Below are 57,671 nucleotides of genomic sequence, written 5' to 3'. Positions count from 1 at the left end.
TCCTCAGCAGTTGTACCGTACTTCTCCATAATATGCTCACGATAGTTTCGTCCTTCGTGCGGCGTATTAGGATTTAACTCAAATGGGTGCCAATGAATCTCGTGCGGCGTGTTGGTTTGTTTTAGTGCCTCGGCCAGTTGACTATAACCGATAGCGCACCAAGGGCACACAACGTCTGACACGATGTCTATTTGTAAGGTTTTTTTTGCCTGTTCCATAGGATCTCTCATTAGCGATAAATTAAAATGAAAAACTGCTGCCCGAAGATGTTTCGAACAACAGTATGAAAACATCAAATGGACTGTGTCAGCATTAGCTAAAAAATATATTAGTCAGCTTTGTGCCACTCAAATTTCTGGAATGGTTTGTCGACTGGGGTATTAGCTAGGTGATTCGTGTAGTTGCTCATTACTTTTTGAGCAGCACCAAGAATAACTTCAAGAATTTGGCGCTTAGTGTAGCCTGCATCTAAAAATGCTTGAACCGCGCTGTCATCAACGTTACCACGATTACGGACTACAGATAGTGTGAAGGTACGCAATGCTTCCAATTTTTCAGTTGGTAGTGGCGTTTCATCACGTAATGCATTAGTGATAGCGTCATCTACTTTCATGCTTTTAGCGATACCAGTATGCGCAGGCACACAGTAATGGCAAGCATGCTCAACGTTGATAGTCTGCCATACCACAGTCGTTTCTTCATCATCAAAGCTACTGTCTAAAAACAGTTGATGTAGCTGTTGGTAGCCTTCTAGCAAGCCAGGTGCTTCAGCCATCACGGCGTGTAGGTTAGGTACCATGCCAAATGCTTTGATTGAAGAATCAAGTAAGTCTTTGCTTTCTGCTGGGGCTGTGTCTTTATCGTGTAGAGTAAATTCGGTCATAACATAATTCCTAATAATAGGTTTGAGATTTGGTGTGTTTTAGAGTTTTCATGCCCGCTTCAAAGTAGTCGCTGATTTACATTTAATTATTGGCTTGAGTAGTTACTCAAAATTAGTAACTTTGCTTAGTAAGCGAGTCAATAGAGACTACTATAAATGATATTGAGCAATCGCTCAATAATTATTTGAGTAATCGTTCAAGTAAATTGTAATGGCTCAATTACATTCCTCTGCATAATTAACATTATTCTATTAATATCAGCACCTTAATAAGGTAACACTGTGTAAGTCGTAAGAAAAAATAATGGTAAAAAAAACGATTGTTAGCTTTGATAAAATTATTTTCTTTAGTATTGCGGGCAAAGCTTATTGAAATGATTGAGTGAATCAGAATTAATTAACTTCTGTCATCTCATGTAGCACAAATGATTCAACCGCGCCTTCTGTTGCGGCAGAGAAGTCTTTTAGATGTTGGCTTTCCATATGTATTTGCCATAGCTCGCGAGTGGCCCAGCTTTCATGAAACATAAAGTGAGAGGGTTTTTCATTATCTTGGAACAAATCATAACGACTACAGCCTTCTTCGCTGCGGGTAGCTGGTATGAGTTTTTCGAGCTCAGCTTTTACGAGAGCGATGCTATCGTCTTTCGTTGTGATGTGGGCGATAACAGTTAATGTAGCCATTTCTAATCCTTTGAATTGGTGGAATGGTTAGATGAGTTTTGAGAATGTCTGTTGGTAAAAGAGACGATATGCGAACAGGGTAGTATCGGCACTGTGTTTATTATATCAATATATAACATTACTTGAACGACCGTTCATTTGTGGTTATAGTGTATATCAGACAATAAAAATGTGCTTCAAATTTCGACGTCTATTTTTGTTATCTCATTACAGCTTTTATAGTCATTAGTATAGTCATTAGTATAGTCACTAGATTTAATAGTCATCAGACGACTGTCTTCATATAATAGGATAAAGTTATGCTTAAATTTTATTTTCACCAAACGCCAAACCCAATGAAAGTAGCATTGTTTCTTGAAGAAACTGGACTACCTTATGAACTTGTAGCAGTAGATACGCTAAAAGGTGAGCAGCATACACCTGAATACCGTGCTATCAACCCAAACGGCAAAACGCCTGCGCTAGAAGATGATGGCAAACGCGTGTTTGATTCTACAGCTATCTTGATGTACCTTTCTGAAAAAACAGGCAAGCTGGCAGGACAGCCAGAAGATCGTAGCGAGATGCTGTCGTGGCTAATGTTTGTGGCATCTGGATTAGGCCCTTTTTCTGGTCAATCTGTTCACTTTAGACATAAAGCGCCAGAGAAAATCCCATATGCGATTAATCGCTACCTTCGTGAGGCCGAGCGTCATTATGAAGTGCTAGATACACACCTAGAAGGCCGTGAATATATGGTTGGTGATAGCTACTCAATCGCTGATATTTCTACTTGGGGCTGGATTGATAAAGCGACAGTTGTACTAGGCGAAGGCGGCTTGGATAATTATCCAAATCTAAAGCGCTGGTTTGATAGCATTAATGCTCGTCCAGCGGTACAAAAAGCCCGTGACATTCCTAAAGGTATTGATTTCAAAACTGAGTTTGATGACGTTGCTGCACGCGCGCTTTATCCGCAAAACTTTGATAAAAATAGTTAATCGAAGCAAAGAGACTTAATAAGTTTTATAATATAAAAAGTGATTAAAACCAGTAACTAAGGTTGATTCTACAAACTTTGCCTTAAAATAGATTTTAAGGCAAAGATATTAAGGTGAAAATTATGAGTGCTCCGATAAAGTTCAATCGTGAAGATGTGATCGAAAAAGCAAAAAATCTCTATTGGGAAAAAGGCTATCACGCGACATCAATGCGCAATTTGCAAGATGTGGTGAATATGCACCCAGGTAGTATTTACGCAGCTTTTGGTAGTAAAGATAAGCTATTTACAGAGTCACTGAATCGCTATGCTGCAGATGGTGCAAAGAGATTGGCCGACTGTATTGAGCAAAAAGACACAGTGCTGGATGGCTTAAAACATTTTATCCATACGGTGATTGTCTGTAATAGTGCTACTGCGCCTAGTGGTATGTGCATGATCGTCAAGACAGTCGCTGAGCTTACTCAAAACGATAGTCCAGATCTACTCGCACATGCAACGAATATCTTAGAAGGTATAGAGGCATCATTTGCCGTGCTCTTTGGACAAGCCATTGATAGCGGTGAGATTAGCGCAGAGAAAGATCCAGTTGAGCTGGCGCGTTATTTCCAAATTCAAATCATAGGTCTCAGGACGTATGCACAGGTTACTAATGACAATGATGCGGTAGAGAAATATATCGATGATATTTTTAAAAATATCGTATAGCAGGGCTGGATAAAAAGCAGATTTTTTAGTTATGACAGCTTTCGCATTTTGTCGTTGACCAATCATCATAGTATTACTAAAAACCCTGATTGCTAGTACATTAGTAATCAGGGTTTTCTGTTATCTATTACTGTGCTTTCGGATTGTCATTGATGAACTTCAATAGAAGCTCAGCCAACGTTTCGCCTTGGTCTTCTTGTAGAAAATGACCACCGTTAGTGATAGTCGTATGATTTTGGCCTTTGGTACCAGGAATTAGCTTTTGCATGATGCGATCACCGCCACCAGTTACGGGGTCAGAATCACTAAACAATGTGATAAATGGCTTGTTCCATTTGCTTAGCACGCCCCAAGCTGCACGGTTGTTTTCTGAAGCAGGATCATCGGATGTCGTGGGCACTAGGATAGGAAACTGTCTGGCGCCTTCTTTATAAGACTCATCAGGGAAGGGTGCATCGTAAGCATCCAGTACGGCTTGTGATAACGTCGTTGTGGTACCGCTTTTGATGGTGCCTGCTACATTGAACTGAGGCGTTTCCTGAGAGAACTTCTGCCACTTGCGAAAGCCTTCGCCCGGATCATGATCCCCAGTCGGTAGCATCGTATTTCCTGCTGCGACGCGATCGAATTTATCAGGATGCGCTGCTACTAAACGTAGACCGATTAAGCCGCCCCAATCTTGACAAAACAGTGTGATATTTTTTAAGTCCAACTGATCAAGCACCGATTGCATCCAATCGACATGGCGCTGATAAGTGTAGTCAGTACGCGATGCAGGTTTGTCTGAACGCCCAAACCCAGGAAGGTCTGGCGCGATAACGCGGTGTCCTGCTGCTGTCAGTATGGGAATGACTTTGCGGTACAGATAAGACCAAGAAGGCTCACCATGTAATAACAAGATAGGGTCGGCGTCGCTTGGACCTTCATCAAGGTAATGTACGCGTAGCTCACCACCTTCTGTATCATCGACTATCAAATAGTTCGGTTCAAAATCGTAGTCTTGCAAGTTAGCAAAACACGAATCAGGCGTCCTAAGTTTTTTCATATATCATCCTTGGGTTAGAAAAATAACAGTGCATTCTGGCACAGGGGTTAGACAGTCTATTAAAGGTGAGTCTCTGGATGCTACTCGACTATCACTGGTAATTTTAGTGATAAGGCTATCTGCCGATAGTCTATATTGATTAAACGTTCAAAATGAAAACTATACCCTACATGCATTCGTTGCTGCAAACATTAATGCTAGTAAAATTAGAAACTAAATACCATGATGACTGATTTTGGAACATATTAAGTATTCAGAAAAATATGACAGATATACACTTAATCTATTTGTAAGTTTGATCACTTTCCATCTATTGACTCTCTTACAAAAAGAATAACTTTTATTATATATATCCAATAATAACAATTGTTTTTTAAAGAATTGGATATAGTTGATAGATTACAAAACACAAATTATTTCTGTGAAAAACGGTTGACTAATTTTTTGCAGCGTCAGATGGATGATGTAGTATTATTCCTATAGTAATCAACGATTAATATAAATTGAAATCTAGATTTCTCATGTGGAGTAACAGTTTAAAACGCTGCATTAGAGGGTTTTAAACTGAATTCTATGAAGTTGACTTTACAAAATACTTAAATTACTATCAATTAATAAAAACAGGTCATTTTTTATCCGAATGAACTCTACCGCGTTATAAAAAGACAAAAGTTCTCTAGTAAGTAAAAATCAAGTCCAAATTATCGACTATTTTGTTAAAAGATAAACTATATTTAGGCGGTATCCGAGCAAGAACAAACACGTTGTCTCAAAGAAATTATCAATTAGGAATCTATAATGGAAAGAGTATTTAAGAACACTATTGCAGCTATTATTTTACCCACTATTTTGCTCGGTATATCTGGATGCGCTGCTATAGGCAATAGTGGAATTGATAACGAGGGCGACAGTCGTAGAGTGGGCAATGTCACGTGGAACAATCAAGTCGACACAGACGTTCGCAAGCTACTATCAACAGAAGTTAATACCGATCAAACAAGATTGATATTTATTCGTAAAAATGACGATGATTTAGAGCAAACTAGTGCAAATATTTCTGTTAATAATAGATATCAAGTAAGCCTACACCCTGGTAATTATACAGCTGTTAACTCTTGCGTTGGTACAAACCAGTTAAGTGCTCACGCTACTGGTTTTAAAGATAATAACTTATTAGCAGATAAAAAAGACTATCAGCTTGATGGTGGTCAAACATACTTCTTCTACGTTGATATGGATGATACAGGAAAAAGTACACTCGAAGAAATAACTGCTGACAGTGCATTACAATTATTAGAAACCAAACGCTATCAAAATCATCAAATTAGCCGAGTAGTGCCTAATTGTGCAGCTCCTGTAGTATCTGAGCCACTAGAAACAGCACCAGTAGTACCTGTCTTGGCAGAGAAAGTGACAATCGAGCTTGAAGTATTGTTTGAAACTGACAAAGCTATTGTTCAGCCTGAATACTACTCTAAAATTTCTGAAGTCGCAGAGTTCATGACTCAATATCCAAACACCATTGTTACTATTGAAGGTCATACCGATAGTCGGGCAAGTGAGCAATATAACCAAGCTCTATCACAACGTCGAGTGAACGCTGTAAAAGAAGTGTTAATCACTCAATTCGGTGTAGATTCTGAACGTCTCAGTGCTGTTGGTTATGGTGAGTCACAGCCAAGAGCTAGTAACGATACAGTAGAAGGTCGTCAGCTTAACCGCCGTGTTATTGCTGTTGTGGAAGAGCGCTCAAATAACTGATAGAAAAACGAATTTGTCATAAGTAAATTAGGCCATAAAAAATTCAAACAGTATTGTTGCAACTAAAAAAATAAAAGGTAAAAAATGAATGCTATTGTCGTAAAAACGAATGATGCCACTCAGACTATAAGCCAAATAGAGATCATAACTAAAGATGGTACACCTACCGTCATTAAAGCCGTAGACAAAGTAAACTATGAGTTTCATGACAAATCTATTAACCGGGCTCCTAATCATATTGTTACTAAACGGATAAAAAACGACCTTCACGTATCGTTTGAAAAGGAAGGTAAAGATAGTGACCTTATTATAGAAGGTTTTTACGATAGCGCAGATAGTGCATTGGTTGGTATTGCCGAAGATGGTGAGTATTACTACTATATCCCAGATACTGGTGAAACCTATGATTACGTGACTCAGTTAAATATAGGCGATGTAGAAGGTCAAGCTTTAGGTGGTCAAGAATATGTAGCAGCTGCGATACCGTGGTGGATACCTGCTGCTGCTGGTATTGGACTGGTTGGATTACTGGCGAGTGGAAGTAGTAACAGCAGAGACGATGACAGCAATACGGAAGAGGGTACTGCGCCCCTCGTAACAGATGATCGCCAAACCGGCACACTTGGTCAACTAGTGGTCATCGACGTGCTCAGCAACGACACCGATCTTGAAGGCGACATTGACCCAACTAGCGTAAAACTGATCAACCCAGACACAGGTCTTGAAGTCACCACATTAACGGTTGCTGGCGAAGGCGAATGGAGTGTTGATCCAACAACAGGTACTGTCACCTTCACCCCAGAAGCAGGTTTTACCGCTGATCCAACGCCGGTGAACTATGTCGTCTCTGATGTCACTGGCAGCAAGTCAAACCAAGCGACCATCACCGTAGACTACCCACCAACCGCACCGAATGCCGAAGACGAAATCCAAACCGGCACACTTGGTCAACCAGTGGTCATCGACGTGCTCAGCAATGACACCGACCTTGAAGGCGACATTGACCCAACTAGCGTAAAACTGATCAACCCAGACACAGGTCTTGAAGTCACCACATTAACGGTTGCTGGCGAAGGCGAATGGAGTGTTGATCCAACAACAGGTACTGTCACCTTCACCCCAGAAGCAGGTTTTACCGCTGATCCAACGCCGGTGAACTATGTCGTCTCTGATGTCACTGGCAGCAAGTCAAACCAAGCGACCATCACCGTAGACTACCCACCAACCGCACCGAATGCCGAAGACGAAATCCAAACCGGCACACTTGGTCAACCAGTGGTCATCGACGTGCTCAGCAATGACACCGACCTTGAAGGCGACATTGACCCAACTAGCGTAAAACTGATCAACCCAGACACAGGTCTTGAAGTCACCACATTAACGGTTGCTGGCGAAGGCGAATGGAGTGTTGATCCAACAACAGGTACTGTCACCTTCACCCCAGAAGCAGGTTTTACCGCTGATCCAACGCCGGTGAACTATGTCGTCTCTGATGTCACTGGCAGCAAGTCAAACCAAGCGACCATCACCGTAGACTACCCACCAACCGCACCGAATGCCGAAGACGAAATCCAAACCGGCACACTTGGTCAACCAGTGGTCATCGACGTGCTCAGCAATGACACCGACCTTGAAGGCGACATTGACCCAACTAGCGTAAAACTGATCAACCCAGACACAGGTCTTGAAGTCACCACATTAACGGTTGCTGGCGAAGGCGAATGGAGTGTTGATCCAACAACAGGTACTGTCACCTTCACCCCAGAAGCAGGTTTTACCGCTGATCCAACGCCGGTGAACTATGTCGTCTCTGATGTCACTGGCAGCAAGTCAAACCAAGCGACCATCACCGTAGACTACCCACCAACCGCACCGAATGCCGAAGACGAAATCCAAACCGGCACACTTGGTCAACCAGTGGTCATCGACGTGCTCAGCAATGACACCGACCTTGAAGGCGACATTGACCCAACTAGCGTAAAACTGATCAACCCAGACACAGGTCTTGAAGTCACCACATTAACGGTTGCTGGCGAAGGCGAATGGAGTGTTGATCCAACAACCGGCACTGTCACCTTCACCCCAGAAGCAGGTTTCACCGCTGATCCGACGCCTGTCAACTATGTCGTCTCTGATGTCACTGGCAACAAGTCAAACCAAGCGACCATCACCGTAGACTACCCACCAACCGCACCAGTGGCAGTGGATGACAGCGAATCGGGTGCTTCAGGTGCCACCGTTGAAGTTGACGTCGTTGGTAACGATAGCGACGCTGAAAATGATCTTGACCCAACGACCGTCATCATCACCCAAGCGCCAGTTGGCAGCACTATTGCCGCTGACGGCAAATCGGTGGACGTACCAGGCGAAGGCACATGGACGGTCAATCCGACTACAGGTGCCATCAGCTTTGCCCCAGCAGCTGGTTTTACCGCTGATCCGACACCAATCAGCTACACTGTAGACGACGCAACAGGCTTAACCTCAAACGAAGCGACCGTCACCATTGACTATCCGCAAGCAGTGAATGACCTACAAACGGGTACCTCAGGCAGTCCAGTTGTGGTCGATGTGTTTGCTAACGACAGCCAAGCTGACGCCAATTTAGACCCAGCAACCGTCATCATCACCCAAGCGCCAGCTGGCAGCACTATTGCCGCTGACGGCAAATCGGTGGACGTACCAGGCGAAGGCACATGGGTTGTTGACCCTGTAACAGGGGCCATCACCTTTACCCCAGCAGCAGGCTTCACCGCGGACCCAACGCCAATCAGCTACACCGTAGACAACCTGACGGGTGACACCTCAAACGAAGCGACCGTCACCATTGACTATCCGCAAACCGCACCAGTGGCAGTGGATGACAGCGAATCGGGTGCTTCAGGTGCCACCGTTGAAGTTGACGTCGTTGGTAACGATAGCGACGCTGAAAATGATCTTGACCCAACGACCGTCATCATCACCCAAGCGCCAGTTGGCAGCACTATTGCCGCTGACGGCAAATCGGTGGACGTACCAGGCGAAGGCACATGGACGGTCAATCCGACTACAGGTGCCATCAGCTTTGCCCCAGCAGCTGGTTTTACCGCTGATCCGACACCAATCAGCTACACTGTAGACGACGCAACAGGCTTAACCTCAAACGAAGCGACCGTCACCATTGACTATCCGCAAGCAGTGAATGACCTACAAACGGGTACCTCAGGCAGTCCAGTTGTGGTCGATGTGTTTGCTAACGACAGCCAAGCTGACGCCAATTTAGACCCAGCAACCGTCATCATCACCCAAGCGCCAGCTGGCAGCACTATTGCCGCTGACGGCAAATCGGTGGACGTACCAGGCGAAGGCACATGGGTTGTTGACCCTGTAACAGGGGCCATCACCTTTACCCCAGTCGCAGGTTTTACCGCGGACCCAACGCCAATCAGCTACACCGTAGACAACCTGACGGGTGACACCTCAAACGAAGCGACCGTCACCATTGACTATCCGCAAGCAGTGAATGACCTACAAACGGGTACCTCAGGCAGTCCAGTTGTGGTCGATGTGTTTGCTAACGACAGCCAAGCTGACGCCAATTTAGACCCAGCAACCGTCATCATCACCCAAGCGCCAGTTGGCAGCACTATTGCCGCTGATGGCAAATCGGTGGACGTACCAGGCGAAGGCACATGGGTTGTTGACCCTGTAACAGGGGCCATCACCTTTACCCCAGTCGCAGGTTTTACCGCGGACCCAACGCCAATCAGCTACACCGTAGACAACCTGACGGGTGACACCTCAAACGAAGCGACCGTCACCATTGACTATCCGCAAGCAGTGAATGACCTACAAACGGGTACCTCAGGCAGTCCAGTTGTGGTCGATGTGTTTGCTAACGACAGCCAAGCTGACGCCAATTTAGACCCAGCAACCGTCATCATCACCCAAGCGCCAGTTGGCAGCACTATTGCCGCTGATGGCAAATCGGTGGACGTACCAGGCGAAGGCACATGGGTTGTTGACCCTGTAACAGGGGCCATCACCTTTACCCCAGTCGCAGGCTTCACCGCGGACCCAACGCCAATCAGCTACACCGTAGACAACCTGACGGGTGACACCTCAAACGAAGCGACCGTCACCATTGACTATCCGCAAGCAGTGAATGACCTACAAACGGGTACCTCGGGCAGTCCAGTTGTGGTCGATGTGTTTGCTAACGACAGCCAAGCTGACGCCAATTTAGACCCAACGACCGTCATCATCACCCAAGCGCCAGTTGGCAGCACTATTGCCGCTGACGGCAAATCGGTGGACGTACCAGGCGAAGGCACATGGGTTGTTGACCCTGTAACAGGGGCCATCACCTTTACCCCAGTCGCAGGTTTTACCGCGGACCCAACGCCAATCAGCTACACCGTAGACAACCTGACGGGTGACACCTCAAACGAAGCGACCGTCACCATTGACTATCCGCAAACCGCACCAGTGGCAGTGGATGACAGCGAATCGGGTGCTTCAGGTGCCACCGTTGAAGTTGACGTCGTTGGTAACGATAGCGACGCTGAAAATGATCTTGACCCAACGACCGTCATCATCACCCAAGCGCCAGTTGGCAGCACTATTGCCGCTGACGGCAAATCGGTGGACGTACCAGGCGAAGGCACATGGACGGTCAATCCGACTACAGGTGCCATCAGCTTTGCCCCAGCAGCTGGTTTTACCGCTGATCCGACACCAATCAGCTACACTGTAGACGACGCAACAGGCTTAACCTCAAACGAAGCGACCGTCACCATTGACTATCCGCAAGCAGTGAATGACCTACAAACGGGTACCTCGGGCAGTCCAGTTGTGGTCGATGTGTTTGCTAACGACAGCCAAGCTGACGCCAATTTAGACCCAGCAACCGTCATCATCACCCAAGCGCCAGCTGGCAGCACTATTGCCGCTGATGGCAAATCGGTGGACGTACCAGGCGAAGGCACATGGGTTGTTGACCCTGTAACAGGGGCCATCACCTTTACCCCAGTCGCAGGTTTTACCGCGGACCCAACGCCAATCAGCTACACCGTAGACAACCTGACGGGTGACACCTCAAACGAAGCGACCGTCACCATTGACTATCCGCAAGCAGTGAATGACCTGCAAACGGGTACCTCGGGCAGTCCAGTTGTGGTCGATGTGTTTGCTAACGACAGCCAAGCTGACGCCAATTTAGACCCAGCAACCGTCATCATCACCCAAGCGCCAGCTGGCAGCACTATTGCCGCTGACGGCAAATCGGTGGACGTACCAGGCGAAGGCACATGGGTTGTTGACCCTGTAACAGGGGCCATCACCTTTACCCCAGTCGCAGGTTTTACCGCGGACCCAACGCCAATCAGCTACACCGTAGACAACCTGACGGGTGACACCTCAAACGAAGCGACCGTCACCATTGACTATCCGCAAGCAGTGAATGACCTACAAACGGGTACCTCAGGCAGTCCAGTTGTGGTCGATGTGTTTGCTAACGACAGCCAAGCTGACGCCAATTTAGACCCAGCAACCGTCATCATCACCCAAGCGCCAGCTGGCAGCACTATTGCCGCTGACGGCAAATCGGTGGACGTACCAGGCGAAGGCACATGGGTTGTTGACCCTGTAACAGGGGCCATCACCTTTACCCCAGTCGCAGGTTTTACCGCGGACCCAACGCCAATCAGCTACACCGTAGACAACCTGACGGGTGACACCTCAAACGAAGCGACCGTCACCATTGACTATCCGCAAGCAGTGAATGACCTACAAACGGGTACCTCGGGCAGTCCAGTTGTGGTCGATGTGTTTGCTAACGACAGCCAAGCTGACGCCAATTTAGACCCAACGACCGTCATCATCACCCAAGCGCCAGCTGGCAGCACTATTGCCGCTGACGGCAAATCGGTGGACGTACCAGGCGAAGGCACATGGGTTGTTGACCCTGTAACAGGGGCCATCACCTTTACCCCAGTCGCAGGTTTTACCGCGGACCCAACGCCAATCAGCTACACCGTAGACAACCTGACGGGTGACACCTCAAACGAAGCGACCGTCACCATTGACTATCCGCAAACCGCACCAGTGGCAGTGGATGACAGCGAATCGGGTGCTTCAGGTGCCACCGTTGAAGTTGACGTCGTTGGTAACGATAGCGACGCTGAAAATGATCTTGACCCAACGACCGTCATCATCACCCAAGCGCCAGTTGGCAGCACTATTGCCGCTGACGGCAAATCGGTGGACGTACCAGGCGAAGGCACATGGACGGTCAATCCGACTACAGGTGCCATCAGCTTTGCCCCAGCAGCTGGTTTTACCGCTGATCCGACACCAATCAGCTACACCGTAGACGACGCAACAGGCTTAACCTCAAACGAAGCGACCGTCACCATTGACTATCCGCAAGCAGTGAATGACCTACAAACGGGTACCTCGGGCAGTCCAGTTGTGGTCGATGTGTTTGCTAACGACAGCCAAGCTGACGCCAATTTAGACCCAGCAACCGTCATCATCACCCAAGCGCCAGCTGGCAGCACTATTGCCGCTGACGGCAAATCGGTGGACGTACCAGGCGAAGGCACATGGGTTGTTGACCCTGTAACAGGGGCCATCACCTTTACCCCAGTCGCAGGCTTCACCGCGGACCCAACGCCAATCAGCTACACCGTAGACAACCTGACGGGTGACACCTCAAACGAAGCGACCGTCACCATTGACTATCCGCAAGCAGTGAATGACCTACAAACGGGTACCTCGGGCAGTCCAGTTGTGGTCGATGTGTTTGCTAACGACAGCCAAGCTGACGCCAATTTAGACCCAGCAACCGTCATCATCACCCAAGCGCCAGCTGGCAGCACTATTGCCGCTGACGGCAAATCGGTGGACGTACCAGGCGAAGGCACATGGGTTGTTGACCCTGTAACAGGGGCCATCACCTTTACCCCAGTCGCAGGTTTTACCGCGGACCCAACGCCAATCAGCTACACCGTAGACAACCTGACGGGTGACACCTCAAACGAAGCGACCGTCACCATTGACTATCCGCAAGCAGTGAATGACCTACAAACGGGTACCTCGGGCAGTCCAGTTGTGGTCGATGTGTTTGCTAACGACAGCCAAGCTGACGCCAATTTAGACCCAACGACCGTCATCATCACCCAAGCGCCAGTTGGCAGCACTATTGCCGCTGACGGCAAATCGGTGGACGTACCAGGCGAAGGCACATGGGTTGTTGACCCTGTAACAGGGGCCATCACCTTTACCCCAGCAGCAGGCTTCACCGCGGACCCAACGCCAATCAGCTACACCGTAGACAACCTGACGGGTGACACCTCAAACGAAGCGACCGTCACCATTGACTATCCGCAAACCGCACCAGTGGCAGTGGATGACAGCGAATCGGGTGCTTCAGGTGCCACCGTTGAAGTTGACGTCGTTGGTAACGATAGCGACGCTGAAAATGATCTTGACCCAACGACCGTCATCATCACCCAAGCGCCAGTTGGCAGCACTATTGCCGCTGACGGCAAATCGGTGGACGTACCAGGCGAAGGCACATGGACGGTCAATCCGACTACAGGTGCCATCAGCTTTGCCCCAGCAGCTGGTTTTACCGCTGATCCGACACCAATCAGCTACACTGTAGACGACGCAACAGGCTTAACCTCAAACGAAGCGACCGTCACCATTGACTATCCGCAAGCAGTGAATGACCTACAAACGGGTACCTCAGGCAGTCCAGTTGTGGTCGATGTGTTTGCTAACGACAGCCAAGCTGACGCCAATTTAGACCCAGCAACCGTCATCATCACCCAAGCGCCAGCTGGCAGCACTATTGCCGCTGACGGCAAATCGGTGGACGTACCAGGCGAAGGCACATGGGTTGTTGACCCTGTAACAGGGGCCATCACCTTTACCCCAGTCGCAGGTTTTACCGCGGACCCAACGCCAATCAGCTACACCGTAGACAACCTGACGGGTGACACCTCAAACGAAGCGACCGTCACCATTGACTATCCGCAAGCAGTGAATGACCTACAAACGGGTACCTCAGGCAGTCCAGTTGTGGTCGATGTGTTTGCTAACGACAGCCAAGCTGACGCCAATTTAGACCCAGCAACCGTCATCATCACCCAAGCGCCAGCTGGCAGCACTATTGCCGCTGATGGCAAATCGGTGGACGTACCAGGCGAAGGCACATGGGTTGTTGACCCTGTAACAGGGGCCATCACCTTTACCCCAGTCGCAGGTTTTACCGCGGACCCAACGCCAATCAGCTACACCGTAGACAACCTGACGGGTGACACCTCAAACGAAGCGACCGTCACCATTGACTATCCGCAAGCAGTGAATGACCTACAAACGGGTACCTCAGGCAGTCCAGTTGTGGTCGATGTGTTTGCTAACGACAGCCAAGCTGACGCCAATTTAGACCCAGCAACCGTCATCATCACCCAAGCGCCAGTTGGCAGCACTATTGCCGCTGACGGCAAATCGGTGGACGTACCAGGCGAAGGCACATGGGTTGTTGACCCTGTAACAGGGGCCATCACCTTTACCCCAGTCGCAGGTTTTACCGCGGACCCAACGCCAATCAGCTACACCGTAGACAACCTGACGGGTGACACCTCAAACGAAGCGACCGTCACCATTGACTATCCGCAAGCAGTGAATGACCTACAAACGGGTACCTCAGGCAGTCCAGTTGTGGTCGATGTGTTTGCTAACGACAGCCAAGCTGACGCCAATTTAGACCCAGCAACCGTCATCATCACCCAAGCGCCAGCTGGCAGCACTATTGCCGCTGATGGCAAATCGGTGGACGTACCAGGCGAAGGCACATGGGTTGTTGACCCTGTAACAGGGGCCATCACCTTTACCCCAGTCGCAGGCTTCACCGCGGACCCAACGCCAATCAGCTACACCGTAGACAACCTGACGGGTGACACCTCAAACGAAGCGACCGTCACCATTGACTATCCGCAAACGGCGCCAGTGGCAAGTAACGACTTAAAAGCAGGTCCTTTAAATACGCCTGTATTAGTTGACATATTAGCCAATGATACTGATCCTGAAAACGATTTAGACCCAACGACCGTCATCATCACCCAAGCGCCAGCTAGCAGTACTATTGCCGCTGATGGTAAATCGGTGGACGTACCAGGCGAAGGCACATGGGTTGTTGACCCTGTAACAGGGGCCATCACCTTTACCCCAGTCGCAGGTTTTACCGCGGACCCAACGCCAATCAGCTACACGGTTAGCGATAGCACGGGCCTGATCTCTAATGAGGCAACCGTTATTGTGGACTATCCACCAACAGCACCAGTCACTATCGATGACAGCGAAATCGGTGTTTCTGGTCAATTAGTTAACATTGAGGTATTGAGTAATGATTTTGATTTTGATGGAGATATTCTTCCATCGACTGTCATCATCACCCAATCACCAGCGGGTGGTACTATTGCAGCTGACGGTAAATCGGTTGGCGTACCAGGTGAAGGATCCTGGAGTGTTGACTTAGTAACAGGTGATATCACCTTTACCCCAGAAGCAGGTTTTACTGGTGATCCAACGCCAATCAGCTATACGGTTAGCGATAGTACTGGTTTAACTTCTAATGAATCTACTATTACCATTGACTATCCACAAACAGCGCCAGTAGCAGTGGATGATGAAAAGTTAGACCAAGTGCTTGGCGATGCTATTACTGTTGCTGTGGTCGGTAACGATACAGATGTAGAAGGCGATCTAGACCCAACGACGGTCATCATCACCGCCTCGCCAGCAGGTGGCACCATCGCCGCTGACGGCAAATCGGTTGTTGTGGCAGGCGAAGGCGAATGGAGTGTTGATACTGCCACAGGCGACATCACCTTCACCCCAGAAGCCGGCTTTACCGATAACCCAACGCCAATCAGTTACACAATTGAAGATACAACTGGTCTATTGTCTAATGAAGCAACTGTTACTATTGACTACGACCAGTTAACTAGAATTGAAGTTGAGCCGCCAGGCCGTGTTTCTGAAGAAGGGTTAGAAGGAGGAAATCCAGATAGCAATCCAGACTCAGCGCTTGATACCACTGATTCAGTAACTGATACAGATGGTAACTGGATTCGAGTAACTGATACAGACACTGACCTTTCAAATGCGGTTGTGAAATTTGTATTACCAACTGTTGATAATGGTATTACTAGTCAAGGCAATCCTGTTGTTTTCAGAATTGATTCAAGTACAGGTGATATTGTTGGTGAGTATGAATATATTGATAGCTTGGGTGCCTCTCAAACTCAGAATGTACTAAGCATAAGTCTAAACGGTAATAAAGAAGCAATTACTGATGGCTATCAATTTGGATACAATGTCACGTTGGGCGCACCTGTAGATCATACTCAAGGTGATGATATTGAAGGTATTCTGTCGGTTGATTTTGGTATTGAAGTATACGAAGATTCTTCTGCTACAAATCCATTAGCCACATCTGACGAGTTGTTGGCCATCATCGAAGATGATTCTCCTGCGCCTCAGCCAGTGGTTTGGAACATTGATGTACAGCAAGAGACTATTACTATTAGTGGCTTACAAACGGGTTTTACTGAGACATTATTTACCCAACCGACCAATACAGATGGTCAAAACTATCTGGTAGCAAACAATCCTGCAGCTAGTAACCCTGGCACTACGGTACCTAGTCGTGATTATGGGGCTACAGGTACGCTGTCTGCGGAACAAGATGCGACTTATACAGCACCAGATGGAAACACTTATATAGACGCCCTGGATGAAGGTATTTATTGGGGTAGACCAGGAGATGCTGATAGCTCTCCTGCAGGATACACGACTTATGAAAATACTGCTTATCAAGGTAATGGTGAAGAGATTGAGTTTGAGACTAACCTTGATTTAGGTGATTTTTCACATATTAACTTTGGCATCTTCGGAGACGGTGGTACGTTACTTGAGACAAACTTAAACATCGACTTCATAGTTGATGTTAATGGCAACTCTGAATCAGTCAATGTGGATTATTTGTTACAGCATAATGAAACTCCTAATAATTTTACGAGTGCTACTTATGGTATAGATTCTGCTACTTACTCGGATACTTTTGTTCAAAGTGACTTTATTGTGATACCGAATGCCTCTCAAATTGTAGATATTGCCGGTCAGCAGTACATGCTTGATGTGACACTCGTCAATCAGGATGCGAGCTCTACCATTGACTCGGACAAAAATAAAGACTTCTTGAAGGTATATCAAGGCTATGATGGTATTGATAACGATGGTGATGGAAAAATTGATGAGTCTCTATATTCTGCTGTAGGAAAATTATTTTCAACTAATGCGTTTACTAATCAAACTGGGAATATTTATGATTTAAATGGTAACGGTATCTTAGGAGATAAAGGAGATGCACAGTTTGTAGCTAATCTAACAACAGGCTTCAGATACACTATTCTTGGAAACGGTGATATTGCTTATATTGACTCTAATAAGAATGGTGGATCTGACGGTATTGATTTCGATGGTGATAACATCAACGATGCTATTGATAGTAATGGTGACGGTAGGCTTGACTATATTGTCTATAGTACAACTGGTCAGCGAGCTGAAGATACTGATGGTGATGGGGTTATAGATAGAGTCGATACTAATGGCGATGGGATAGTGGATACCGATCTTGTTTTAGATGGTTCTGATTATGATCCTGCTTTAGATGATGAAAGTACCTTTGTCGTTAATAGTGAAGAAGGTCAAGAAAACATTTATGATGTCATTGGTAAGTTAACACCTTTAAACCCATTACCTGAATTGGATAATAATATCGTTGTTGAAGGTAAAGTAGCTGTTGGTGGCGATGCTGTTGATTATCTCAATTCGACTGGTACTGGTATTATTTGGTCAGGCGTATCAACCACTGATAGTGACACAACAATTGAAACTATTGATACAGATGGTGACGCGACTAACTATGAATTCCAAACTGACTATGGTGTGTTCGTTGGTTATGCTGATGGTAGTTACAAATTCAATCCAGTTAAAAATATAGCAGATATTGTTATAGCTGGTGTAGATGATATTGATGTCTTTAAATTTGAATATACAGATTCAGATGGTGATACAGCCAGCTCAACGGTTACGTTGAACTACAATGAGTATGCGACACCGCAAAGCCCCGACTCAATGGATGACATTGCCCCGCGTGGTACGGCAGATAATGACTACTTAGTAGGGACTAATCAAGCCGAAACCCTAAGTGGTGGCGCAGGAGATGATACTTTAGTTGGCCTGAGCGGCGCGGATATCTTATCAGGCAGTGATGGCAATGATATTTTGATATTTGATAGAAATGATGTCTCAATCGATGGTGGTGAAAACTCGGATGGCAGTTTAGACAATGATACATTAGTAATTAACGACATAAATGTTGTTGCTAATACTGACATGAGTGAAGTTGTTAATTTTGAAACTATTGATTTGACTAACGACACTGCTCAAACGCTCAGTATAAGTCTCAGTGATGTTGTTGACATAACTGATGGCAATAATCAGCTGTTCATCAAGGGCGATAGCGTTGATACTGTTAATGTATCTGATATGACTAAGGCAGCTACTTCTGATCAGGCAGGTTATGATTTGTACCAAGATAGTGGTAATACGGCGAGCCTATACATTCAAACCGCTATAGATGACAATATTATCTAAAAGTAATAGTTGAATCGTAAAAAAACGCTCCCAAAAGGGAGCGTTTTTTGTGCAAACTAATCGTGACGCCAGTAGACTTTTACCACAACATCAATACGACTTAGCCCAAGTCGATCTTTCAGCAATGGACGCAATGCTTTGACAGTATTCGCTTCTAGCGCTCCCCAGACTTTATCAATCTGTAGAGGATTGTCAGTCAAATAATCGCCTAATTTACCGTCAATTAGCGTGGCTAACTCTGCTCCCGAGTTTGGTTGATTGGTTACTATAGGCAGTACGGTAAAGTGGTTATCCTCGCGGCTTTCAGTATCGCAATCAAGGCCACTGCGCATTTTTACAGTATCAAAATAACTTTGATCGCCTGCATCTTGCGTCACACAAACGACTAATGGTGGTGTAGGGTTATTCCATAGCTCTAGCAGTCGTGCTGCCGTTGGCATTGATGTCTCATCGACAATCAGTACCGCTTGACCGTCTCGTAAGTGCTCTACCTTTTCTGGAAACTCTCGTTTTGTGACAACGGTCTCGCCTGCTTGTAGTGCTGTTGCCCAGTTGCCGCCCGGCGTATCCCCATGCAAAAAAACATCGACCCATGCTCGTATCTCATCATCAGCTTGCCATGCTTTTCTTAAAGTGTAATAGCAGTGAGGACGAGCAGGGCGTACGTTTTCCTTTGCACTGTCATCAGCTTTGTTGCCATTAGTTTTATAGTCACCAGCTTTATTGCCATCAGTGCTGTCAGTAATCAATGCGTTGGTCATTGCATTGTGTTCTAAATCAAACAAGTACGCGTAACCCGCTTCGTTGGTAGGTACTGACGTTCGAGCTTTTTGCGCCTTCAACATCGCTTAATGAAGGCATGCTCAATTCAAGGCGCAGCATATTTTTGCTGATTCTATAGCTATTTTGTACCTCAAATACTTGCTTGGTCAGTTTGATTGTTTTTTTGCCTAGCTTTTTATCTGCTCTTTGTTTTAGCAAGATATATTGGGCTTGCAAGTCATCAAGCTGAGAGATAGGTGCAGCAAAAGCAATAAAGAAAGTCTGGTTATAGAGTGAACTATTTTGAGCGGCAGTTGATTGATTCTCTACGCCTTTTGGACAAGTCTGTATAGCAATACCTTCAGCATAAATATCAGTTATTTGGGCATCGACCAGATCCAATTCGGCGGTAGATAATGAAGTAAACACACTCAAAAATCCAAGCAGTTCGTCGAGGTGCTCCTCATTAATATGAGCGACCACACCTGCTATTTCAGGGTCGTTTAGGGGAGTGTATTGGCTGTTTTGGTTATCGGTGTTTTCTGTAGTAGCTAAAAGAAGATTAGTCATATAAATACTCGCAATCAACAGAGCGTTGAAATTAAAGTGAATGAGTTTATAGTTAATGATAATTGTTTTTGTTATCATTTACGAGTAAAATCAATTTTTATTGTGGTTTGATCGTCAAAAATTGGTCTATAGCTGATGACCGATGAACCATCATTTTTATGACATATTATTTTTATCAACAATGAGTGCTTATATGCTACGTGCAAACCAGCTGACTATCAGCCGTCAAGGAAATACTCTATTAGACAACGTGACTTGTGAAATTGATACCAATCAACTGGTGGCTTTGGTTGGGCATAATGGGTCTGGCAAGTCGACCTTGATCAAAGCGCTAGCGGGTGAGATGGCAAGTAGTAGCGGCAATGTCACATTAGATGAGCACAGTATCAATGACTACGGCAGTAAGGAGTTAGCGCGGCAAATGGCATATCTGCCGCAGCAATTGCCAGAAGCTGCTGGATTCACGGTGCGTGAGCTGGTCATGCTAGGGCGCTATCCTCATCAAAAATGGCTGCAAAAGCCAACTCAAATAGATAAAGACAAAGTCGCGCAAGCATTAAAAGTGACTAAAACCGAAGCGTTTGCTGATCGAATTACTGCCACGCTATCTGGTGGTGAGCGCGCTCGTGCGTGGCTCGCGATGTGTTTGGCACAGGATACCCGTTACTTATTACTCGATGAACCACTTGCTGCGCTTGATATGCATTATCAAATCGAGGTCATTCAGCTCATTCGTCGTTTGGTGGATGAGCAAGGCTTAAGCGTGGTAATTATTATCCATGATATTAATTTGGCAGCGCAATATGCCGATCGAGTCATCGCACTGAAAAATGGCCAAATATGTCACAACGGCGATATCGCCAGTACCATGCAACCTACCGTGCTACACGATATCTTTAATGTCGATATGCAGCTGCTCAGTCATCCTATTACTGGACAGCCTGTCGCAGTCGCTTAACGTCTGGTTTCTGCTCCTTCTTTCTAATTTGCCTACAAAGATACGCTTTTATGCCTCCCGTTTTTTATACAGATAAATTATCGAAATATCTACTAGTTACGCCAGTATCAGTAATGACAACATTGAAATGGTTCGCCCTCGCATTGTGTTTGGTATTGACCGCTTGTAATAGTCGGACAACCGCTACCTCAGAAGCAGAAAACAGTCATAGCGATAGGATGAATATCGTGTCTCCTGACTGGGGTAATGCAGCGACTTTGACAGCGATGGGGCATGCACCAATTGCGACAGGTGATGTCAGGGTTTGGGACAGATGGGTGGGAAGCCCCAAACTACCAACATCGATAACAGACTTGGGCATACGCTATCAGCCCAACGCTGAGCTAATCGCCCAACTGCCTGTCGATATGGTCATAGATAATTATTTCTATGAGCATGCACGCAATTTATACGGCGATGTCCCTGCAGAATCTGTGATGTCTGCGGCAAAAGGAGAGACGGCAACCTGGGCTGACTATACGGAACCGACGCGGGAGCTTGGCATGCTGATCGATAACCCGAAGATGGCTGAAGACTATATTGTACAAAGTCAGAAAGACATACAGCTGGCCAGTCAGCAATTCCAACAGCGTTATCCAAAAGCCAAGAAATTTGCAGTGGTACAGTTTGCGGATGCTAATAACATGCGTATGTATGTGGCAAATAGCTTATTTCAGCCTGCGTTAGAGCAGATGAATAGAGAGCTTGTGGTATTGGGCAAGGGCAATCAGTGGGGGTTTGTGCCGATACGAATGGGAGATTTGGCGCAATTAGATGATGAGACTTGTTTATTAATTATCGACCCGCTGAGCCCAATTACTCGAGCTGAAATTGATGACAGCTTGATTTGGCAGCGTCTAGGTTATGGCAATACCCGCTGTGTGGGCGAGCTACCACCAGTATGGATTTATGGTGGGATGTCATCATTGGTTAGCCTAGCAAACAACTTGTCAGAAGTTTCATTAAAAGGCGGGGAAGTACTATGAGCGCCAATGCAGATACTCACAACAACCAAAACAATCATATCAATAACCACACCGACAGTTCTCATAACGACAGTGCTCATACGATGACATTAGCTTCTCAAGCAGCAACAGTTCCAAAACCCTCATCAACGTTATCATCGTCGCAATCATTGAAACAGTCATCACCACTGAATCAGCCACCGAACCAACACAAACCACAGACTTCTTTATTTGCCAATTTGTCTTGGCGACTATGGACCATGCTCATCGGATTAGCGGCATTGTCGTTATGGAGTAGTTGGGCTCTGTTAGATCAACAGTGGACGCGCCCAGTCAGTGACTTGCTTATACCAAGCTCGCAATTGGATATTGCCAGTATGGCGATACAGCTGCATCTAGTGGCGACCAGCGTGGTGGCGTTGTTGGCTGGCGGGCTATTAGGCGTGGTCAGTATTTTATTACAGCAATTGGTAAAAAACCCATTAGCATCAGATACGACGCTAGGGGTGGGCGTGGGTGCACAGTTGGCCATGCTCATCGTCACGTTATTTTTGCCAAGCTTAGCTATTTATGGCGGAATTTACGTGGCCTTTGTAGGGGCTATCATTAGTATGGGTCTGGTTTTTGCCTTATCAGCACCCAGTCGATTTAATCCATTGATTTTGATATTGGCCGGTTTGGTTGTCAATATTTTGCTGGCCGCAGTAGCCAATGTACTAGTGCTATTTTTTGCTGAGCGTAGTAATGGAATGCTGTCGTGGGCGGCTGGGTTTTTGGCACAAAACAGCTGGCATACCAGTATAGCGCTAGTCATCACTGCTATTTTGATGGCGGTCGTATGTCTGCCATTACTGAAACCATTAACGCTGATGAGTCTAGATGACACGCAGGCCAGACGTTTGGGTGTGCCTATTAATGGGATTCGGGCACTTGTTGTACTGGTGGTCGCAGTCGTGACCGCTTTAGTGATTAGTGAAGTTGGTTTAATTGGTTTTATTGGTCTTGGTGCAGCAAGTTTGGTCAATGCGCTGGGCATCTCTGCTATTGGTAAGCGTTTGGCCACTGCCTTTGGGTTAGGGGCGCTGCTTTTACTATTGACTAGCAATGTCGCGTTACTGCTTGAACCGATACTGGATATGCAGATTCCAGCTGGTGCCATGACAGGTATCTTGGGTGCACCGCTGATTATTTGGCTGATTTTGCGTCAGCGTCGTGAGCGGATAGAGACAGTGACACCGATGCTTGCAGGTAAGCATACATCCATTGCCTTTTGGCGATGGGGCGTTGGCGTGCTCGCTATTATCATGTTTGCCTGTTTATTTGTACAAGATATCAATGGTTGGGGGCTAAGTACGGACTGGGCGCTTACGCAGCAGTACCGCTTACCTCGCAGTTTGAGCGCTGCGGCCACAGGCTTGATGTTGGCAGTCGCCGGTGTGCTACTGCAAACCTTAACGCGTAACCCTATGGCCAGTCCTGAGGTATTGGGTGTCAGTTCAGGCGCGGCACTTGGGGTTATTTTGGGGTTTTTATTATTACCAAGTTTAGGGCTATCTGCGGGAGCAGGAACGTTGCTGGTTTCAGGACTGTCAGGGGCGATGGCCGTGCTGCTATTGATTATTTGGCTAGCACGCAGGGTCAGCTCAGGTTATTTATTGTTAGTAGGTATAGGCATTGCCGCCATGATGGACGGGGTGATGCATATGGTCAAGCTTTCAGGAGATCCGCGTCTAGAAGCAATGCTCAGCTGGCTGTCAGGGACAACCTATAGCGCCCAGCCCAGTACAGTATGGTATCTCATTGGCATTGCAGCTATCTTATTTATACTCAGTCTACTACTGATTAAGCCTTTGCGCGTTCTTGGACTAGGTACAGGTGTGGCGCGTAATCTAGGTGTGGCAGTTACGCCAGTGACTTTGTCGTTGTTGGTATTGGTGGCAGCGCTTAGTACGGCCAGCACGCTTGCCGTTGGCCCGTTGAGTTTTATTGGTTTGATGGTGCCTCACTTAGCTACTTCGCTAGGCGCTGTAAAGCTTGAACGGCAATTGCCATTAGCTGCACTTTTAGGGGCAGGCGTGATGGTGATAGCAGATTGGATTGGCCGTTATGTTATTTTCCCTTATGAGCTGCCTGCTGGCACGATTGCGGCCATTATCGGTGGTGGCTACTTCTTATGGCTCATTCGTAAGGTACCAGCCTCGGCAAATAGGTAGTTGCTGTCTTTAGATAGCTATTAATCAACGATATAAGTGAGCACAGATAGTCTAAAACTATCTGTACTGGGTAGCTGTGTGTCACTGATTAGTTAATAGTTTGAAGTAGTCTGCATTGTTCCTAATTAATCGCTCTTGATTCGTCGTTCTTAAATTCACGCTAGCTGCTATCTTTGTCATTTTCATCAATAGAAAATTCGCAAACTGGGTTGACAGTCAGTTATTGGTAGTAGATACTACGCTTCATTAATAATAATGATTATCATTTACATTATCATTCAATATAAATGAGCGATATTTTAAGAAGTAAGCGTCAAACCTTACTTTCGAATGTTTATCCAAGACTACTGACAATAACAAGGCTGAAGCTATGGACACGATCTTATTAGACGAATCACTTGATAACGAATGCTACTTACACCGTCAAGAACAATTTGAATCGAAGGTTCGCAGTTATCCACGTAAGCTACCTTTTGCGATTCAATCCGCCAAAGGCGCGTGGATTACTGATGTTGAAGGTAACGAGTATATCGACTGCCTATCAGGTGCTGGCACGCTGGCACTTGGACATAATCATCCCGTAGTCATAGAAAGCATCAAAGCGCTATTGGATAGCAACCTACCGATGCATACATTGGATATCACCACACCGTTAAAAGACAAATTTAGCGAGTTCATGTACAAACTACTCGCCACCAATAGCGATGAGTATTGCTTGCAGTTTTGTGGGCCGACGGGCGCTGATGCGGTAGAGGCTGCGATTAAACTGGCCAAACAAGTCATGGGTCGTTCAGGTGTTGTTAGCTTCAGCGGTGGCTATCATGGCATGACACATGGTGCTCTGGCGGTGACAGGAAACTTGGCACCTAAACAAGGTATCGAAGGCCTGATGGGCTCGGTGCAATTCTTGCCTTATCCCAATATGTATCGCTGCGCGTTTGGTTTGCCTTTTGAGCAAAGCATCCATGCCCATATGCGCTACTTTGAAAACTTCCTAAAAGATGTAGAGAGTGGCGTGGTGAAACCAGCCGCGGTCATTTTAGAAGTTATACAAGGGGAAGGCGGCGTCAACCCTGCGCCCATAGAATGGCTGAAGCATGTGCGCCGAGTGACAAAAGAGCTGGGCATTATGCTGATCATCGATGAAGTACAAACGGGTTTTTGCCGTACAGGACGCTGGTTCGCCTATCAATATGCGGATATCGATCCTGATATGATTGTGATGTCAAAAGCAATCGGTGGTGGTCTGCCACTTGCGGTATTGGGTATCAAAAAACAATACGATGTATGGCAAGCAGGCAACCATTCTGGCACGTTTAGAGGTAATCAGTTGGCGATGGCGACTGGCCTTGCCACCCTTAATTACTTAAAAGACAACAACGTTGCTGATTATGTTTTAGAAATAGGCGCATGGTTTATGGCGCAGCTAAAAATACGCCAACAGCGCTATCCAAAAATGGGTCAAGTCAGAGGACGTGGTCTCATGATTGGTATAGAGATTATCAATCCCAGCCTACCTAAGCAAAATGACGGTAGCTATCCAGCAGACAGCGATGTGGCTGCCAAAATCCAACAATCATGTTTTAAGCATGGATTGGTGATTGAAAAAGGCGGGCGCGGTGGCACAGTATTGCGATTATTGCCGCCACTCAATATAACCAAAGATGAGCTGCAGCAAGTCTTGCAAAGGCTTGATATGGCGCTAGAAGACAATAAATAGTCTTGCCAGCGTTTTAGCATGATTCACACTTTTATAAAAAACTCTGATAACAACTCTGATAACAACTCTAATAACGACTCTAATAATAAGTCACTTATTTGCGATTTATACAATCGTGGAATAAACAAGTGAGGATATTTTGCATTTATTAAATCAGCAAACCAGTGAGCAATATGTCACGCATATGCAAAAAACCAGCGCTGTTATCAAACAGTGGCTAGACGACAATAATGTGTATTTGGGCGGCACACCGCAACAAGTGCAAGCGACCAATATCTTTAGCATCCGTGAGCAAGGCCGAGACATCGACACGATACTCGCGGATATTCAAAGTAAGTTTTTGCCCAGTTGTGTGTCGACGGCCAATGCGAATTGCTTAGCCCACTTACATCCGCCCACACTGGTTATTGGTCAGATTGCTGAGATGATTATCGCGGCCACGAACCAAAGTATGGACTCGTGGAACCAAAGCCCAGCAGCCACCTATATCGAAAAAGACTTAATCCATTGGCTGTGTCAACGTTGCCATTTTAATAGCGCTAACAATCAAAAAAGCAGTAACGCTGGTGGCGTCTTTACCAGTGGTGGTACGCAAAGTAACCTGATGGGTTTACTGCTTGCACGCAATCGATTCTATAAGTCTAAGGGCGTTGATGTGCAACAGGATGGCCTTATGGGTCAGCCTGTTGGCAAAATCCTGTGCTCAGACCAAGCGCACTTTTCTATTGAAAAAAACGCGGCGCTACTAGGTCTAGGCCAACGTTCCGTCATCAAGGTAGCGACCGATGCATCAGGTGCCATGCTGATGTCTGACTTACAACATCAGATAAATCAGCTAGGCGCTGACAATGTGATGGCCATCATCGCAACGGCTGGCACTACTGATTTGGGTGCGATTGACCCTCTAATGGCTATAGGCAAAATTTGCCGTGATGCACAGATATGGCTACATGTTGATGCAGCATGGGGCGGGGCATTGCTACTATCACAGCGCTATCGACACTTGATTGAGGGGCTGAATCAAGCTGACTCTATCACCTTGGACTTTCACAAACATTTCTTCTTGCCGATTAGCTGTGGTGCTTTTCTCTTACGAGATAACCAAAATTTCGAGAGTATTCGCCATCATAGTGAGTATCTAAACTCTGCTGATGACGAACAGGACAATATCTTAAATTTAGTCACGTACTCTTTACAGACCACACGCCGTTTCGATGCCTTAAAGCTGTGGATGGCGCTGGACTTACTAGGGACAAATGGCTATGCAGCCTTGATTGATAGCTGTCTAGATACTGCCAAGCAAGCAGCACAGCTGATTGATACAAATGAAAATTTTGTACTGGTACATGAGCCCATTATTAGCAGTGTTTTGTTTTACTTTACACCCAAAGATACCGCGTTATCTGATGAGCAACTCGCTCAGCTTAATCGTCACATTGCACAAGAATTATTGGTCAATAACATTGCCAATGTGGCCACTACCCAGTTTGAGCAGCGCCTTTGCCTTAAATTCACCATTCTAAATCCCAATACCCAAATTAATGATATTGCCGACATCATTGAGCAGATGGCTATTGCTGGTTTTAACCAACTCAATTCTGACAACCTGAACGTTGATGGGAAAAAATAACATGATGCAGCATAAAACGCTTGATCGTCTCACACTACAAAATCTAATCAATGCTTACTGTTTTGAGACTGGGCGCGGCGATATTATTGCCGTAGAGCAGCAAGATGATATACAGAAGCATGCCTCACAAAATAAGCCTCTATTAGTGCTAATGCTATTGCCTTCGAACACGGTAATGGTTGTACCGGTCGACAGAGTGAGCCAATTGGGTCAGCACCGTTTGGCGGGCACGCCGCTTATATTGAATAAGCAGGTCAGCATACGATCAGACTCGAAACTAGACACGCAATTAGACGACCCTTTGCAAAACAGCCGATGGATAAAATCCTCTGCTATGAGCCTAGCATCTTTGATTATTGAAGATATCGTGCATCGTTATAAAGACAAAGCGACGCTAGATGCCAATGGCGTATTAAAACGCTGGATTGAGAGTTATGAGGGGCTACAGATTATCTTAGAGCATCGCAATGATGAGATTGATGACATCGTTGACTATCAGCAAGACTTTATTCAGACCGAACAAAACCTTATTTACGGTCATGCCATGCATCCTACACCCAAAGGCCGTGCTGGTTTTTATGGTGCCGAGTGGGCAAAGTATGCGCCCGAGACCAGTAGCAAAACCCAGCTGCACTATTGGCTAGTGCACCTCAGCTGCATTACAGAAGAATTCGTAGATGGCGACAGCATTACCACAGCACTCAAATCAAAGCTAAAAGCTGATATGAGTGGCTATCAGCAGCAACTTGTCGATGAGCATCCAGACTATAAGCTGTTGCCATTACATCCTTGGCAAGCAAGGTTTTTGCAGCAGCAGCCGTGGTATCAAAAGCTGCTAGAACAAGGCCAATTGTTTGACTTGGGTGAGCTTGGTTGGTATCTGCATCCGACTACATCGGTACGCACACTGGCTGCCTTTGATGCGCCTTGGATGTTCAAGTTGTCGTTGTCTGTAGCAATCACCAACTCAGTGCGGATTAACCTGCCCAAAGAATGCAAACGCGGCATGCATGCCTGCCGAATCTGGCGTAGCGACTATGGTACTCAGCTCAAAACCGAGTACCCTACGATTGCCGTATTGAATGATCCTGCTTGGATAGCCTTACGTATCGACGGCAAAATCATTGATGAGACCATTTGTATCTTACGTGACAACCCTTTTACAGAGGATACGCAAGTCACCAATCTTGCCAGCTTAAGCCAAGATCATCCTACTCGTCTCACTAACCGTTTAGAGACACTGTTTAAGTCTATTCATAAACAGACAGATGAGCCTTTAGAACAGGTGGCTGTCCAGTGGTTTGACACTTATTTACAAGTTGGTTTTATACCGCTGGTTCATATGTACTATCAGCATGGTATTGGTTTTGAAGTACATCAGCAAAACAGTCTCATCGAGCTAACAGACGGCTATCCTACTAAATTTTGGGCCAGAGACAATCAAGGCTTTGGTTATATTGCAGAGTATGCCACGCCGCTCATTGATGCTTATCCAGAGCTTATTAGCGAAGGAGAGTGCGTTATTCCAGAAGACTTTGCTGACTCACGCTTTGCCTATTATTTAGTTGGTAACAGTATATTTGGCTTAATCACTGCCATTGCTCGTACTCAACTTGTGAGTGAGGATGCATTAATCACGACGTTTAAAGAATGTCTAATGGCGTTAGAGCAACAATACCCACATCGTTCGTTATTTGACTTGTTGTTACGTAGCCCTACATTGCCGTTCAAGGGCAATCTACTCACCAGACTTTATGCGCTCGATGAGCTGACCGCACCTGTTGAGACCCAGTCTATTTATGTCGATATCCCAAACCCCATGGTGACGTAGCACGTCATATTGTGACGGCAAAGATAAGCACACAATAGAAATTAGAGTTCGATAGAAACGAACACCAGAATTAACGTAACTACCAAATCACTAAGGGGCGACCGTGTTAGATATTATTGGGATTGGCGTAGGGCCGTTTAATTTAAGTTTGGCGGCATTACTGACAAAGACCGACGTAACCGCAAAGTTTTTTGAGCAAAAGGCTGAGTTTAATTGGCATAAAGGCATGATATTGCCAAACACCACGCTGCAAGTGCCTTTTATGGCAGATTTAGTGACATTGATAGACCCAACCAGTCCGTATTCTTTTTTGAATTATTTGCATGCTCAGCAGCGATTGCTTAAGTTTTATTTTTTAGAAGAATTTAAAATTTATCGTAAAGAGTATAACCACTATTGCCAATGGGTAGCTGAGCAGCTGGATAGTCTGAATTTTGATGCGCCAGTGATCGACGTGGAATTTGATGACAATAATGATGGGTTTGTAGTGACAGTCTCTGAACAAGGCACACAAAACACCTATCATGCTAAAAATCTGGTCATAGGAACGGGCACACAGGCCACGCTACCACCATCGTTGCAAGATATTGCCAAACAAGCGCCTAACCGCTGTATGCACACTGCCCATTTTGCAGACAATTTTGACTTGGACAGCCTCAATGCTAGTAGCCTTGATCTGACTAGCACCAAGACTGAGGGCAAGCTGACCAAAATATTGGTACTGGGGTCTGGGCAGTCCTCAGCAGAGGTGTATCGAACGCTGTTTGATCAGCAGTTTGATGGCGATGATAGTACTAATGACAACCCTAAGTTTCAGTTAGATTGGATGACGCGCTCGGCAGGATTTTTCCCCATGGAGTATTCCCCATTAGGTTTGGAGCATTTCAGCCCGGCTTATACAGACTACTTTTATGAGTTAGACTCAGCAACCAAACCCCAAGTCACTGCCAAGCAAGACCTGCTCTATAAAGGCATGGGCTTTGAGACCATACGCGATATTTATCATCGTCTCTATGAGCGCAGTATTACCAATCAAGATTTGTATTCGACGTTGCTGTCTAACTGTGAAGTGGTTGAGGCAACGCTGACAACAATGCTAGAAGTGCCAGAGCCGACAGACACCATAAAACTGGTAGTTAAACAGCGTGAGCAGAATCAAGATTTTACTGCTGAGTATGACTGTGTGATTGCTGGTACAGGCTATCGTTACGGTCTGCCTGAGTGTTTAAACACGATACTGCCTGCCATCGCGCATGATGCGTTTGAGCAGCCAGTCATTGATAGAGACTATGCACTGAAATATGTGCTGACGCATCAAAAAGATATCGCGACTAATGGCAAAATTTTTGTACAAAACCAGGAAGTGCATACCCATGGCGTTGGCGCACCAGACTTGGGGTTGGGTGCTTATCGAGCAGGGTGTATCGTCAATCAGTTAACAGGTGAGCAGACTTACGACACCGATGCCTTAAAAGTGTTTCAAAATTTTGGCGCGTAGTTTTTATAAGCATCGTATTTCATCAAAACCATATTAACCACATAGCAAAATAATAACTAGGAGCAAGTCATGCCGACTATCACCCAAAACCTACCCGATACCTTTAGCATTGAAGCTTATCAAAAGACGTTTGCGTTGAGACCTGTCAGCTACCCAGATGATATGCCATTGCTGTATAAATGGATGCATGCTGAGCATGTGGTCGATCAGTGGCAGCTACATCTCCCGATGCCGCAGCTAAAAACCCATTTTGAAAAAATGCTGGCCGATGACCATCAGCGTCTCTACCTTATAATTTGTGATGATAAGCCGATTGGTTATACAGAGATTTATGAGACGGCTCGTGACCGGTTATCTCATTATTACAAAGCCAAAGAGACGGACATGGGCTGGCATATTTTGCTTGGTGATCCAGCGGTGGTTGGCAAAGGCTATCTAAAGCCAACAGGTATGATGATCAGCAAGTTTATATTTGAGCATACTGAGGCCAAAAAAATCGTGGTCGAGCCGGATAGTAAGGTTGAGGTGTATCAATGGATTGCTGATAGCTTCGCTTATAGAGTACAACGTCTGATTGAGATGCCAGAAAAAACCGCCTCATTATATTTTTGCAATCGCGATGAGTTTCTAGAATCTAGAGGTTATCTCAATTTCTATGGTGCCACTGCTTAATGAGCAACGCCCCTATAAATAAAGCCCCTATAAATAAGGCATCTACAAATGAGTCTCCTATAAACGAAGCCTCGAATAGTAGTAGTAATAGCTTGACCGATAAGCAAGTACAGCAGGTATTACTGACACTATTACTCGGCGGTACAGTGGTCAGCTTTAGTAATAGTGCACTTAATCCAGCGATTCCTGTCTTTATGTCGGTGTTTGATGTCGATATCGTGATGGGCGGCTGGGTGCTAAATGCTTATGTATTGGCCATGAGTGTGGGGTTGATGCTAAGCGGCTACTTAAACAAAAAGTTTCCGTTTAAGCATGTTTATTTGGCGGCAATTTTTGGATTTATGCTGGGCTCAGTCATTGGCATGCTGGCGTCTAGCATGAGCTTTGTCATCTTTGCCAGAGCCATACAAGGACTGAGTGGCGGTCTGATTATCCCGCTGTCTATTGGTATGCTATATCAGATTTATCCGCAGCAGCAGCACGGTAGAGTAATGGCACTATGGGGCATTGTTATTATGATGTCGTTGGCGTTTGGCCCTTTGGTCGGTGCTTACTTGGTTGAGCAGTTTGCGTGGTGGACACTGTTTGCCATTACCTTGCCACTCAGTGCAGCGGTCATGGCGTTGGTGTGGCGATTGATACCTGACATACGCTCACATGATAAAAAAAGCCCTTTCGATACCATCGGGTTTGTCAGTTTGCTTATTTGGCTGCTTGCGATGATGGTTTGGCTGAGCACGCTGAAGATAGACTTCACTGGCCGGCTACTAAGCAGTGATGGCTTATTAAAGATAGCCACTTTAGGTTTATTGTCTGTCGGATTTTTACTGTCCGCGATGGCTTGGTGGGCATATGAGCGGCGGCAGAAATATCCATTATTAAACGTGCGCTTATTTAACAATAAAACCTATTTGCACAGTAATATCATTAGCATTACTCAAACAGTCGGTTTGATGCTGTGTCTCTTACTATTACCCGTGTTGATCCAAGATGTGATGGGCGAGAGTGCTTTATGGACAGGCATTGTCCTGATGGTCGCGACGCTTGTAGCCAGTGTCACCACCCATTACGCTGGCAAGATGGTAGATAAGCAAGGTGCCAGAGGTATTGGCATCGTAGGAATTGCGATTAGTGCACTGTCTACCTTGATGCTGGCATGGTGCTTGTATCAGCCTACGCTTTGGCTATTAATGCTAATTATGAGTGTACGAGGTATTGGGGTAGGTTTGGCGTATCTGCCAACCACAACAGTAGGATTTAGCAGCTTACCCAAAGACGCGGTCACTGAGGGAGCCGCCCTTAATAATATCAGTCGCCGCATCATCTCTACTATATTTATCACGCTGTCTACCCTTTATATAGGCAGTCGAAGTGCGCAGTTATTGGCAGCAGGTAGTAGTGACGGCATGGCAAGCGCGATCCAAGAAATACTGGTGGTCATCGCGGTGATTTTATTATTCACAATCCCTTCAGCGTGCAAATTACCACGATCCTCATAAAAAATACCCCGTATCGGGGTTTACTTTAACTTGCTAACGTAAATAATTATCATTCGCTTTAAATGTATCTAAATTCATAATTTTATTTGATTCAATTTTCAGACAGGAAGCTTATATCTATGCCCAATCATCTAGTAAACCCTACCAAAAACAGTAATGGCAATCATAGTACTGACGTCACTTATGCGACCAAACCGTGGCAAGCACCTATTGATTCTAAAATCATGGCACGCGCTGAGCAACGGGTGATCAAGCAATTGCTACAAGCATTACTATATGAAAATATTATTGATTTTGAATCTGAAAGTGCGAACACCGCTAATAGTGCTGATAGTGAGACTCTGCTGAATTTTGTCATACAAGCAAGTGATGATGTTAGTTATACCGCGCAAGGCTATATTCATTACAGTTTTGACATCATTCGTTTGAATGAGCTGAATGTACAGCGAGTGGTTAACGGTGTTGCCCAAGATGCCATTCTTGAGCATGTAATCAGTGATATCTTGCTTAATATTGAGGGTGCGGAGCTAAAAGACAGCTTTATCAAAGAGCTGCGTCACACCTTAGTGAACGAAACACAATCTCAGATACTGGCTTCTAATATACCTATGCCTATTGATATGCTCACTTATGAGCAACTCGAAGGCTATTTGACGGCAGGTCATCCTTATCATCCGTGTTTTAAGTCTCGTATTGGTTTTGATTTGCAAGATAACTATGACTATGGCCCAGAGTTTGATCAAAACATCGGTGTGGTGTGGTTAGCGGTCAAAAAACAGCTACTAGTGAGCAATACCACTACTGACATCGATATCAATGAATGGGTGAAAGATTATGTAGGTGCGGATGAGTTTTCTGCACTCAATGCCAAACTCACAGAAGTACTTACAATCACAAATAAGCAAGACGAAGGTACAGCTAGTCATGAAGTAGACGAGACGGCTAATAATTATTGCCTTATACCTGCGCATCCTTGGCAATGGCAAAACACCTTGATTCAAGCGTTACAGCCATTGCTTGCCACGCAAGAAGTTATCTACTTAGGTAGTGCAGGTCATCAGTACCGCGCTCAGCAGTCTATTCGCTCATTGACGATGCTTGGTAATAGCGATGACAATGGTAACAATGACACTATTAATGATAAAGCCTACTTAAAGCTGAGTATGCATTTGATTAATACCTCAAGCACGCGAATACTAGCAAAGCATACTGTGATGAATGCGGCAGTTGTCACCACTTGGTTGAATCAACTGATTGCAGACGACAAGACGGCCCAAGCATTACCCATTGCATTTTTAGGTGAGACCGTTGGCGTTAGTTTAGACCATGAGGCGTTACGCACACGTGGCTATCAGCATCCAAATATGTATGGCGGGCTGGCTGCGATTTGGCGAGAAAACGTCAGTCAGCATCTATCAAAAGGGCAAACAGCATTCCCGCTCAATGGTGTCAGTTATATCAATGCTGATGGCTCGCATCTGATAACACCTTGGCTTGATAAATATGGCGTAGAGACATGGATTGCGCAGTTGATTAAGGTTACTGTCACCCCTTTACTACATATCTTATTTGGTTATGGTGTGGCACTAGAGTGCCATGCGCAAAACATCGTCTTGGTACATGAAGATGGCTATCCCATCAAGATATTATTAAAAGACTTGCATGACGGGGTTCGTTATTCACCCGCGCATTTGACTCAACAACACTTACGTCCAGACTTTTATAGCTTGCCGCCTGCTCATGCTGCCTTAAATAGAGGCTCATTCATCGAGACCGAAGATACCGATGGCATTCGGGACATGACGGTTGCTTGCTTATTCTTTGTGGCGTTGTCAGATATTGCGATTTTTATGCAGACGCATTATCACTATTCTGAAATGGCGTTTTGGCAACAGGTTGCTGACTGCGTGACCGACTATCAAACCTCTCATCCAGAGCATCAAGTACGGTTCGACTTGTTTGATGTATTCGCTGAACAAACTCGCATTGAGTCACTGGCTAAGCGCCGATTATTCGGAGATAAAGCATTCCCGATTAAATACATCAATAACCCACTGTTTAAAAGTCAGGGGTAAGACGATGCATACCTTATTTCCTGTGCAAATTTATGTACCAAAAAACCACCTTGATGCAAACCCTGAGCCAGATGTCGAGGCTATTCAATGGTCGCTGATTAGTCATTTAGTAGAGTGTTTCTTATTAGAGCAGTGGGTGGATGAGCACCTTATTCAAGTGACAACCATCGCTGAGTATTTAGAAAACTATCAGACGACTCAAGCTCAAGACGCGCATCAGTTTTTAGAATCACTACTTTTAGAGTCACTGCCACAGCAGTATCAAGATTTTTTTGACCAAGACAACACGTTAATGGTGATGCAGGTTGACCAAGAGAGGCAGTTATTACTATTGGTAGAGCCTGCTTATGCGTCACCGTGGCGATTGTCTAAATCCTGTCTGCCTGTCATACATAACCTTAATAGCAAGCGTCATGTAGATAACGTTTTGCTAGAGCCAGTAAGCTCAGCACAGCAATTGTTAGACATCTTTTTATCAATGATGGATGGTGCCAGCTTATCTGATATCGGTGTCTTAAAGCTAAAAGAGAGCTTAGAGGCTTCTTTTATAGCTCAGCAACAGTCATCGCTGGCAAACATCACAACGGCAGTTTGTCAGTATGCGCATTGGCATCAAACCTTGATTGCGGCGGAGCAGTGGGCATCACTCATGGATCGTCCGTTTCATCCACTGGCAAAAGGTAAGTTAGGATTTACGGAAATAGAATACAAACGTTATATGGCAGAGTTTAATCAGCCTATCAAGCTGGTATGGGTCGCCATTGCCAATAGCCATATCATGGTGGCAGAGCATGTTAAAAACACAGCAACGCAAAATCCAGCGACTTATCTTTTGGACACTACGCAGCAGCAGAGTTTGATGCGAGAGCTAGACGATAAAGGTATTGCAGATACCCATATTGCGATGCCCGTACATCCTTGGCAAATGATTCATGTAGTTGATGACATATATGCCGACGATCTTGCCAGTGGCACAGTTATCGCCCTCAAATTTGATGCGCTTATCACTTATGCCAGCTCATCCATGCGCAGTATGTTGATTGATACGGATACGCCCAATAGCATTAAGCTGCCTATAGGTGTATACGCATTGAACTCAAAGCGCTACTTACCAGCTCTCAAGTTGATCAATGGTGAAAAAAACCAAGCCATATTGATGCAGGCAAGAACGTTAGACCCGGTACTATTAGCACAGCTACGGTTGTGGGATGAGCGCCTATGGTGGGGTTATATGTCTCCGTCTCATTTGCATGATAAAAGCGCTATTAACCCTTATTTCTATCAAGAAAAACCCACGCATCTAGGCGCGATGCTACGCCAACTACCAGCAGATCTGTGTGACGATACGATTCGACTATTACCGATGGCAAGCTTGGGTATGTTGGTCTACAAACAAGGTGTTAGCCATCACATTTTTGACGGGATTGTTCAGAATAGCACACAGCATAGTAGCCAAAACAGTGCTCAAGACAGCTTTCAAGAAGGCTCGCCACAGAATAAAAAACCCGCTGTCATAGCGTGTTTTAAAAATCTTTGTGATGTGTTTTTGGGTACGATGCTGCGATGCTTACGCCTAGGGTTTGCGCCTGAGATGCACGGGCAAAATATTGTTATCGTATTAAAAGACAATCATTTTACCAGTCTGTTATTACGTGACCATGATTCCGTACGTATTTATCTACCATGGCTGGCACGTCATCACATATTAGATCCTGAATATCTGAGCCCGCCAGATTTTAAAAACCGTCTATATCGAGAGGCGCCGCAAGCGCTGATATTTTATCTACAGTCGCTAGGGTTACTGGTTAATCTTCGAGCGATTATCGAGTCATTGGTTGAGCACTATCATATTAATGAAGATACGCTGTGGCACAAGGCAATGATAAGTATCGAGGAATCCTTAGTAACTATCAATTTTGATGATGATCAACGTCAGGTACTTCGTGATGAGCTATTGAACACTTCACATTATCCGCATAAAACATTGCTATTGCCGGTGATTGCCCGTGGTTCTGACCCTCATGGCAGTATGCCCGCTGGAGAAAGTAAAACGATCAATCCGTTCAAGCGTGTCAAGAACAGTGGTTAAAATTATGAAATACCATAATGAGAACATAATGAATGACATCGATATTCACGACCTTATAGACAGTTATAAAGAGATAGGTACCTCAACCATAGGTCATCTGACGGAAGAGGGGTATTTACCAGATATCAAAGCACTGAATCCATGCCCGGCTACTATAGTCGGCCGAGTGTTGACGGTGCAACTAACCTCTGACAACACGGATGTGATCAACCAAGCATTGATTCAAGCAGCGCCCAATGATGTGTTATGTATTGATGCTCAGGTATTGGGTGTCAAAGCATGTTGGGGATCACTGCGAACTTGCGCGGCTATTTATGAAAAGCTGTCCGCGGTCATTGTCATTGGGCAGGCGACTGATTCGTTCCAAATTCAGCAGCTGGGCTTTCCCGTATTTGCGCAGGGTATCAGCGCTGTGACTACGTCCAAGAGCAACCAAGCACAAGGCACGCTGGCGTCCGATATTGCCTATCGCTTCGGTGAGCAGACGACGACGATTCGTTCAGGCGACATCGCCATTATGGATAATGACGGCGTATTTATATTGTCTGTTGATGTCGCACAGCAGCTATTATCAGATTGCCAAAAAAAGCATAAAGAAGATGAGGTAAAGTTTCAGATGTTTTTTGAGGCTTATCGTAACAATGAGCTAGATAAGTTATTCAATGACTAATGAAATTATCAGAGGTTAAATAGTCAACCATATCTGAAAGCAGTACAAATAAACGCTACTACCAAAGTTTAAATACATATAGAAATAAAAACGATTATCATTTACAATACGATTCACAAAGTTAGTACACACAGTATTATTATCTAAATATTACTCATATCACTGTTTATTTATTCAACTAAGTGAAATAACCTAAGTGAAATAATTATGAAAAGCCATCATCAAGTTGCTCTATCTGTTCTTACCCTTTGTATTAGTCAGCAATTATATGCACAAAACAATGTCAATGAAGCGGATGCCGTATTAGATGCACAGACCTCAGCGGAACTGGCTTCAAGTACTGTGTCTGATGAGACTCCCAATGTGACTTTAGACACTATCAATGTCACTGCTAAAGCCAGAACGGGCACGGCGCTGGCACAGAAAATTAGTGAGATGCCAGCAGTCACCCAAGTAATTACTGAAAACGAGATTCAGATGCAGGCAACGGGTGACCGTACCACTGGTGATATCTTGGCACAGTTGATACCGAGTTTGGGTGCTAGTAGTGGCTCAACCAGTAACTATGGCACGACTATGCACGGTCGCCCTGTACAGTTCTTGTTGAATGGTGTGCCTTTGAGCAGTTCACGTAGTCTTTCACGCGAGCTAAATAGTATCGATCCTGCGCAGCTTGAGCGAGTAGAGGTACTCTCAGGTGCTACCAGTATCTACGGTGCTGGTGCAGCAGGTGGCCTGATTAACCTTGTGACCAAATCTTTGGTAGGGTATGGCCCTATCAGACAGACTAGAGTCGGTGTCAGTAGCAGTCGTAATTTTGAGTCAGACTCATTGGGTTATCATGTAGGGCAAACATTAGGATATGGCGGCGAGCGAGTGTATGGTCGCCTAGATGTTGATTATGATAATAAAGGCGGCAAGTTTGATAGCAAAGGCAATCGAATCAGCCCAGATGTCAACCAAACAGACCAACAAGATACCGAATCGCTTAGTGTGAATGGTAGCTTGGGTGTAGAGCTCACTGACAGCCAACGTCTTGATCTTGCAGTGACTTACTACAGAGATGAACAAGACACCGACTACGGCCCAGATTATGGTGATGGTTTGGCAGTGTTATTTGGCGCAAAACCTTCCTTAAAAGCTATCGATGGTGCCAACGTAGAGAACGAGCCTTATACCACTAAGACCTCAATGAACTTGAACTATAATAATGACGATATTGCAGGGTCAAGCCTAAGTGTGACGGGTTATTATAGAGATGAAAAAGGCCGTTTTTATCCTTCTGCCAAGAGTGCAGCAACCCAAGCAGCTGAAGTATGGCAGGCCAACGGTTTGACTGATGAAACAACCGTGAACAAGCTTACCAGTGCTGCAGTATTTGTAACCCAGTCAGAAGCTGATATCGAAGTAATGGGTTTACGGGCAGCCATGCAAACCGAAACCGAAATCGCAGGCAAAAAGACACTGTTTAGCTATGGCGCTGATTTCGAACGCGAAAACAGTGAGCAAACTTACTATGGTCAAGACCTAAATACGTTCCTTGCTAGTAATGGCTTGACCGCCCAAACCAATGGGCTTACCTACAATGGTGGACCAGATACCACCATCGATAAATGGGGCGCTTTTGTCAATGCAGATGTAGATCTAACCGACAAGTGGCATACTAGCGCTGGTGTGCGTTATCAAAAGCTAAAATCTGAGACTGATACCTTTACGCCCATCTATGAGCAGCTGCTTGAAGAGTATTTTAATAGCCCTGCTATCAGTGGGACAAGTGCAGCTTATGGCATTGACTATCAAGCAGGCGACGTAGAAAAAGGCAGCACAGATCACGACAAAACCTTGTTCAATCTCGGTACTAGCTATCAATTAACCCCAAATGATCAAGTATTTGCTAATTTTTCACAAGGGTTCACCACAGCGGATATCCAGCGTGCGCTGCGTGACGTACGTGCCGGTTTCGTGGTTAATTCAGACAACGTACAACCGATTACAACCAACAACTACGAGTTTGGCTGGCAAGGCAAACATGGCGATACAGCAGCACGCTTGAGTGGTTTTTATAACGAATCAGACAAAGTAGTACGTTTTACTGACAGTTATACCGTAGAAGTTGTCGATACCGATGAGCGCGTTTATGGCGTGGAAGGGTCACTTAGTCATGACATTAGTGATAAATGGCAAGTAGGCGGTAGTGTGGCGTACACTCGTGGTCAGTATGACAAAGATGGTGATTGGCTAGAGCTAGATGCAGTACGTCTAACACCGCTAAAAGGTACGGCATTTGCTCAGTATAACTTCGATGAAGGTAGCAATATTCGTCTGCAAGCACTGGCAATCGGCGGTGATGATAAAGCCTTTAAAGACCAACAACAAGACCCTGACTCTAGTGCCTTACCAGTTACCGGTTATATGACCCTTGATGTATTGGGCCAAGTAAACATGCCAGTCGGCCGAGTAGATTATGGCGTTTATAACTTACTTAATAAAGACTATCTAACAGTCTATCATCAAACAACATTTGGTGATTTAAACCGTCTACCTGCCTCGGGTACGACTTATGGCTTAAGCTATACCGTCGATTACTAAAAAGCGCCACGCATTAAAAACCCTTCAGGCTATGAAAAGTTAGCATGAAGGGTTTTTTAATGTTCATAACTCTCTAAATCATTCATCTGCTCCAAGAGTATTTGTTAATGCTTCCAACTTTATGCTTTATCAGGTTCAAAAATTATTTTTCGGCATTTTATGATTGACTTATAGTTTATCAATGCTAATCTAACCTCTCTTTGGGGAGTAGCCTGCTTTCGTACTGCGAAAGCGTTTGTATCAACATACTTGGCCACATGCCATGGTGCGAACACCTCTCGGTTGGCGAGACCATCGATATATCTACACTGCAGGTCGAGGGTGTGGCTATGTCGTGGACTCTATACTCGACCAGAGAAAATCATATGAACCCTATCGCACTTCTATTACTTGCGCTTTCTATGTCTACGGATGCCTTTTCTGTGGCAATCAGTAAAGGAGCAAGTCTTAAAAACCCTCGTTTTACCGAAGCTTTCAGAATGGGTGTTATTTTTGGCACCATTGAAGCGATCACGCCTATTATTGGTTGGTTAATTGGTCACTCTGCCACATCCTTTATAGATGCGTCTTTTATTGAGGCATGGGATCATTGGGTCGCGTTTGTCATACTTTTTGCGCTTGGTCTGCACATGCTATATGAGGGAATGAAGCCAAGTGATGAAACGGCAGAAGCACCGTCGAGACATTCTTTTTTCAAACTTGCTTTGACTGCATTTGGTACCAGCATCGATGCCATGGCGGTCGGTGTGAGCCTAGCATTTGTAAAGGTCAATATTTTACTGGCGGCAGGTCTTATTGGCTTGGCCACTACAGTAATGGTCACGCTAGGGGTGATGTTAGGAAAGGTATTGGGCTCCCTAATCGGTCATAGAGCTGAAATATTTGGTGGTGTGATGCTAATTGCCATCGGTGCATGGATTTTATTAAGCCATCTTCAATGATTATATAAAAACTGTCTACTACGAACAGATAGTCATTACGTGTATAAATTTATTACTGATTTGTAAAGGCAAAGCACTTGTTTACCTAAGAAAAGCCTATCTATATTAATAGTTAGGCTTTTCGGGTCTAAAACTAGCACATTACGCTATAGCGGCTCGCAAGAGGTCTGAAAAAAATCAGTACTACAAAACCATCAATAATTATCCGCTGTCAGCGAAGAGGCTTGAATAAAGTGCCTATATCTATGCTTATACACATGGTTGTTATTTACTAAGAAAACAGCAGACAATAAAAAAGACCTCCAATCTCTTGAAGGTCTTTTTTATTAGTACTTAAATTTGGTGGGCCCAGTATCAACCATATGTAAATAATAAGATATTGATTTAAATAATTTTATTTTAAAATATTTCTACTTATACCAACGGTTATACCAACAAATGAGCTAGGACATATTACCAGTGATCAATCAATAGAATAAAGAATTTGACCTAAAATATTATTGTTATCTATTGTTAATAGAGCGTCTTCTTATGACTAGAGACATCTTAATAAGAAGTAGTTAGATTATTAAAGGTATAGGTGTAGTGGCATAATAAAATTGGACAGCGCATAAGCGGTTATACTACCCCAAAGAGGATAACCAGTATGACTACCAAACGCAGAGAATATACCCGAGAATTCAAGTTAGAAGCCGTCAGCTTAGTGGTTGATCATAAGCGTAAGATTGCAGAAGTGGCAGAATCGTTAGGGATTGGAGCTTCTACTCTAGATAACTGGGTACGCAAGTATAAAAAAGAGCAGCAAGGGGTTACGCCAACTCAAGGTTTGGCACTCACCGATGAACAACGAGAGCTACAGGCGCTTCGCAAACAAGTTAAGCAATTGACCATGGAGCGCGACATCTTAAAAAAGGCTTCAGCTCTACTGGCATCAGACAGTCTCAAAAGCTACTACTGATAAGTAAGCTTGTAGAGCAAGACAAACGCCTAAATAAAAGCCAGTTGTGTCGTCTATTTAGTATAGTGAGAAGCACCTACTACTACTGCAAACAGGCTAAGCCCATTGATATTGAGCGTGTCAAACTCAAAGCTTTGATACGTCAGGTATTCAACGAATCAAAGCAGTCAGCAGGCACTCGCACCATTATCGCCATGCTGTGGAATGAGCATCGCATTAGGTTGACGCGCTACTTAGCCGCTAAGCTTATGAAGCAAATGGGTTTGGTCAGTTGTCAGCTTAAGTCTCACAAGTACAAGCACGCTGATCAAGCGCATAGAACCCATGACAATATATTAGACCGCAGGTTTAGCCCAAATGCGCCTAATCAAGTTTGGACAGGTGATGTGACTTATGTTCGTATCAAAGGTGGCTGGTGTTACTTATCGGTTGTTCTAGACCTGTTTGCTCGACGTGTGGTTGGCTTTAGTGTCTCTGACTCTCCCAACAGTCTCTTAACTAGCTCAGCGCTACAGATGGCGTATCACACTAGACTTAAACCAAGCGGTGTGCTGTTTCATTCTGACCAAGGGTCGCACTACACCAGTGAGAAATTCGCTGACGAGATAGCTGATTGTGAGGGTATGACACAAAGTATGAGCCGTCGTGGTAATTGCTGGGACAACGCACCCACTGAGCGCTTCTTTAGAAGCTTTAAGACAGAATGGATGCCAAAGGGTGGCTACGAGGATATAGCTGAAGCATCAAGTGCTATTAGCGATTATATCTGGGGCTACTACCAAACGGTAAGACCGCACAGCTTCAATCATTATTTGCCGCCGGCTGAAAAAGAAAGACGTTACTTTAATCAAAACCTCTTATCAGGTGTCCTAAATTAGTTGACCACTACAAGCATACCTCCAGTCCCACAGGCAGGATCATAGACAGACTCACCTTCGTGTGGGTCGAGAATAAGTCCTAGCAAATGTACTACTGATCGCGGGGTATAAAATTCACCTGCTTTTTTATTGGTTAAATCAGCAAAGTGCTTGATCAGGTATTCATAGGCATTGCCTAGCATATCTGGATTGGCATTTTCATGACCGAGTCGATACTGTGAGAAATGCTCAATTAGATCAATCAGTAGCTTATCTGGCAGCTTATTTTTATTACTCCACTGAGCATCACCAAAGATACCGTATAAAAAGTCTTGGTTAGCTTGCTCAATACCACGTAGCGCCTGTTCTATAGCTTGACCTACGTTAATGGTTGTCTCACGCACATCATTCCAGTGGCAGCCTTGCGGGATTTCAAAGCGGTGCATCTCTGGCATAGAGGCGTATTCAATATCGCCGTCAGACTCTGCTAAGGCCTGCTGGTATTCTTCATCATAAACGTCAGAGATACGCTTGAAAAATAGAAGGGGGAATATATAGACTTTGAAGTCTGAAGCATCGACGGGACCTTTTAGGATCCAAGCCGCTTTTGAAAGGTATTGCTCTAACTGGGACAGTGATAAAACGTCACTCATTAATAGATTCTCTTAGTAAAACAAATATAAATGAAGGTAGTGGTTTAATGGTCTTTATCATACTCTGGTTTTCCGTCAAACCCCAATATTGCCCAAGCCACCTAAGTATTTCTTTGAAAACTAAAAAATTCGCTAAGCTATATCAGACGGTGCTTATTATCAATTTTTAGTACTAGGGTGTATTAAAAAATCGACTCTTTGTCCTATTAAAGTTGATAACGACGTACCCTAGAAAACTTTGGTATTTTCACCTGAGTAGTAGGGTTTGATAAATCTACAATAATCAGCAAGAGTAAGTATTTTATTATTTTTATGGCAGGTTTAATGTGTTGATGGCTTATAAGTAGGAGTGAAAGATTAGACTATAGTATATAAATTCATTTATCTTTACTAGCGATATACCCTTAGACCTAACAACAATCAAAGCTAACTATTATTTTGGGATAATCTATGAGATTTATAATAGTATATAACCTAGAAAATAGATTACTAGGTAGTCTACTATACTTGTCTTAATGATAATAAATAATAAGCGAATGAATATGACAGCTACTTTAAGTGATTAATATGAACCTCTTACTGGAACAATAGCCCAAGTCTGTGGTATTTCCTTTAGTCTCGAAATTTGTAGTGACGGCATTCATGATTTAGTACCGAGCAATGATTGGCTACAGACGCTTTGACATCAAGTGTACGATTCAGATGGCAATGCTTATGATAATGGCACTGCGATTTTGGTTCGTTTTGATTGAATATATATTTTAATAATAAGTTGATTACTTCATCAGTCTAATAGAGAAGCTACCATGCCTGCACATCCAATCGCTAGCTATACAAAGTCAACACGTCTATTTGCTTTATATCAATGTTTGCCTCGTAGTGAGGCTGATGCTGTGTCATTAACAGAGCTCATGGTTAGTTATGGTGATGATCCAGATAATTTCGCTAATGAACGTAAAAACTTAGAGAACGATCTGATTGGCTTAAATCAAATATTTAACGATGTCTTCTATGGTGACGCCTTAAACCGAGTGCCAGCATGGGGCAAGAATATCAGTGGCCAGACAGCACGGTTTTATATTGAACCCAGCTTTAGCATCGATGTTATCAACGAGCAAACTGTGTTCTTTTGGGAGATACTGGATAAATATACCGCAAACTACTTACCAGTATCTTTTAAACAAGGAATCACAGACAAGCTCACTCAATTACGTCGACAGGATAAAGATAAATTTCACCAAAGTCCGCTAGGACAATGGCAAGATCATCTCATCACCTTACCTAGTATCGTGCAAGCGCCAAAGCTTGATAGTGAGGTGATTGGAAGTATTCATCAGGCTCTGCTACAGAATCGTCAATTACGAATAAGCTATCAAAATAAATGGGAAGAAAAACCAGTTCAAAGAGTGGTTTATCCCAAAGGACTGATCTTTATTGACAATATGATCTATCTCACAGGCTTCAATCCAGTAAATGATCATATCGATGATAATAAACTGCTAGAGGAGCATCGCAACTTTGCGGTCAATCGTATTACCCGAGCTAGCGTAATAAATGAGCCAATACCTGACTGGGTAGGGCGAGACACTTTTGCATTAGAGCATTTGCATAAACTGGGTAGATTAGAGCCGACAGACAATATCCGGATCAAACTAGTTCTAAAAGTACAGAAATATGCCTGTCAGCATCTTTATGAGCGCCCATTATCGATAGATCAGCAAATTACTATTATTGATGACACTTGGAATCAGGTCAGCGCTACGGTTGCTAATACGACTCGTCTGCAAGATTGGCTGGTAAGTATGTCGCAATTGTACGTCGTCATTGAACCATTAGAGTTAAAGACAGTTATTCTTGAGCGACTAGAAAGTGGGATGCAGCTTTATAACAATGATTGATGATTTCACTTTAAAGAGGAGCCGAGTATGACAGTAGGTAGTAGTGTTAAAGATAAACAGACTCTAAAAAACGACATTAACGTAGAACGTAGCGATGAGCTTCAGATAAAGCCCATACCTTTAACTGCTTTATATACGCCGCAGGCGGACAACTACCTCTTGTCTGAGGTTGGGTTTATTGTTATCGAAGACTGCTGGAATGAACAATCATTGCTAGCGTTAAAAAGACAAACAGGTTTGGGCACATTGTTTGCGCTACAAACCACGGATAAGTGTACTGATAGATTCGAGGTAATAGATGGGATCGTCATTTGCAAGGCGGATGAAGTTGAGCAGGTAAAAACCGTGTTTGAATCGATACTATCTGATCGGGATAAAGTTGGTATAGATGTTAATGATATCAAAAGATCCTGCGGGGCTGAGAAGTCTGCCCAATTTATACAGGCTAGGGTAACGGGTAGGACTGATTCAGAACAAATAAAGAGTGCCGTTAATCAGCTACTTAATCAAATTCCTAAAGGTCTTAGTATCGAGTATATGATGCTTGATATTGAAAGTGATCATAAGCTATCTCTTGATGAGTTTTTTATCGTTACAACTGCTGTTGAAAGTCGGATTGCTGACGATGCAGAAGTGTTTTACGGCAATAGGATGATTGATAGACCTGACCATTGCTGGATGGGAGCGATATATGTGACTGGTTAGCCTAGCATTGACTATATATAGTTTTACTCACGTTGTGAGCGTGGCAGGTAGGCAAACGCTCATTACTTAAATAGCAAGGAGTGTGAAAAATGACAATGATAAACAAGGATCTATTTGATGATTTTATCCAAGCTCAAGATGCTATCTATTCACAAGTGATTGAAGAGCTGACCCAAGGTCGTAAGCGCACGCATTGGATGTGGTTTGTTTTTCCACAGGTGAAAGGGTTAGGGCACAGTAAAATGTCTCGACGTTTTGCGATAGATAGTCTGGAGCAAGCACAAGCGTATTTGCAGCATGAGGTGCTTGGAGCACGGCTAATAGAGTGTACTGAACTACTGCTGTTGCATCCTGATAAAAGCGCTTTAAATATCTTTGGTTCACCGGACAATCTAAAGCTGCACTCTTCACTTACGTTATTTACTTTAGCATCCCCTAATAAAAAATGTGTTTTTAACGAGCTTTTGGATCAGTATTTTGAAGGCAGTTACGATATAAACACGATAAAAATGCTAAAGCAAATCAATGACCAGCAATATAAGTAAATAAAACCGAGTGTGATTTAACTAGTGCCAAAATTTGATACTTCTAACCACATCAAAAAACATTAATTATCAGTGAGTATAACGATGAAATACCATATAGACGAATCATATATAGATGACACACCTAAAGCATTCCTATATCAACGAATTATGGATCGTTACCCTAAGTCTGCTATGAGCTATGCTGAAAAAACCGTACACCTAAACTTGGTAAACTAAGCGTATTAATCGGAGTTTATCATGACCAAGAAAATAAGAAGCTACAGTGACGAATTTAAAGCCGAGGCCGTCAAGAAGATATCAGACAATAATGGCAATATCTCAGCGACCGCAAAGCACCTTGGCATCGCCATGCAGACCTTATCTAATTGGCATAATAAAGCCAATCAAGGCAAGCTTATCGGCACAGAACAATATGATCCTGATCTTATGACGGCTCTTCAGGAAATAAAGCAGCTCAAACGACAGCTTAAAGTAGCCGAAGAGGAACGAGAGATATTAAAAAAGGCGACGGCGTACTTTGCCAAGCACAGTTAGTGAAGTACGCCTTTATCAAAAACAACGATCTCTTCTTTAGTATCACTACTATGTGTCGTGTACTAAAGGTTAAGCATTCTAGCTACTATGACTGGCTGAGTCGTGATATTAGTGAGCAACAGATACACCGTAACCAATCTGAGCTACTTGTCAGAGCGGCACATAGTAAAACAAAAGCACGTTATGGTGCTGATCGACTGCACGCAAAGCTGATAGAGCAAGGGCACGATATTAGCCTATATATGGTCAGAAGCATTAAAGAAGAACATGACATCAAATGCCGTCGTCACAAACGCTTTAAAATCACCACTGATTCCAACCATAACAAGCTTGTCTATCCAAACATACTAAATCAGCAATTTGATGCTAAGCATCCTAATGAATCGTGGGTCAGTGATATTACTTATATCTGGACCAATGAGGGTTGGTTATATTTAGCTGGAGTCAAAGATTTATACACCAAAGAGCTGGTCGGGTATGCTATCAATAAGCGAATGACCGCAGATTTAGTATGTCGTGCACTCAATATGGCAATCAAGAATAAACGTCCAAGCCAAGGATTGATTGTGCACTCTGACAGAGGCAGCCAGTATTGTAGTCATGCCTATCACAAAATCATCAAGCAGCATAATTTCAAAGGCTCGATGAGTGGTAAAGGCAATTGTTTCGACAACGCACCCATAGAAAGCTTCTGGGGCACATTAAAGAATGAGCTAGTGTATTACCAAGACTATAAAACAAGGTTTATAGCAATCAATGATATCATCGGCTATATCGAGCTGTACTACAACCAAACGAGGATTCAAAAGAGTTTAGGCTATAAGTCGCCAAGACAGGTATGGTTTGACTATTATCGTCAAGCTGCTTGATTCAAATCTCCCAAGTTTAACTGTACGGATTTGACGGCAGGGGTCAAGCTTTAAGAATGAATCAAAAAGCTTTCTATATCTGATAAAGCATTTGAGCATAGTTTTATACGATCAATTAGATCATGACCTTCATTATCTTGTGGAACTACGATGCATCGGTTCTCATCTAATATGCCATATTCTATAATTCTTGATAGTGCAATATTACTAAATGAATCCTCTTCGGGAGCATCAAATTTAAAATGATCGTTTAGCATTTTGATATTAAAAATACAGTTTGCATAGCTAAATTGAAGGTCATGTCCATAATCTTCTAGTCTACATGTGCTTTTATGCTTTTTTCTTAAATCTAAAAGAAAAGGATCCCAGTACTGTCCTCTGAAAGTTTCTTGATTAATCATATAGCACTCATAAGGTTTGTTCATACGATCATTCCAATGAAAGAAGCCTTTTGAATAGTTATGAAAACCATCATACTTAGAAAAGTAGAATCTCCATGGGTAGGATTCAGGTGAGTAGCTTTCGACAATTAGCTTGTTATCGAAGTTTTGGTTAACAAATGAAATTTTAAGATACTTTCTCAAAACTTCACTTGTATTGTTATAATCTTTCCTTCTGTCACTTTTGGTAAATAATTCACGCCAGCTATTGTCATTACTATTACCAAACCTTCTCTTTCCACTTCCATATCCCTGAGAATAATCTCCTATAGTAGTCATTGCACGACTTATTAATATATACTCACTTTCCAAATTTTCAGCAAAAGCTATATTAAACATTTTAGCGTATTCTTTAATATCATGACTTAAACCTAGTATAGAGATTGAGCCTCTTAATATTTTATGATCTTCTAGTTTATATATATCTTCTTCTAGATATTTGAAATCTACAATAAGTTGTGCTTTACTCGCTTCTTCAAATATTTGGTGCTTTGAAAAAACACTTTTATCATCAATTAAGATATCATTAATAATATTTTCAATCTCTTTGTATAGCGACTTTAAATTCTCCTTCCTCAACTGATCTTCAGAAGATGCGATTAGATTACGAATTTTTCTTATCTTTAGGGGAAAATCGTTAAATTTTTGTTGGAGGTTGAGGGTAAATGCATAAAGCATCAATTGCTCACCAATAGAGAAAGGATTTATTCTGACTGTATTGTCATAAAACTGAGAGCATTTTTTAAAAAAATCAATAGATGAGTGGTTAAAAAATATCCTTGTTTTATACTTAGAGAAATCATGCTTTTCAATGTACAAAAATTTAGAGAAATAATTTATATTATTTTTTTGTTGTTCAACAAACATATCTAAGCATTTAAATAGAAAATATACGTTATCTAAATTATTTTTATAAACTTTATTTGCTATCTCTAACCAATAGCTGTCTTCGATTGTTATATCTTTAGTTATAATCAACAAGTCTGTGATGTACTGATAAAAGTTTAAAAAAGATTGATCGACCTCAGCAGCAATATCGATATTAGTACTCTCGTTGGTCTTATGAATATTCCAGAATAAATCCGACCACTGATTGTCAATTTTTTGATTAAAAATAAGTACCATGCTATCTGGGATTATTTCAGAAAATTGAGATTTAAAATGTTCAAAGTTGGTCAAGGATTTGCCCCTAGAGTTCATTTTTATATATAAATCCTCTGGCAGTCCTAAACCTTTCATTTCAAGCAAATAAAAAACAATTCTTGGGCTATCCCCTGTTAGTTTTTCCCAAACATTTTTTAAGTTATTGGCGCTAAAAACAGTTTCAATTGCATCAAGCATGACTAACATGGAGGCAATAGTAGGATCACTTTGCCATGAGATAAAAAACCATGGTTGATTTTCAATTTGCAACTTTATTGATTTACTATCTACCTCTTGGTTGGGTGAAAAGTGGATCAGCTTTTCACAAAATTTTCTACATTTATCACGAGTAGCGTATGAAAAGTTGGCTAATAAAGCTTTATTATCATCGGTTACATTGTTTTCTAGCACTGACGCATACCAATGCAATAAAAATAGCGTAGTTAACCGCTGCTGCCCATCCAATGGTTTAAAAATAGGTATACTGTTTTTTTTATTTTCGTTATCTTCATCTTCAACCAAATAGCCATAAATAAAATCAAGTTTCAAAGGCGCATCGTTATAATCTTCAGCTAATACATCAGATATATCATTTAAAAACCTATGACGAATCCTTCTCACCGCATCGTTATCTCTGCCTTGCGCATAATCTCGTTGGATAGGTGGGATAACGACTTTGTATTGTTCAAGTAGATCAATAAATTTTGTTTCTGTAATACTCATAGGTCATCCTGTGACAAGGGAACAGTGTTATCTAATTCGAATAGTAGTGCGATGTTATTAGAGCTATCAAGGTCATAAGGAATGTAGTTAGACAAGGTATTTAGCATCTCTTTAAGGTAGGTTTCTTGATCTTGTGGACTCCAGACGTACTTAGGATCTAAAGAACTAGCATCAGAATAATAACCTTGGAATACTCTTTTGGTACAAATAGGGATAAAACTGCCTTCTTTATCCAATTTAATAATTTGGCGTCGCTTAACTTCAAATGCTGAGTTATTTAGCGCTGAGTTATTTGGTTGGCTAAGCAATGCCATATTTCCTAGACCATGCACTTGCGTATTATTTTGATCACGGTTAGAAGAAAGTAACTTATTTATCTTTTCAAATACGGTATTAAATCGCTCCCAACTCAGAGTAATATTATTGTTAATGTAATCTTGAGATTCTGATATTATTGTATTAATAGCAGGATCGACTTCAAGTTCAGGTTGATTTTTTAGATCCTTAAGTACAGGTAAATGCATTTCTAGCCATTGGATCCATTGCTCTTTTTTAGTTTGATCTAACCCTTCGGAGTTTTGGGCATGAATGTGTTCTAAGCTCCATTGATTAGACTTATGCTGTTTAAACGGATAAAAGTCGTCTATAGTCTTTGAAGTACGATAAACCTCTACATTAAATAATAGTAATAAGTTGAAAAGTACTGCCTTATTTTTATCGTAACTAAGATCTGTGACATTATCATCTGTAAAACCAAGACTTATTGAGTTTTGAATGTGCTTGTTGATGTGAGCTGTAAACTCATCTTTGGTATGACTCATTGCATACTTAATCAACTGGTTTAGTGAAGGTTTGTCGTAGCCTTTTACATGTCTACTTGAGACAAGATAGCCTATAAGATGATAAAGTTCTCTATCATTATTCCATTCTATAAGTATGTGATAAAAGCTCTCAATTCGCTCCCAAGCCATTGACAAGCTGGAACTAGAATTATTCGTAACAGTTCTTTTGCTTTCATCTAAAAACCAAATGAATGTATGCAAGGTATCAATATCATTCGCTGATTTGCCTGCAATTAGATCTAAAATTAAGTCAATTTTAGTATCGAAGTCCTCTAGCTTCTTGTTTGTTATAAATGACCAAAACTTTCTATCCTGCTCATTAAGCTTGTGCTCTATATCGTCCCATAACGAGGCGATTTCGTAGTGCTTAATTCTTTGTGTTTCAGTCGCTAACTCATTAAAACTATCTGTTGATAAAAACAATGCCTTGGTAAGCTCGGCATTAGTTAAAGGAATTTTACCAAGATTTAGTCTTTCAAAAAGTTGAATACTGTTTTCTTCTTGCTCAACCTCGTACCAAATTATTTTTGAATAGTTTAGAAAATTATCTAAAAACTTTTCTGAGGAAAAAGATTTTTTATAATTTTCTCTATAGGATAATTCCCAGTCTCTGATAGTTTGATAAGCTTTAGAAATATGATAGTAATCGATATTAGTTTTATCGATAGCAACCGTTAAATCATCTTCATTAAATTTTAGATCTAATAAAAAACTTGCACAATTTTCGCGAGTTTCGTAATTGATGCTGAACATTGGCTTCTTTTGTATATTTGGCCAGAACTCATTAATATATTTTAATATCAGATAAATAGTAGTAAGTCGTTGCTGTCCATCGATGATCTCATACCAACTGCCTTCAAGCACTCTATCTGGAATCGCATTAGATGATAGTTTCTTCAAGACAACAGGTTGTAAACAGTAAAAAGTTTTTTTAACTGGTGTCGTATCTTTGATTTCTCTTGGTGTAAAATTATTGATATCATCTAATAACTGGCGAACTTGTTGTTCTGTCCATCGATAGCCACGTTGATAATATCGAATAAAAAATTTATGCTCTGAAATATCTTTAATAGCTATTGGTTTAAGCTCAATCATTTAATTATCCTTTAAACACTCTTACGACAAACCCCGACTTTCACAAAGCCACCTGGCAAATCTTATTATTATCAATTTTTAGTGGAAGCATTGTGAGTACTGACTTAGAGGTTTTATCAATATAGTGTTTTCATGTTTTGGTTGATAATCTATATGCTATCTGTAGACCCGTAATACTGTAGGTAATGGCATCTAGTAATACTTAACTTATAGATATAAATTAATTCTGTAGAAGATTATTACTTCAAAACCACCTTGCCAGCTGCACCATCCATTCGATAGTCTCTAATGTCCCCGGCGATAACCAGATTAATGGCTTTCTCAATCTCATCAAGGGGAACGTTGAACCACTCTGTCGCCTTGTAGAGGTTATCGTTTGCTGCTTTTAAGGATATTTTGACTCTTTGATCATAGAAGAAGGCATGCAGTACACCCTCCACGCTCCGAGCATTGGCATCATAGACCTGCCACTCAGCAATGATATCTACGGGCTGTTGCAAGAAAGCGGTATCCCTAATCGAATGTTTAGTGCGCGCCTCTCCTGTAAGGGTTGAGAAGCCAACTTTATGCAGGTGTTTATAGTGCGTTAAGTTGTTTGGCGTATCAGTTAGCTTGGCGACATAAATTACACCAGTAAGCTGTCGATCATCTCCGAAGTTTTTTGCTAATTCATCGTCCATCCAGCCAGGATCAGTAATTAATAATTGATAGCTGTTTTCATATTTATATTGAGCGGTAGCCAATGAGCGGATGAGCATATTGGACTCAGTACCGTTAGCAAACACCAGGCGAAGTCGCTGCTGGTTACGCTCATTCTTTCGATTCTCTGCTTGGTATATATCTGCTACATAACACAAAATCCCGTTTAAGACGAAGACGCTGCCAATGCTGATGTCTTTCACTGATGAAAAGTTGGTTTTAGTAAAAGCCCCCGTTTGAATGGCTTTAGATATGCGCTCAAAGGTTGGCTCAAACTTATAAAAGTCCTTACATTCAAAGCGAGTTGCTATTTCTTCATCATCGTACTGGTCATAAGTATTGCGAGAATTGAGCTGACTATCACTGACTAAGATTTCAGAGTGGATGTTATCAAAAAGTCCTAGGTCATCGCTGTTGAAAATATCATCTAGACTATTAATAACAGGTGGCTCGATAACAGCCTCGATGGCCGGCTCAGCTTCTTTACTGCTATCGCTGATCGCCTTTTCAGATCCATTACCATTATTACTCATGCTCTTGCTTGAGAGTGTCGGTTTGTCGTCAGATAGGGTAGGCGTAGTACTTTGAGCAGTTAGTAAACCATGTTTATCTAAAGCTAGCAGTTCTTGCGAGTTTGCGTGGTTGGTTTGTATAGTAGCTAAGAGGCGAGCACTTATTTTTTCATTGATATCGCCCGCACTGCTACTAGGCACGCGTCCATGTTGATCAATAAAGAGGTTGATAGTGTCAAACTGCTGTGCTAAAACGCTGTTACTCGCCGAGCTTTTAGTAATAGGCTTTATATCGTCTAGTAGACCAGTACTGTCATTTAAAAAAATATCGTCTAGTGTTTTGTACTCACGACTTTGATAGATCTCATCGAGTTTAATCATGACTATTGGCTTCTCGTTTGGCTTTTTGGTTTCTGACATAGGAGACAACTTCAGTCATGCGCCGCTCGATAGCGTCTTCTGAGTTTCTATTTGGCTGACGGCCTTTGTTTTTCATGAATGCAACTATTTTTGGCCACATCAGTACGGCTTCCGCCTCAGTGACGGTCGAACGGCTGGCATGTACGACGTCATTGATTGTTTGCAGCACTTCTTTATCGACGGTTCTAGAGAGGACTTCATAAGCATCATGAAACGGGTTGACCGATTTCACAAGGTCAATGGGAAGGTTGTTCACATTGACAAACTTACTGCCCACCTTCACAAAGCCGTTGCTAGGGTTCGAGTCGTTGCTACTGCTTGATTGGGTTTTAGGGTCATAGATTTTTGCATCAGCTGGCAGGTGGCGCTCTTTAATAATGTCACTTTCATTGAGCTGGTTTTTGCGCTCTGTATTTAGTGTATTAATGTCTAGATACTCATGACCTTGCTTAACGAAAAATCGTTCATTTTCGATGACCGCATCATCAGGAATATCCTTACCTTCAACCACACCGCCTTGACGGTTGATGGCCATATACTGCATGACACCTTCTTGTACCTGCCGTATTTCATTAGCATCTAGTGCAGGGTACTTACTACGGATAATACTTGGGATGACGGTGTCTGATACGGCTTCGGTTTCTACGTTATTGGTTTCAGCAGCGATGTACTTTTTGATGTTCTCTGTATTTTGGGCTAACTGTGCCAATATCTCATCACGGTCTTGGTTGAGTATCTTCATGACTCGATCAGAAGGAGGGTTCACTGTATCGTCAATGATAATGGTACCTGCCGGCAAATCTGCCTTACCTAATATATCCAGCTCACTACGACATTTAAAGTTAATGTTAGGTTTGAGCACTTGCTCCATCAGTAGCGATAAAGTAATGGCTTTTAATAAATCATTAACAGAGCTTGTCACTTCAGACTTATCAGCTTCTGGCTCAGCAATCAAGTTAGTAAATTGAGCATGGTGTTTACCATAACTATCGCGTGTTGAGCGTCCAATAATCTGCACCACCTCGGTCAGAGAGCCTCGATAGCCAATGGTTAATACATGTTCACAATACTCCCAGTCAAAGCCTTCTTTTGCCATGCCAAGGGCGATGATGATATCCATCTGATCGCGAGAGATAATATCAGCTAAATAAGCCTGAGTATTAGCCCGCATAGCGTCATCAGTCACTAGGTCTGCGAGTAGCAATTGCTTACCGTCATGTGCGCGTACTGTCATAACACCAGTAATATCATCACGAGACTCAACTTCACCAATGACATCTATGATACGGCCAACGGTCTCATATTTGTCTGTCTCAGCAGTGAGACTGTTGACGTTAGGAATGTGGATGATGGTTTTTTTACTGGTATCTAAGCATTCATCTAAGGCATCGAAAAATGATTTTTTATAAAAATGATAGCCAAGTCCCAATGATTTTAAGTGTTCATAACCATTAAGCTGTTCGTAGTAGGTGTAAGTTACCTTATCGAACTTTTCTTCGTCGTTATCTGACAAGATGGGCACTGAATCACCACGGAAATATGAGCCCGTCATTGCCACAATATGTGCGCTAGTCCGCGTCATAATGCCATCTAGTATGGCACCTAAGCGGTTTGATTCACCTGCTGATACGTGATGGAATTCATCAATACCAATTAGAATATCGTTAAATAGCTCAATACTACCGCCGTCCTCGATTATCTTATCAAAGCCATATCTAAAACTGTGATGAGTACAAACTAAAACCTGAGGTAGGGAATTGTCATCTACGTTTGAAGTGAGAAACTCTGAAAATATAGCACTCTTGCTAGTGTCACTTTGAGCAATATTTAAGCATAAGTTATAGCGATCTGCTACTTGCCAATCTGCAAAGAAACCATAGTTACTGAGCGCTGTTGACTTAAAAGACTTGCCAATACTCATCTCTGGTACAGTAATGATGACTTTCTTGATACCTTGGTTGATAAGCTTATCCCATGCCAAAAACATCATTGCACGTGACTTACCAGAGGCAGGCGGCGACTTAATAAGCAAATACTGGCTATTACGCTTCTCAAATGCACGCGCCTGCATTTCACGCATGCCAAGCTCGTTGTTCTTTTTACTTTGACCCGTGCGGGCGTAATTTTGATTTAGTATATTAACAGTGGCAGTCATAGTAGATTCATCATAGGTAGAGATGCTTGTAAGGCTGTAGCGTCGTAAAAATAAAGCTCATTTGTCATAGCAATAGTGTGAAATCAATAGACACAAGTTATCGTATTATCATTACGGTCAAACCTAGCTTTTGAATCATACAAACCGTCACTCATATAGTCTGATGTTTGACGTGTTTTGAAGTGCTTCCACACACTTTGCATGTCTGCATTTTTAGCAAACTTCAGGACGTGTGCACCACCTTCTGATTCTGGTCTAAACTTATACTGATACTCTGTTATAGGTTGTTCGCGGTATTTGACACCATCTGCAAATTTAATATGGTATTCGGTATATTCATAATTAGTATGAATGCTGATGTCCTTCATGAGTGGGCTATAACCAGGGGTCCATTGAGATCTAGGCGTTATAGAAAACTCATAAATGTCGTCATTTGCATTCGGTTTTGCAAGGGTCTTCATTTTCATCGTTCTATCAATGAATTTATTATGATGTTCATTGATAGAGCTATAAATAGGACCATCACCGATACAGCCATCTTCCATCCACGCAAACAATATAAACATATCGCCTTCAGGAAGGTCTTGAGCATTTTTGCCTTTTAGCGATATAAGATCACTTTGTGATGCAGCTGATGCTTGACCTGCAGAAAACATGAGTAGGGCAGCAATTGCTGCACTTGATAAGATTTTGAAAATCATAATAAAACGCTCTTTATAATGTGTTTGATGTTGTTTGTCATAAATACTAAAGGACGCTACTTACTTTTCTTTTGGGCTTTCTTGTTACCCTTATTCTGCTGCTCTGCCTCGATAAGCTGCTCATAACGTGCCAGCAAATGTGCCAAGCGCTCTTCCGTATTGGCAAATCCTTGCGGGCGGTACAGCTTGTCCACTGCATCATCGATGTTGCTATGCGCTTGTTTTAAATCTTCTGGCATCTTATCGGGATCGTATAGCTCTGCTAAAGTCATGCCAGCATTGCTGGCGCGAGCGAGTAGGATTTCTTCTGCGAGATTTTCGATATTCTGTTTTTGCTCATCAGTGGTATCAGGGAAAGGGAAGGTGTTGTAGACAATAGTGCCTGAATATCTATAATCACTTTTTAATCTTCCAGCAACTAGGCGCA

37 protein-coding genes and 1 riboswitch (2 of these 38 cut by a window edge) are annotated in these 57,671 nt (G+C 43.4%); of the genes, 24 read left to right on the top strand and 13 right to left on the bottom strand.

Annotated elements, in window-relative coordinates:
- From SJY28_RS11590 to SJY28_RS11580, 3 genes are all read right to left on the bottom strand, one after another.
- On the bottom strand, positions 1-218 hold the 5' end (the start) of the coding sequence (locus SJY28_RS11590; protein WP_379544567.1) for a DsbA family protein. The gene continues 436 nt to the left of window position 1, outside the view; 218 of the gene's 654 nt are visible here — the first part of the coding sequence; it begins with the start codon at positions 216-218; the stop codon falls past the left edge of the window.
- A gap of 110 nt (positions 219-328) precedes the next feature.
- Positions 329-883 (bottom strand): carboxymuconolactone decarboxylase family protein, encoded by a 555-nt coding sequence (locus SJY28_RS11585; RefSeq protein WP_379544566.1) that lies wholly within the window; start codon positions 881-883, stop codon positions 329-331.
- Between the two features lie 393 nt (positions 884-1,276).
- Complete coding sequence (locus SJY28_RS11580; protein ID WP_379544565.1) at positions 1,277-1,567, bottom strand: putative quinol monooxygenase; 291 nt, start codon at positions 1,565-1,567, stop codon at positions 1,277-1,279.
- Positions 1,568-1,866: 299 nt separating this feature from the next.
- Here SJY28_RS11580 and SJY28_RS11575 point away from each other — a divergent pair, with 299 nt between their 5' ends.
- Positions 1,867-2,547, top strand: coding sequence for a glutathione S-transferase family protein (locus SJY28_RS11575; protein ID WP_057760571.1), 681 nt, complete (start codon positions 1,867-1,869; stop codon positions 2,545-2,547).
- A gap of 122 nt (positions 2,548-2,669) precedes the next feature.
- The gene (locus tag SJY28_RS11570; protein WP_101205246.1) at positions 2,670-3,254 is read left to right on the top strand and encodes a TetR/AcrR family transcriptional regulator; all 585 of its coding nucleotides are present in this window, start codon (positions 2,670-2,672) and stop codon (positions 3,252-3,254) included.
- Between the two features lie 127 nt (positions 3,255-3,381).
- On the opposite strand, the gene SJY28_RS11565 is transcribed toward SJY28_RS11570, so the two are convergent.
- Positions 3,382-4,299, bottom strand: coding sequence for a haloalkane dehalogenase (locus SJY28_RS11565; protein WP_379544564.1), 918 nt, complete (start codon positions 4,297-4,299; stop codon positions 3,382-3,384).
- 798 nt (positions 4,300-5,097) lie between these two features.
- Between SJY28_RS11565 and SJY28_RS11560 the strand changes: the two genes are divergently transcribed.
- Both SJY28_RS11560 and SJY28_RS11555 read left to right on the top strand, forming a co-directional pair.
- Positions 5,098-6,060: an OmpA family protein gene (locus SJY28_RS11560; RefSeq protein WP_379544563.1), complete on the top strand. Its 963-nt coding sequence runs from the start codon at positions 5,098-5,100 to the stop codon at positions 6,058-6,060.
- An 84-nt stretch (positions 6,061-6,144) separates the two neighbouring features.
- A complete protein-coding gene (locus SJY28_RS11555; protein WP_379544562.1) occupies positions 6,145-18,771 on the top strand; it encodes a beta strand repeat-containing protein in 12,627 nt (4,208 codons plus the stop codon).
- A gap of 56 nt (positions 18,772-18,827) precedes the next feature.
- Here the strand turns inward: SJY28_RS11555 and SJY28_RS11550 are convergent, their stop codons facing one another.
- Positions 18,828-19,616: a siderophore-interacting protein gene (locus tag SJY28_RS11550; RefSeq protein ID WP_379544561.1), complete on the bottom strand. Its 789-nt coding sequence runs from the start codon at positions 19,614-19,616 to the stop codon at positions 18,828-18,830.
- Positions 19,549-20,103: a DUF2470 domain-containing protein gene (locus tag SJY28_RS11545; RefSeq protein WP_379544560.1), complete on the bottom strand. Its 555-nt coding sequence runs from the start codon at positions 20,101-20,103 to the stop codon at positions 19,549-19,551. The genes SJY28_RS11550 and SJY28_RS11545 overlap by 68 nt, the downstream gene beginning before the upstream one ends.
- A 193-nt stretch (positions 20,104-20,296) precedes the next feature.
- On the opposite strand from SJY28_RS11545, the gene SJY28_RS11540 reads away from it, so the two are divergent.
- The 16 genes from SJY28_RS11540 to SJY28_RS11465 all read left to right on the top strand — a co-directional run bounded on the left by SJY28_RS11540 (position 20,297) and on the right by SJY28_RS11465 (position 43,328).
- Positions 20,297-21,061: an ABC transporter ATP-binding protein gene (locus SJY28_RS11540; RefSeq protein ID WP_379544559.1), complete on the top strand. Its 765-nt coding sequence runs from the start codon at positions 20,297-20,299 to the stop codon at positions 21,059-21,061.
- A 50-nt stretch (positions 21,062-21,111) separates the two neighbouring features.
- Positions 21,112-22,086: an ABC transporter substrate-binding protein gene (locus tag SJY28_RS11535; RefSeq protein ID WP_379544558.1), complete on the top strand. Its 975-nt coding sequence runs from the start codon at positions 21,112-21,114 to the stop codon at positions 22,084-22,086.
- Positions 22,083-24,278 (top strand): Fe(3+)-hydroxamate ABC transporter permease FhuB, encoded by a 2,196-nt coding sequence (gene fhuB / locus SJY28_RS11530; RefSeq protein WP_379544557.1) that lies wholly within the window; start codon positions 22,083-22,085, stop codon positions 24,276-24,278. The genes SJY28_RS11535 and fhuB overlap by 4 nt, the downstream gene beginning before the upstream one ends.
- A gap of 370 nt (positions 24,279-24,648) precedes the next feature.
- On the top strand, positions 24,649-25,998 hold the full coding sequence (locus tag SJY28_RS11525; RefSeq protein ID WP_379544556.1) for a diaminobutyrate--2-oxoglutarate transaminase family protein: 1,350 nt from the start codon (positions 24,649-24,651) through the stop codon (positions 25,996-25,998).
- 139 nt (positions 25,999-26,137) lie between these two features.
- Positions 26,138-27,628 (top strand): pyridoxal phosphate-dependent decarboxylase family protein, encoded by a 1,491-nt coding sequence (locus SJY28_RS11520; protein WP_379544555.1) that lies wholly within the window; start codon positions 26,138-26,140, stop codon positions 27,626-27,628.
- A gap of 1 nt (position 27,629) precedes the next feature.
- Complete coding sequence (locus SJY28_RS11515; RefSeq protein ID WP_379544554.1) at positions 27,630-29,459, top strand: IucA/IucC family protein; 1,830 nt, start codon at positions 27,630-27,632, stop codon at positions 29,457-29,459.
- Positions 29,460-29,562: 103 nt separating this feature from the next.
- Positions 29,563-30,957, top strand: coding sequence for a lysine N(6)-hydroxylase/L-ornithine N(5)-oxygenase family protein (locus SJY28_RS11510; protein ID WP_379544553.1), 1,395 nt, complete (start codon positions 29,563-29,565; stop codon positions 30,955-30,957).
- Positions 30,958-31,026: 69 nt separating this feature from the next.
- On the top strand, positions 31,027-31,629 hold the full coding sequence (locus tag SJY28_RS11505) for a GNAT family N-acetyltransferase (RefSeq protein ID WP_379544552.1): 603 nt from the start codon (positions 31,027-31,029) through the stop codon (positions 31,627-31,629).
- Positions 31,629-33,128, top strand: a complete 1,500-nt coding sequence (locus tag SJY28_RS11500) for an MFS transporter (RefSeq protein ID WP_379544551.1) — start codon at positions 31,629-31,631, stop codon at positions 33,126-33,128. The genes SJY28_RS11505 and SJY28_RS11500 overlap by 1 nt, the downstream gene beginning before the upstream one ends.
- 119 nt (positions 33,129-33,247) lie before the next feature.
- Positions 33,248-35,203: an IucA/IucC family protein gene (locus SJY28_RS11495; protein WP_379544550.1), complete on the top strand. Its 1,956-nt coding sequence runs from the start codon at positions 33,248-33,250 to the stop codon at positions 35,201-35,203.
- A gap of 4 nt (positions 35,204-35,207) precedes the next feature.
- Entirely contained in the window at positions 35,208-37,292 is a 2,085-nt protein-coding gene (locus SJY28_RS11490) for an IucA/IucC family protein (protein WP_379544549.1), read from the top strand.
- A 28-nt stretch (positions 37,293-37,320) separates the two neighbouring features.
- Positions 37,321-37,962: an RraA family protein gene (locus SJY28_RS11485; protein WP_379544548.1), complete on the top strand. Its 642-nt coding sequence runs from the start codon at positions 37,321-37,323 to the stop codon at positions 37,960-37,962.
- Positions 37,963-38,169: 207 nt separating this feature from the next.
- The gene (locus SJY28_RS11480; protein WP_379544547.1) at positions 38,170-40,551 is read left to right on the top strand and encodes a TonB-dependent receptor; all 2,382 of its coding nucleotides are present in this window, start codon (positions 38,170-38,172) and stop codon (positions 40,549-40,551) included.
- A 190-nt stretch (positions 40,552-40,741) separates the two neighbouring features.
- Positions 40,742-40,909, top strand: a riboswitch (yybP-ykoY riboswitch).
- Positions 40,881-41,492: a manganese efflux pump MntP family protein gene (locus SJY28_RS11475; protein ID WP_379544546.1), complete on the top strand. Its 612-nt coding sequence runs from the start codon at positions 40,881-40,883 to the stop codon at positions 41,490-41,492. Its footprint overlaps the riboswitch before it by 29 nt.
- 646 nt (positions 41,493-42,138) lie before the next feature.
- Positions 42,139-42,450 carry a transposase gene (locus SJY28_RS11470; protein WP_379544545.1) on the top strand — a complete coding sequence of 104 codons (312 nt, stop codon included), beginning with the start codon at positions 42,139-42,141 and terminating at the stop codon, positions 42,448-42,450.
- The gene (locus SJY28_RS11465; RefSeq protein ID WP_379544995.1) at positions 42,375-43,328 is read left to right on the top strand and encodes an IS3 family transposase; all 954 of its coding nucleotides are present in this window, start codon (positions 42,375-42,377) and stop codon (positions 43,326-43,328) included. Before SJY28_RS11470 ends, SJY28_RS11465 begins: the two co-directional genes overlap by 76 nt.
- Here SJY28_RS11465 and SJY28_RS11460 read toward each other — a convergent pair.
- Entirely contained in the window at positions 43,325-43,960 is a 636-nt protein-coding gene (locus SJY28_RS11460) for an N-6 DNA methylase (protein ID WP_379544544.1), read from the bottom strand. The two genes, SJY28_RS11465 and SJY28_RS11460, sit on opposite strands and share 4 nt — an antisense overlap.
- Positions 43,961-44,766: 806 nt before the next feature.
- On the opposite strand from SJY28_RS11460, the gene SJY28_RS11455 reads away from it, so the two are divergent.
- From SJY28_RS11455 to SJY28_RS11440, 4 genes are all read left to right on the top strand, one after another.
- Positions 44,767-45,858 (top strand): helix-turn-helix transcriptional regulator, encoded by a 1,092-nt coding sequence (locus tag SJY28_RS11455; RefSeq protein WP_379544543.1) that lies wholly within the window; start codon positions 44,767-44,769, stop codon positions 45,856-45,858.
- A 27-nt stretch (positions 45,859-45,885) separates the two neighbouring features.
- Positions 45,886-46,563, top strand: coding sequence for a hypothetical protein (locus SJY28_RS11450; protein ID WP_198335224.1), 678 nt, complete (start codon positions 45,886-45,888; stop codon positions 46,561-46,563).
- Positions 46,564-46,652: 89 nt separating this feature from the next.
- Positions 46,653-47,108, top strand: coding sequence for a DUF1810 domain-containing protein (locus SJY28_RS11445; RefSeq protein WP_198335225.1), 456 nt, complete (start codon positions 46,653-46,655; stop codon positions 47,106-47,108).
- Between the two features lie 240 nt (positions 47,109-47,348).
- A protein-coding gene (locus tag SJY28_RS11440) for an IS3 family transposase (RefSeq protein WP_379544527.1) occupies positions 47,349-48,514 on the top strand; the annotation gives its coding sequence in 2 pieces (ribosomal slippage) (positions 47,349-47,607 and positions 47,607-48,514; 1,167 coding nt in all).
- A gap of 50 nt (positions 48,515-48,564) precedes the next feature.
- Here SJY28_RS11440 and SJY28_RS11435 read toward each other — a convergent pair.
- The 6 genes from SJY28_RS11435 to SJY28_RS11410 form a co-directional block, all read right to left on the bottom strand.
- A complete protein-coding gene (locus SJY28_RS11435; RefSeq protein WP_379544542.1) occupies positions 48,565-50,820 on the bottom strand; it encodes a DUF262 domain-containing protein in 2,256 nt (751 codons plus the stop codon).
- Positions 50,817-52,757 carry a DUF262 domain-containing protein gene (locus SJY28_RS11430; protein ID WP_379544541.1) on the bottom strand — a complete coding sequence of 647 codons (1,941 nt, stop codon included), beginning with the start codon at positions 52,755-52,757 and terminating at the stop codon, positions 50,817-50,819. Before SJY28_RS11430 ends, SJY28_RS11435 begins: the two co-directional genes overlap by 4 nt.
- A gap of 239 nt (positions 52,758-52,996) precedes the next feature.
- Complete coding sequence (locus tag SJY28_RS11425; protein ID WP_379544540.1) at positions 52,997-54,388, bottom strand: GIY-YIG nuclease family protein; 1,392 nt, start codon at positions 54,386-54,388, stop codon at positions 52,997-52,999.
- A complete protein-coding gene (locus SJY28_RS11420) occupies positions 54,342-56,543 on the bottom strand; it encodes a DEAD/DEAH box helicase (protein WP_379544539.1) in 2,202 nt (733 codons plus the stop codon). The genes SJY28_RS11425 and SJY28_RS11420 overlap by 47 nt, the downstream gene beginning before the upstream one ends.
- An 83-nt stretch (positions 56,544-56,626) precedes the next feature.
- The gene (locus SJY28_RS11415; RefSeq protein WP_379544538.1) at positions 56,627-57,244 is read right to left on the bottom strand and encodes a hypothetical protein; all 618 of its coding nucleotides are present in this window, start codon (positions 57,242-57,244) and stop codon (positions 56,627-56,629) included.
- 56 nt (positions 57,245-57,300) lie between these two features.
- On the bottom strand, positions 57,301-57,671 hold the end of the coding sequence (locus SJY28_RS11410; protein ID WP_379544537.1) for a class I SAM-dependent DNA methyltransferase. It continues 2,425 nt past the right edge of the window; the window shows 371 of its 2,796 coding nt (coding positions 2,426-2,796); its start codon lies beyond the right edge, outside the window; it ends in the stop codon at positions 57,301-57,303.

This window comes from Psychrobacter sp. R86515 (assembly GCF_042466315.1).
GTDB lineage: Bacteria > Pseudomonadota > Gammaproteobacteria > Pseudomonadales > Moraxellaceae > Psychrobacter.
This window is presented reverse-complemented; position numbering and strand designations above follow the sequence as displayed.

What these genes read in the sequence shown, in the direction of transcription:
- SJY28_RS11460 (WP_379544544.1), bottom strand. Translation starts at nt 43,960, where the DNA reads ATGAGTGACGTTTTATCACTGTCCCAGTTAGAGCAATACCTTTCAAAA.
- SJY28_RS11545 (WP_379544560.1), bottom strand. Translation starts at nt 20,103, where the DNA reads ATGACTAATCTTCTTTTAGCTACTACAGAAAACACCGATAACCAAAAC.
- SJY28_RS11515 (WP_379544554.1), top strand. Translation starts at nt 27,630, where the DNA reads ATGATGCAGCATAAAACGCTTGATCGTCTCACACTACAAAATCTAATC.
- SJY28_RS11550 (WP_379544561.1), bottom strand. Translation starts at nt 19,616, where the DNA reads ATGTTGAAGGCGCAAAAAGCTCGAACGTCAGTACCTACCAACGAAGCG.
- SJY28_RS11430 (WP_379544541.1), bottom strand. Translation starts at nt 52,757, where the DNA reads ATGATTGAGCTTAAACCAATAGCTATTAAAGATATTTCAGAGCATAAA.
- SJY28_RS11450 (WP_198335224.1), top strand. Translation starts at nt 45,886, where the DNA reads ATGACAGTAGGTAGTAGTGTTAAAGATAAACAGACTCTAAAAAACGAC.
- SJY28_RS11565 (WP_379544564.1), bottom strand. Translation starts at nt 4,299, where the DNA reads ATGAAAAAACTTAGGACGCCTGATTCGTGTTTTGCTAACTTGCAAGAC.
- SJY28_RS11580 (WP_379544565.1), bottom strand. Translation starts at nt 1,567, where the DNA reads ATGGCTACATTAACTGTTATCGCCCACATCACAACGAAAGACGATAGC.
- SJY28_RS11570 (WP_101205246.1), top strand. Translation starts at nt 2,670, where the DNA reads ATGAGTGCTCCGATAAAGTTCAATCGTGAAGATGTGATCGAAAAAGCA.
- SJY28_RS11415 (WP_379544538.1), bottom strand. Translation starts at nt 57,244, where the DNA reads ATGATTTTCAAAATCTTATCAAGTGCAGCAATTGCTGCCCTACTCATG.
- SJY28_RS11425 (WP_379544540.1), bottom strand. Translation starts at nt 54,388, where the DNA reads ATGTCAGAAACCAAAAAGCCAAACGAGAAGCCAATAGTCATGATTAAA.
- SJY28_RS11435 (WP_379544542.1), bottom strand. Translation starts at nt 50,820, where the DNA reads ATGAGTATTACAGAAACAAAATTTATTGATCTACTTGAACAATACAAA.
- SJY28_RS11540 (WP_379544559.1), top strand. Translation starts at nt 20,297, where the DNA reads ATGCTACGTGCAAACCAGCTGACTATCAGCCGTCAAGGAAATACTCTA.
- SJY28_RS11485 (WP_379544548.1), top strand. Translation starts at nt 37,321, where the DNA reads ATGAATGACATCGATATTCACGACCTTATAGACAGTTATAAAGAGATA.
- SJY28_RS11420 (WP_379544539.1), bottom strand. Translation starts at nt 56,543, where the DNA reads ATGACTGCCACTGTTAATATACTAAATCAAAATTACGCCCGCACGGGT.
- SJY28_RS11555 (WP_379544562.1), top strand. Translation starts at nt 6,145, where the DNA reads ATGAATGCTATTGTCGTAAAAACGAATGATGCCACTCAGACTATAAGC.
- SJY28_RS11535 (WP_379544558.1), top strand. Translation starts at nt 21,112, where the DNA reads ATGCCTCCCGTTTTTTATACAGATAAATTATCGAAATATCTACTAGTT.
- SJY28_RS11525 (WP_379544556.1), top strand. Translation starts at nt 24,649, where the DNA reads ATGGACACGATCTTATTAGACGAATCACTTGATAACGAATGCTACTTA.
- SJY28_RS11585 (WP_379544566.1), bottom strand. Translation starts at nt 883, where the DNA reads ATGACCGAATTTACTCTACACGATAAAGACACAGCCCCAGCAGAAAGC.
- SJY28_RS11500 (WP_379544551.1), top strand. Translation starts at nt 31,629, where the DNA reads ATGAGCAACGCCCCTATAAATAAAGCCCCTATAAATAAGGCATCTACA.
- fhuB (WP_379544557.1), top strand. Translation starts at nt 22,083, where the DNA reads ATGAGCGCCAATGCAGATACTCACAACAACCAAAACAATCATATCAAT.
- SJY28_RS11475 (WP_379544546.1), top strand. Translation starts at nt 40,881, where the DNA reads ATGTCGTGGACTCTATACTCGACCAGAGAAAATCATATGAACCCTATC.
- SJY28_RS11490 (WP_379544549.1), top strand. Translation starts at nt 35,208, where the DNA reads ATGCATACCTTATTTCCTGTGCAAATTTATGTACCAAAAAACCACCTT.
- SJY28_RS11505 (WP_379544552.1), top strand. Translation starts at nt 31,027, where the DNA reads ATGCCGACTATCACCCAAAACCTACCCGATACCTTTAGCATTGAAGCT.
- SJY28_RS11455 (WP_379544543.1), top strand. Translation starts at nt 44,767, where the DNA reads ATGCCTGCACATCCAATCGCTAGCTATACAAAGTCAACACGTCTATTT.
- SJY28_RS11495 (WP_379544550.1), top strand. Translation starts at nt 33,248, where the DNA reads ATGCCCAATCATCTAGTAAACCCTACCAAAAACAGTAATGGCAATCAT.
- SJY28_RS11575 (WP_057760571.1), top strand. Translation starts at nt 1,867, where the DNA reads ATGCTTAAATTTTATTTTCACCAAACGCCAAACCCAATGAAAGTAGCA.
- SJY28_RS11470 (WP_379544545.1), top strand. Translation starts at nt 42,139, where the DNA reads ATGACTACCAAACGCAGAGAATATACCCGAGAATTCAAGTTAGAAGCC.
- SJY28_RS11560 (WP_379544563.1), top strand. Translation starts at nt 5,098, where the DNA reads ATGGAAAGAGTATTTAAGAACACTATTGCAGCTATTATTTTACCCACT.
- SJY28_RS11445 (WP_198335225.1), top strand. Translation starts at nt 46,653, where the DNA reads ATGACAATGATAAACAAGGATCTATTTGATGATTTTATCCAAGCTCAA.
- SJY28_RS11480 (WP_379544547.1), top strand. Translation starts at nt 38,170, where the DNA reads ATGAAAAGCCATCATCAAGTTGCTCTATCTGTTCTTACCCTTTGTATT.